48 protein-coding genes, 1 tRNA gene and 1 pseudogene (2 of these 50 only partly in view) are annotated in these 57,671 nt (G+C 68.9%); 23 read left to right on the top strand and 27 right to left on the bottom strand.

Annotated elements, in window-relative coordinates; translation table 11 throughout:
- Both ACIRG5_RS31310 and drmB read left to right on the top strand, forming a co-directional pair.
- On the top strand, positions 1–1,486 hold the 3' portion of the coding sequence (locus ACIRG5_RS31310) for a helicase-related protein (RefSeq protein WP_402911253.1). Its footprint begins 1,727 nt before the window's first position; 1,486 of the gene's 3,213 nt are visible here — the last part of the coding sequence; its start codon lies beyond the left edge, outside the window; its stop codon occupies positions 1,484–1,486.
- A gap of 10 nt (positions 1,487–1,496) precedes the next feature.
- Entirely contained in the window at positions 1,497–3,320 is a 1,824-nt protein-coding gene (gene drmB / locus ACIRG5_RS31305) for a DrmB family protein (protein ID WP_402911250.1), read from the top strand.
- Here drmB and ACIRG5_RS31300 read toward each other — a convergent pair.
- The 5 genes from ACIRG5_RS31300 to ACIRG5_RS31280 all read right to left on the bottom strand — a co-directional run bounded on the left by ACIRG5_RS31300 (position 3,307) and on the right by ACIRG5_RS31280 (position 9,335).
- Positions 3,307–3,753: a very short patch repair endonuclease gene (locus tag ACIRG5_RS31300; RefSeq protein ID WP_402911248.1), complete on the bottom strand. Its 447-nt coding sequence runs from the start codon at positions 3,751–3,753 to the stop codon at positions 3,307–3,309. The two genes, drmB and ACIRG5_RS31300, sit on opposite strands and share 14 nt — an antisense overlap.
- Before the next feature lie 17 nt (positions 3,754–3,770).
- Complete coding sequence (locus ACIRG5_RS31295) at positions 3,771–4,574, bottom strand: SAM-dependent methyltransferase (RefSeq protein ID WP_402911245.1); 804 nt, start codon at positions 4,572–4,574, stop codon at positions 3,771–3,773.
- 58 nt (positions 4,575–4,632) lie between these two features.
- Positions 4,633–5,667 carry a tol-pal system YbgF family protein gene (locus tag ACIRG5_RS31290; RefSeq protein WP_402911242.1) on the bottom strand — a complete coding sequence of 345 codons (1,035 nt, stop codon included), beginning with the start codon at positions 5,665–5,667 and terminating at the stop codon, positions 4,633–4,635.
- Complete coding sequence (locus tag ACIRG5_RS31285; RefSeq protein WP_402911240.1) at positions 5,660–6,139, bottom strand: RNA polymerase sigma factor; 480 nt, start codon at positions 6,137–6,139, stop codon at positions 5,660–5,662. Before ACIRG5_RS31285 ends, ACIRG5_RS31290 begins: the two co-directional genes overlap by 8 nt.
- A 118-nt stretch (positions 6,140–6,257) precedes the next feature.
- Positions 6,258–9,335 carry a TIR domain-containing protein gene (locus ACIRG5_RS31280; RefSeq protein WP_402911237.1) on the bottom strand — a complete coding sequence of 1,026 codons (3,078 nt, stop codon included), beginning with the start codon at positions 9,333–9,335 and terminating at the stop codon, positions 6,258–6,260.
- A gap of 260 nt (positions 9,336–9,595) precedes the next feature.
- Between ACIRG5_RS31280 and ACIRG5_RS31275 the strand changes: the two genes are divergently transcribed.
- Positions 9,596–10,075, top strand: a complete 480-nt coding sequence (locus ACIRG5_RS31275; protein ID WP_402911234.1) for a DUF4262 domain-containing protein — start codon at positions 9,596–9,598, stop codon at positions 10,073–10,075.
- On the opposite strand, the gene ACIRG5_RS31270 is transcribed toward ACIRG5_RS31275, so the two are convergent.
- The gene (locus ACIRG5_RS31270) at positions 10,033–11,031 is read right to left on the bottom strand and encodes a helix-turn-helix transcriptional regulator (protein ID WP_402911231.1); all 999 of its coding nucleotides are present in this window, start codon (positions 11,029–11,031) and stop codon (positions 10,033–10,035) included. The genes ACIRG5_RS31275 and ACIRG5_RS31270 overlap by 43 nt on opposite strands.
- Positions 11,032–11,279: 248 nt before the next feature.
- On the opposite strand from ACIRG5_RS31270, the gene ACIRG5_RS31265 reads away from it, so the two are divergent.
- Positions 11,280–11,753: a VOC family protein gene (locus ACIRG5_RS31265; protein ID WP_402911229.1), complete on the top strand. Its 474-nt coding sequence runs from the start codon at positions 11,280–11,282 to the stop codon at positions 11,751–11,753.
- On the opposite strand, the gene ACIRG5_RS31260 is transcribed toward ACIRG5_RS31265, so the two are convergent.
- From ACIRG5_RS31260 to ACIRG5_RS31240, 5 genes are all read right to left on the bottom strand, one after another.
- Positions 11,737–12,126, bottom strand: coding sequence for a hypothetical protein (locus ACIRG5_RS31260; RefSeq protein WP_402911227.1), 390 nt, complete (start codon positions 12,124–12,126; stop codon positions 11,737–11,739). The genes ACIRG5_RS31265 and ACIRG5_RS31260 overlap by 17 nt on opposite strands.
- A 1-nt stretch (position 12,127) precedes the next feature.
- Positions 12,128–13,495, bottom strand: a complete 1,368-nt coding sequence (locus ACIRG5_RS31255) for an NAD(P)/FAD-dependent oxidoreductase (RefSeq protein WP_402911224.1) — start codon at positions 13,493–13,495, stop codon at positions 12,128–12,130.
- Positions 13,496–14,713 (bottom strand): MAB_1171c family putative transporter, encoded by a 1,218-nt coding sequence (locus tag ACIRG5_RS31250; RefSeq protein WP_402911221.1) that lies wholly within the window; start codon positions 14,711–14,713, stop codon positions 13,496–13,498. It lies immediately after the preceding gene.
- Positions 14,700–15,257, bottom strand: a complete 558-nt coding sequence (locus tag ACIRG5_RS31245) for a hypothetical protein (RefSeq protein ID WP_330272803.1) — start codon at positions 15,255–15,257, stop codon at positions 14,700–14,702. Before ACIRG5_RS31245 ends, ACIRG5_RS31250 begins: the two co-directional genes overlap by 14 nt.
- 64 nt (positions 15,258–15,321) lie before the next feature.
- Positions 15,322–16,029: a hypothetical protein gene (locus tag ACIRG5_RS31240; RefSeq protein ID WP_402911218.1), complete on the bottom strand. Its 708-nt coding sequence runs from the start codon at positions 16,027–16,029 to the stop codon at positions 15,322–15,324.
- Between the two features lie 241 nt (positions 16,030–16,270).
- Between ACIRG5_RS31240 and ACIRG5_RS31235 the strand changes: the two genes are divergently transcribed.
- Together ACIRG5_RS31235 and ACIRG5_RS31230 are read left to right on the top strand one after the other, a co-directional pair.
- A complete protein-coding gene (locus ACIRG5_RS31235; RefSeq protein WP_402911217.1) occupies positions 16,271–17,173 on the top strand; it encodes a diguanylate cyclase in 903 nt (300 codons plus the stop codon).
- A gap of 95 nt (positions 17,174–17,268) precedes the next feature.
- Complete coding sequence (locus tag ACIRG5_RS31230; protein WP_402911214.1) at positions 17,269–19,389, top strand: tetratricopeptide repeat protein; 2,121 nt, start codon at positions 17,269–17,271, stop codon at positions 19,387–19,389.
- Positions 19,390–19,492: 103 nt separating this feature from the next.
- Here the strand turns inward: ACIRG5_RS31230 and ACIRG5_RS31225 are convergent, their stop codons facing one another.
- On the bottom strand, positions 19,493–20,614 hold the full coding sequence (locus ACIRG5_RS31225) for a hypothetical protein (RefSeq protein ID WP_402911212.1): 1,122 nt from the start codon (positions 20,612–20,614) through the stop codon (positions 19,493–19,495).
- A gap of 243 nt (positions 20,615–20,857) precedes the next feature.
- Here ACIRG5_RS31225 and ACIRG5_RS31220 point away from each other — a divergent pair, with 243 nt between their 5' ends.
- Complete coding sequence (locus tag ACIRG5_RS31220; RefSeq protein WP_402911209.1) at positions 20,858–23,800, top strand: AfsR/SARP family transcriptional regulator; 2,943 nt, start codon at positions 20,858–20,860, stop codon at positions 23,798–23,800.
- A gap of 153 nt (positions 23,801–23,953) precedes the next feature.
- Complete coding sequence (locus ACIRG5_RS31215) at positions 23,954–24,097, top strand: hypothetical protein (protein ID WP_319975421.1); 144 nt, start codon at positions 23,954–23,956, stop codon at positions 24,095–24,097.
- 92 nt (positions 24,098–24,189) lie between these two features.
- On the opposite strand, the gene ACIRG5_RS31210 is transcribed toward ACIRG5_RS31215, so the two are convergent.
- A complete protein-coding gene (locus ACIRG5_RS31210; protein ID WP_402911205.1) occupies positions 24,190–25,053 on the bottom strand; it encodes a Scr1 family TA system antitoxin-like transcriptional regulator in 864 nt (287 codons plus the stop codon).
- A gap of 46 nt (positions 25,054–25,099) precedes the next feature.
- On the bottom strand, positions 25,100–26,410 hold the full coding sequence (locus tag ACIRG5_RS31205; RefSeq protein WP_402911202.1) for a DUF2252 domain-containing protein: 1,311 nt from the start codon (positions 26,408–26,410) through the stop codon (positions 25,100–25,102).
- A 309-nt stretch (positions 26,411–26,719) separates the two neighbouring features.
- On the opposite strand from ACIRG5_RS31205, the gene ACIRG5_RS31200 reads away from it, so the two are divergent.
- Positions 26,720–27,499 (top strand): hypothetical protein, encoded by a 780-nt coding sequence (locus ACIRG5_RS31200; RefSeq protein WP_402911199.1) that lies wholly within the window; start codon positions 26,720–26,722, stop codon positions 27,497–27,499.
- 2 nt (positions 27,500–27,501) lie between these two features.
- On the opposite strand, the gene ACIRG5_RS31195 is transcribed toward ACIRG5_RS31200, so the two are convergent.
- Both ACIRG5_RS31195 and ACIRG5_RS31190 read right to left on the bottom strand, forming a co-directional pair.
- A complete protein-coding gene (locus ACIRG5_RS31195) occupies positions 27,502–29,589 on the bottom strand; it encodes an ArnT family glycosyltransferase (protein WP_402911197.1) in 2,088 nt (695 codons plus the stop codon).
- Positions 29,586–30,803 (bottom strand): glycosyltransferase, encoded by a 1,218-nt coding sequence (locus ACIRG5_RS31190; protein WP_402911194.1) that lies wholly within the window; start codon positions 30,801–30,803, stop codon positions 29,586–29,588. The genes ACIRG5_RS31195 and ACIRG5_RS31190 overlap by 4 nt, the downstream gene beginning before the upstream one ends.
- Positions 30,804–30,954: 151 nt before the next feature.
- Between ACIRG5_RS31190 and ACIRG5_RS31185 the strand changes: the two genes are divergently transcribed.
- The 3 genes from ACIRG5_RS31185 to ACIRG5_RS31175 are packed head-to-tail and all read left to right on the top strand — an operon-like array spanning position 30,955 to position 35,099.
- A complete protein-coding gene (locus tag ACIRG5_RS31185; protein ID WP_402911191.1) occupies positions 30,955–31,620 on the top strand; it encodes a response regulator transcription factor in 666 nt (221 codons plus the stop codon).
- Positions 31,617–32,960 carry an ATP-binding protein gene (locus tag ACIRG5_RS31180; RefSeq protein WP_402911189.1) on the top strand — a complete coding sequence of 448 codons (1,344 nt, stop codon included), beginning with the start codon at positions 31,617–31,619 and terminating at the stop codon, positions 32,958–32,960. The genes ACIRG5_RS31185 and ACIRG5_RS31180 overlap by 4 nt, the downstream gene beginning before the upstream one ends.
- A gap of 51 nt (positions 32,961–33,011) precedes the next feature.
- On the top strand, positions 33,012–35,099 hold the full coding sequence (locus tag ACIRG5_RS31175; protein WP_402911186.1) for a M6 family metalloprotease domain-containing protein: 2,088 nt from the start codon (positions 33,012–33,014) through the stop codon (positions 35,097–35,099).
- On the opposite strand, the gene ACIRG5_RS31170 is transcribed toward ACIRG5_RS31175, so the two are convergent.
- Positions 35,096–35,569, bottom strand: a complete 474-nt coding sequence (locus ACIRG5_RS31170; RefSeq protein ID WP_402911184.1) for a hypothetical protein — start codon at positions 35,567–35,569, stop codon at positions 35,096–35,098. The two genes, ACIRG5_RS31175 and ACIRG5_RS31170, sit on opposite strands and share 4 nt — an antisense overlap.
- 56 nt (positions 35,570–35,625) lie before the next feature.
- Positions 35,626–37,020 (bottom strand): LLM class flavin-dependent oxidoreductase, encoded by a 1,395-nt coding sequence (locus tag ACIRG5_RS31165; RefSeq protein WP_402911182.1) that lies wholly within the window; start codon positions 37,018–37,020, stop codon positions 35,626–35,628.
- Between the two features lie 64 nt (positions 37,021–37,084).
- Between ACIRG5_RS31165 and ACIRG5_RS31160 the strand changes: the two genes are divergently transcribed.
- The 3 genes from ACIRG5_RS31160 (at position 37,085) to ACIRG5_RS31150 (ending at position 39,008) form a co-directional block, all read left to right on the top strand.
- Positions 37,085–37,567 carry a MarR family winged helix-turn-helix transcriptional regulator gene (locus ACIRG5_RS31160; protein WP_402911180.1) on the top strand — a complete coding sequence of 161 codons (483 nt, stop codon included), beginning with the start codon at positions 37,085–37,087 and terminating at the stop codon, positions 37,565–37,567.
- An 82-nt stretch (positions 37,568–37,649) separates the two neighbouring features.
- A complete protein-coding gene (locus ACIRG5_RS31155) occupies positions 37,650–38,153 on the top strand; it encodes a YbaB/EbfC family nucleoid-associated protein (protein ID WP_402911177.1) in 504 nt (167 codons plus the stop codon).
- 21 nt (positions 38,154–38,174) lie between these two features.
- A complete protein-coding gene (locus ACIRG5_RS31150) occupies positions 38,175–39,008 on the top strand; it encodes a hypothetical protein (protein ID WP_402911175.1) in 834 nt (277 codons plus the stop codon).
- Positions 39,009–39,011: 3 nt separating this feature from the next.
- Here the strand turns inward: ACIRG5_RS31150 and ACIRG5_RS31145 are convergent, their stop codons facing one another.
- From ACIRG5_RS31145 to ACIRG5_RS31135, 3 genes are read right to left on the bottom strand one after another with little or no spacing between them, the layout of a single operon-like run.
- Positions 39,012–41,165, bottom strand: a complete 2,154-nt coding sequence (locus ACIRG5_RS31145; RefSeq protein ID WP_402911172.1) for a hypothetical protein — start codon at positions 41,163–41,165, stop codon at positions 39,012–39,014.
- Positions 41,162–42,127 carry a nucleoside hydrolase gene (locus ACIRG5_RS31140; protein ID WP_402911169.1) on the bottom strand — a complete coding sequence of 322 codons (966 nt, stop codon included), beginning with the start codon at positions 42,125–42,127 and terminating at the stop codon, positions 41,162–41,164. The genes ACIRG5_RS31145 and ACIRG5_RS31140 overlap by 4 nt, the downstream gene beginning before the upstream one ends.
- Complete coding sequence (locus ACIRG5_RS31135; protein ID WP_402911167.1) at positions 42,124–44,763, bottom strand: toxin glutamine deamidase domain-containing protein; 2,640 nt, start codon at positions 44,761–44,763, stop codon at positions 42,124–42,126. The genes ACIRG5_RS31140 and ACIRG5_RS31135 overlap by 4 nt, the downstream gene beginning before the upstream one ends.
- 1,258 nt (positions 44,764–46,021) lie before the next feature.
- Between ACIRG5_RS31135 and ACIRG5_RS31130 the strand changes: the two genes are divergently transcribed.
- The 4 genes and pseudogenes from ACIRG5_RS31130 to ACIRG5_RS31115 all read left to right on the top strand — a co-directional run.
- Complete coding sequence (locus ACIRG5_RS31130; RefSeq protein WP_402911164.1) at positions 46,022–46,633, top strand: hypothetical protein; 612 nt, start codon at positions 46,022–46,024, stop codon at positions 46,631–46,633.
- Positions 46,634–46,866: 233 nt separating this feature from the next.
- Positions 46,867–47,424 (top strand): hypothetical protein, encoded by a 558-nt coding sequence (locus tag ACIRG5_RS31125; RefSeq protein WP_402911161.1) that lies wholly within the window; start codon positions 46,867–46,869, stop codon positions 47,422–47,424.
- Positions 47,425–47,458: 34 nt separating this feature from the next.
- Complete coding sequence (locus ACIRG5_RS31120) at positions 47,459–49,675, top strand: SseB family protein (RefSeq protein ID WP_402911159.1); 2,217 nt, start codon at positions 47,459–47,461, stop codon at positions 49,673–49,675.
- A gap of 6 nt (positions 49,676–49,681) precedes the next feature.
- Positions 49,682–49,867, top strand: a pseudogene (locus ACIRG5_RS31115) (thiamine-binding protein); the annotation flags it as partial.
- 30 nt (positions 49,868–49,897) lie between these two features.
- Here ACIRG5_RS31115 and ACIRG5_RS31110 read toward each other — a convergent pair.
- Positions 49,898–50,659, bottom strand: coding sequence for an alpha/beta fold hydrolase (locus ACIRG5_RS31110; protein WP_402911157.1), 762 nt, complete (start codon positions 50,657–50,659; stop codon positions 49,898–49,900).
- A gap of 354 nt (positions 50,660–51,013) precedes the next feature.
- Between ACIRG5_RS31110 and ACIRG5_RS31105 the strand changes: the two genes are divergently transcribed.
- Complete coding sequence (locus tag ACIRG5_RS31105; RefSeq protein WP_402911154.1) at positions 51,014–51,730, top strand: MIP/aquaporin family protein; 717 nt, start codon at positions 51,014–51,016, stop codon at positions 51,728–51,730.
- 307 nt (positions 51,731–52,037) lie between these two features.
- Here the strand turns inward: ACIRG5_RS31105 and ACIRG5_RS31100 are convergent, their stop codons facing one another.
- Complete coding sequence (locus tag ACIRG5_RS31100) at positions 52,038–52,643, bottom strand: hypothetical protein (protein WP_402911151.1); 606 nt, start codon at positions 52,641–52,643, stop codon at positions 52,038–52,040.
- 343 nt (positions 52,644–52,986) lie between these two features.
- Positions 52,987–53,778, bottom strand: coding sequence for a hypothetical protein (locus tag ACIRG5_RS31095; protein WP_402911149.1), 792 nt, complete (start codon positions 53,776–53,778; stop codon positions 52,987–52,989).
- Between the two features lie 521 nt (positions 53,779–54,299).
- On the opposite strand from ACIRG5_RS31095, the gene ACIRG5_RS31090 reads away from it, so the two are divergent.
- Complete coding sequence (locus ACIRG5_RS31090; RefSeq protein WP_402911147.1) at positions 54,300–54,467, top strand: hypothetical protein; 168 nt, start codon at positions 54,300–54,302, stop codon at positions 54,465–54,467.
- On the opposite strand, the gene ACIRG5_RS31085 is transcribed toward ACIRG5_RS31090, so the two are convergent.
- Positions 54,452–54,715, bottom strand: coding sequence for a WhiB family transcriptional regulator (locus ACIRG5_RS31085; protein WP_402911145.1), 264 nt, complete (start codon positions 54,713–54,715; stop codon positions 54,452–54,454). The genes ACIRG5_RS31090 and ACIRG5_RS31085 overlap by 16 nt on opposite strands.
- A complete protein-coding gene (locus tag ACIRG5_RS31080) occupies positions 54,712–55,443 on the bottom strand; it encodes a hypothetical protein (RefSeq protein WP_402911143.1) in 732 nt (243 codons plus the stop codon). The genes ACIRG5_RS31085 and ACIRG5_RS31080 overlap by 4 nt, the downstream gene beginning before the upstream one ends.
- Before the next feature lie 212 nt (positions 55,444–55,655).
- On the opposite strand from ACIRG5_RS31080, the gene ACIRG5_RS31075 reads away from it, so the two are divergent.
- Entirely contained in the window at positions 55,656–56,255 is a 600-nt protein-coding gene (locus ACIRG5_RS31075; RefSeq protein WP_402911141.1) for a hypothetical protein, read from the top strand.
- A 477-nt stretch (positions 56,256–56,732) separates the two neighbouring features.
- On the opposite strand, the gene ACIRG5_RS31070 is transcribed toward ACIRG5_RS31075, so the two are convergent.
- Positions 56,733–56,804 (bottom strand) — tRNA-Arg (locus ACIRG5_RS31070).
- Positions 56,805–56,953: 149 nt separating this feature from the next.
- On the opposite strand from ACIRG5_RS31070, the gene ACIRG5_RS31065 reads away from it, so the two are divergent.
- Positions 56,954–57,671, top strand: the 5' portion of a protein-coding gene (locus ACIRG5_RS31065) for a cation diffusion facilitator family transporter (protein ID WP_402911139.1). It continues 191 nt past the right edge of the window; the window shows 718 of its 909 coding nt (coding positions 1–718); it begins with the start codon at positions 56,954–56,956; its stop codon lies off the right edge, out of view.

Here is a 57,671-nt window from a genome sequence, read left to right as displayed (position 1 = left end):
GCTGACCGCGAACGACTACGAGGTGCGCCAGGACCTGCGGCGGATGTTCATCCGTTGCCCGGACCGAACCTGTGACTTCAGCGGCCAGGAGGGCTTGCCCGTTCATCTCGTGGATGAGTCCGTGTACGACGCCCATCCAACCTTGATCATCAGCACGGTCGACAAGTTCGCCGCGATGCCGTGGCGTCCGGAAACCACCGCGTTGTTCAACGGGGATTTCGGCTCCGACGTCCGGCCGCCCGAGTTGATCGTCCAGGACGAACTTCACCTGATCTCCGGTCCACTCGGGACGCTCACCGGTTTGTACGAGACGGCGGTGGATCATCTCGCCGGCCGTCCCAAAGTCGTGGCTTCGACCGCGACGATCCGGCGTGCTTCCGATCAGATCGGTGCCCTTTTCGATCGGGACCTGGCGCAGTTCCCGCCGGCAGGCCTGGACGCGCGGGACTCCTGGTTCTCCGTCGAGACACCACGAGACTCCAAGGCGTCCAGGAGGTACGTCGGTTTGCTCACCCCGGCCACCAGCCAGGCGACGTTGTTGGTCAGGACATACGCAGCGCTGTTACACGCCGTTGCCCGCGCGCAGGTCGACCCGTCGGTTCAGGACCCGTACTGGACGTTGGTGGGATACTTCAACAGCCTGCGACTCCTGTCGGCGGCAGAACTCCAGGTGCTTGACGACGTGAAGGACCGTCTCGACCTGTTGGCAAAACGTGACGGCACCGGCACCCGGTCGATTCCGGAACTCATCGAGCTGAGCAGCCGGGCGGACTCCAGCGCCATCCCGACCCACCTGAAGCATCTCAAGATCGCACTGCCGGACCCGAAGACGCTCGACGTGTTGCTCGCGACGAACATGATCTCGGTAGGCGTCGACATCGACCGACTCGGTCTCATGGCCGTGATGGGGCAGCCGCAGACCACCGCTGAGTACATCCAGGCCACCAGCCGGGTAGGACGTCGCCACCCCGGCCTGGTGACAGTCATGCTGAACTCGGCACGGTCGAGGGACCGCTCGCACTACGAGAACTTCGCCGGCTTCCACTCGGCGCTGTACCGCGAGGTCGAGTCGACGAGCGTCACGCCGTTCTCCGCGCGAGCTCGCGACAGGGGACTGCACGCGATTATCGTCGCGTTGACCCGTCTCACCATTCCCCAGGCGGCTCCCAACGCAGCTGCGGCTGACGTCGAAGACTTCCTCCCCCAGATCAACTCGACGGTGCGCGAGGCGATTCTTGATCGCGTCAGGTCGGTGGACCCGGACGAGCTTGACGTCGTCGCCGAGCACTTCGACGACTTTGTCGAGTGGTGGCAGATGGAGGCTCAGGACAACCCCGGCCTGGTGTACGAGGCGAGCCGCGGCCGCAGGCAGGCCGCCTTGCTGAAGGGCTTCGACAGCACTGACGACTCGGTCCCGGGGCAGGACACCCTGTGGAGCCTGCGCGACGTCGATGCAGAATCATCGCTTTTCCTAGAGAACCGGTAGGGCTGCGCACATGCCATCTTCTCGCTCGTCTCAACGCCCGAGCACGGGTTTCCGCCCGCGTGCCAACGTACGCAAGATGGGTGCGGTTCGCCGTTCGCAGCTCGTCACGACCTACGGGGTCGGCGCGATGATCGCGATCGAGAACGAGTCGTTTATCGTCGCGGGCCTGGACTCCTGGAACGTCGACGAAGCACCGGAGATCTTCGAACGCAGGCTCGCGCGAGTGCTCGGCGTCACCTCGTTCCGGTTGCCACCGGCACCGGATCCGGATCGAGGCGTTGACGGTGTTCGCATCCGCCGGTTCCCGGAGTTCTACTCGTGTTCCCGGTGCGGCCTGCTGCAGCGTTTTCGTGACTTCGGCATCCGGCAGGGGCAGCGAGCGCTCTGTCCGGAATGTGTGGAGGACCTCGTGCCGTCCCGATTCGTGCTTGTCTGCGACGACGGACACATCGAGGACTTCCCCTACTGGAAGTGGGTGCACCGGGGGCAGTCGTCGGGCACTTGCAACGGCGAGCTGCGCCTGCGCATGGACGGTGGCTCGGCTTCGCTGAAGTCAGTGGTCGTCAGCTGCTCGTGCGGTGTCCCGGAGGTGTCGATGGAGGGTGCCTTCCGGGTGAAGGCTCTCATCGACCTCCGCATTCGATGCAACGGCAAGCGGCCGTGGTTGCGGGGTGCGGAGCCGCAGGACTGTCGACGCAATCCTCGTGCGATGCAACGAGGATCTTCGTCTGCGTGGAATCCGGTCATGCGCAGTGCGCTGTCGATCCCGCCCTGGGGGGAGGGGCTGAACGCGTTGATCGAACGGGAACGGTTGTTCGGCGCGCCGCCGGAAACCGTTCGATGGCACTTCCAGCAACGGCCCCACCTCCTGCGGCGGGAGGACGCGACGGTCGATGACGTGCTCGCGCAGCTGCGCATGATCCAGGAGGCGAACGACGCGCCGATTCCGGGCCCGCTCGAAGCGCACGCGGCACTTCGAAAGGAAGAGTACGACCGACTGTGCCGTGGAAACCCCGAACGCCATGCGGCCGACCGACAGCCGTTCGTGTGCGAAAGGCCAGAGGGCGACCTCGATCAGCTTCGCGAGTTCGGTCTGGATGGATCGATGCTCGTCAAGAGGTTGAGGGAGGTTCGTGCGCTGGAAGGATTCACGCGCGGTGTTCCTCCTCTTGAGGCAGAACCCGATCAACGACTTGCAGAGCTCCACCTGTCTCCGGAGATCGACTGGTTGCCAGCGGTCGAGGTCAACGGCGAGGGTGTCTTCCTCCGGCTGGACGAAGATCGCTTGCGGAAGTGGGAGGCGGAGAAGGGGGTTGTCGAACGGGTCGAACGGATGCGACGCAACCACCTCGCCGTGCTTCAGGAGAAGCCGGGGGCCGGAGATGGTCGTGCGGCAATTTCGCCGGTGTCGCCGTGCTTCGTGCTGCTGCACACGTTGGCGCACGTTCTGATCAACGAATGGAGCCTCGACGGTGGCTATCCGGCGTCAGCGCTGCGTGAGCGGCTCTACGCGGGCGATCGGATGGCGGGCATCCTGATCTACACGGCGACCAGCGATTCCGCAGGAAGTCTCGGTGGAATCGTTGCCCAAGGCGACCCTGAAAAATTGGCGGCGACGATGGAGTCGGCGCTCAGTCGGGCGTCGTGGTGCTCCAACGACCCGCTGTGCATGGAGTCAGAGGCGAGCGGTGTGGACAGTGTGAACATGGCTGCCTGTCATGCGTGCGTACTGTTGCCCGAGACCAGTTGCGAGTGGAACAACAGCTTCATGGACCGCGTGCTTCTCGTCGGCACGCCTTCGGAGCAGGTTCCCGGGTTCTTCATGTCCCTCTGACCGGTCGGCCTGCCCGTCTGCTCAGCACGACCTCCTGCACGCGGGTGGCCGCGGCCTCGGACGTCTCGTGTTCCCACACCCGCACGACCAGCCAGCCGACGTCGGCAAGCTTCTTGTCCGTGTCGACGTCGCGCCGGCGGTTGGTTTCGATCTTCGTTCGCCAGAACTCGGCGTTGTTCTTCGGCCAGGTGGCGTGTTCGGGACAGCCGTGCCAGAAGCAGCCATCGACGAACACAGCGACCTTTGCCGAGGTGAAGACGATGTCGGCTTCTCGTCGAACTCCCTTCACCGGCCTGTGGTGCACCCGGTAGCGCAGACCGGCAGCGAACAGCGCCTTGCGCAGGTCGACTTCGATCTGCGTGTCCCGGGACTTCTGCTTGCTCATCCGAGCTCGAACGCCCGGCGCGGTGTCGAGGGGCTTCACGTCGGACATTGTTCCGGACGAGGCGGCTAGGGTTTGCGGGCGATGCCCACGTAGACGTCCGCAGGGCCGCCTTCTCCGGCCGGGCCGAGTTCCGGGTGCCACTGAGGCGCCGAGACGACGCCCGGCTGGAGGATCTCCATGCCGGCGAACATCGGCTCGAACTGGTCGTGCGAACGGAAGTACATCGGGTCGCGGCTGTGCTTCATGGCCTCGACGACGGCGCCCATCTCCTGCGGCTTGAAGTCGGCCGTGAGGTGCGACAGGGCGACCAGGCTGCCGGGCGGCATCGCGTCGCGGTAGCGGGCGACGACCTCGGCCGGGCCCTTCTCGTCCGAGACGAAGTGCAGCACGGCGACCATGAGCAGGCCGACGGGCCGGGAGAAGTCGATCAGGCTCTTCACGACCGGGTCGGCGAGGACGTCGTCGGGGCGGCACATGTCGGCCTGCACGACGCCCGCCTTGTCGTTGCCCTCCAGGATGAGCTGGCTGTGCGAGACCGCCACCTCGTCGTAGTCCACGTACACGACCCGTGCGTCCGGGTTTGCCTGTTGCACGATCTCGTGGACGTTGCCGACCGTGGGGATGCCTGAGCCGAGGTCGAGGAACTGCGTGATGCCCTGCTCCATCATCAGCAGGACGGCACGGCGCATGAACGAGCGGTTCGACGCGGCGATGGCACGGCCGTCGCGCAGGATCTGCAGCACCTTGTCGCCGACCGCGCGGTCCGACGCGAAGTTGTGGCCACCTCCCAGCAGGAAGTCGTAGACCCGTGCCGCGCTGGGCACGTCCGTGTTGATTCCCGCGGGCACCCAGGAGAAAGGCTCGGCCATGCCGAAGAACTTACTCGAATGCGCGCACGCGTGTGGCGGCCCGGATCGGGTGAAAGCGTCAGCCAGAACGCGCGCACCGGGCCGAAACCTGCTCTGCCAGCACAGATGCGCCGGCTGAGCGTGCTTCCTGACCCAGCCGGCGCAGCTGGTCGTCGGCGCGTGCCGAACGCAGGTTCTGGGCGGACGCCACGGCTTCTCCGGCGAACTCGGTCGCCACCGCCACGTCGCCGAGCGCGAGATGGTTGCGGGCCAGCGCCGTCAACGCGAGCGTGCGAGCGCGACCTTCGCCATATGTGCCAACCTTTGTGGTGAGTGAGGCGATGGCCTGCTCGGGATCGTCCAACGCACACCGGTCGGCCCACGCGTTGTGCGCCGCCACGACACCGAGCTGGAACGCCTTCAGGGCGTCGTCGGGTGCGTTGTGGTGCAGGAACATCCGGCCTGCCCGCGTCAGCACGGAGGCGATCAGTGACTCGTTTTCCGCCTGGCGCGCCAACGTCAGCGCCTTGGCGAAGTGCGGCAGCGCGACTCCGGGTTGTCCGCTGTCGAACGCCGTCCAGCCCGCCAGTTCGTGGACCTCGGCGACGGCGGTCCACGTCGGAGCGTCGCCGACGACGATCATCGGTTCGACGGCGGCGAGGTGTTCCAGAACTGAGGTGTGGCAGGCGATCCCGCCGTAACGCCGGTCCAATGCCCGCAACGCCTGGGTGCGCGCCGCGATCACCTCGGGTGAGACAAGAACCGACGGCATCCCGGACGGCAGCCAGTCGAACGTGGGCGCGCCGACCATGATCCGAGCTGCGTGCTCCAGAAACCGTTGCCGCTCCCCGGAGTTCTCCCTGATCAGTTCCGCTGCCTCGGGAAATCCGTCCGCCACGGCGGCCAGACACCACTGCGAGGCCTCGGCAGTCTCGCCGAGTGCGAACAGGACGTGCGCCAGCCGCACGGCCGCGTCACCGAGGCGTTGGTCGGCGGCGACCCGGAAGTGCACGGCCGCCTCGCGCAGGCGCCCGGCCCGTTCCGCGTCCTCGCCGAGGCGGTACAACCGCTCGACGGCCTCGTCGAGCTCGAACTGGCTCAGCAGCTCACTCATCACTGCCTCCGAGAATCCGTCGCAGCTCGGCCCGGCCGCGGGTGAGGTGCGTGCGCACGGTGGACTCGCCGACCATCAGCACCGCGGCGATCTCGCTGACCGAGTACCCGAGCAGGTGATGCAGCGCCACGGTCTCGCGGTGCCTGGGGGACAGCTCGCGCAACGCGGAGTGCAGCGCCTCCACCTCGTGCACGGGCTGAACGACCTCGGGCACCTCGGCGAGCGGCGTTTCTTGTGCGTATCGCTGCTGCCACCGCCGCATGAGCCGTATCGCGACCTTGAGCACCCACGCCTCGGGCTTGTCGTACGCGTGGATGTCGCTCCATCGGTGCCGTGCGATCACCATCGCGTCCTGTGCGATGTCCTCGACGACGCGAGTGTCACCGCTCAAAGCCGTCAGCGTCCTCGTGACCACGGGCAGGCACCCGCGGAAGAACTCGGCGAAGCCCTGATCCGGCTCCGGTGTGCTCAACGGCCTTCCCTTCAGCGTCCGCTCACGTCGTTCACCGCCCTGAGGCGACCTTCAACGGTTACAGGCGCTGAAACCAGCCAAGGCTGACAGCGAGGAGCGAATTCACCCGATCGGAGTCCTAGGGGAGGAGATGCCGGAAGGCGTTGACCAGCAGCATGCGTTGCTGGTCGACGTCGAGACCCTCCTCCGGCAACGGCCGGAACTCCTTGTTGCCCTGCGAGCCACGCGGGCCGAACGACTCGACGCGGACCGCGATGTCCACGACGTCCGACGTCAGTTCCACAGTGGACTGATCGTCCGGGATCGGCTCGTTCTGCTGGTAGAGCTCGTAGGTGAACCGCATCTCGATCGCGCCGTCGAACGTGGCCTGCTCGGTCGGCAGCTGCATCGCGTCGAACACCGACCGGTACAGCGCGGCGCCGGTGAGGTGCAACGGCGTCATCACGACGTGCGTGGTGCCGAGGTCGTGGCTGCGCACGGAGATCGCGACGGTCGGGCCGTCCGGAGTCGGCGGGACGGGCTGAGGGAACACCGGGAGCTCCGACTTGCGGTCGGAACGCCAGATCGCCACGAGGCGGTCGGCGGCGTCCACGAGGTCGATGTGCTTGCGCGGCGCGAGAAGCGCGGGCAACGGTTCCTCGTCGAGCCGCACGATGAACAGGAACGCGCGGCGGCGCGTCATCTCCAGGTTGAACGCCCCGGTCCACTCCTTGGCCACCCACTCGCGGTGCGGGGTGTTCGCCGACCACAGCAGGACGTAGTAGTCGGAGGTGGCCAGTGCCTCGTCGATCGCGGCCATCACGTCGTCGCCGGGCGCGATCTCGTTCTCGTCCAGGTAGGCGTTGACGTTGCGCGCTTCCAGTTCGGCACGGAGTTGCTCGGCGTGCGGGCGGTCCTTGCCGGCGAACGACAGGAACACCTTGGGGCGGGTTTCGAGCGGCACGGGGTCTCCGTTCTTCCTGAGTCTTCTGCGCAGCGGGCCCGCTGAGGTCTGAACGCCCGCGTCGCCGTGCAGGGACCAGCACGCCCAGTCCGCCGGGTGCCGGTCGGCGACTTCTCTCAGTGCGTGCTGCAGAGCGCGATCTCTCGGGAGCTTCGCGAGGTGGCGGTCGAACGCGTCGAGCACCTTCCCCGCCACCTCGTCGCCGGCCTTCCACCGGGCCGCGACGACCGACGCGGCGCCCGCGGTGAGGGCCGCGCGAACGAACCCGGTTCCCTTGCCGTGGCCGCGTTGCTGGGTCATCCCGGACTCGCAGGCGCCGAGCACGACCGTGCCGCACGCGCTGAAGTCCAGCTTTCCCAACGCTTCCACGGACATCCGTTCGTCGTGGAACTCCAGCCACGACTGGCCGGGGTTCAGGCGATCGTTCGTGCCGTGGGCGTCGATGCGGACGCGGTGGAACCGGCCTTCTTCCAGAGTCCGTTGCAGTTCAGCGGCTTTCCGGAAGATCGCCGTCTCGTCGCCCCTCTGCCCGCGGGAGCGGCGCTGCAACGGGCGCAGCGCCGACAGGCAGGGCAGGCTGGACAGCGCGTGGGTCACGCCGAGGTGGTGGTCCGTGCCGGGGACGGGCAGGCCGGCGAGCGGCACGTCCGCGAGGACGTCACCTGCCACGACCACGATCCGGGTGGCCTTGGGCGGCAGGGCCCTGATGACGTCGTCCAGCGCGATCAGGCGGGTCAGCTCGGCGAGCAAGGTGTCGAGGATCGCGTTGTCGTACTTGGGTTTCCACGCCTTGAGCCGGCGGATCGTGTCGGTGAGCTCGCCGATGTGGACGTTGGTCGTGACGTGCGTGATCCTGCGGCCGATGATCACGTGGTGGAGCTGGTCCGGCGTCGCGTGCATCATCCACACGACCTGGTCCTTCGGCAGTCGCCTCGTAGCCCTGGCGAGCCAGCGCCTGGCCGCGGTCAGGTCGACGAAGCTCGGAAGGTCGCGTGGCTCGGTGAGGATCGCCGTGCTCCTGGCCGCCTCGACCGCGACCACCAGTCCCGCCAACGCTTTGCCGCCTTCACGACGGACGCGGCGGACCGCGGCGTGCACCCGGCCGTCGTGCTCGTCGGGGGCGGCGCGCAGCATCCGGAGCTTGCCGCTGGGGCCGTCCTGGTGGTCGGTGCTGTTCTCCTCGATGCGCCGGGACTCGGACCAGTGTTGTGCGGCGAGGTCTTCGTGGCCCGCGTCGGCGAACGTGTCGCCGAGTTTGCGCAGTGCCAGCGCGGTGAGCTCGGCGTGCCCCGATCGGCTCGCGACCTCGAAGTGCTGTGCGGCCTGTTCGAGCCGGCCCTGGGCGTACGCGAGCTCGGCGGAGGTCAGGTGCCAGAGAGGGGAGTTCCCCTCGCCCAGCATGCCTTCCGCCTTGAGCAGCTCGTCCTCGGCGATCAGGCGGCGGACGTGGCTGAGCCGGCGTTCCGGCCGCAGCGTCTGGGTGGCGTCCGGGAGCTGCGCGATCACCTCCGGCCCGGCCGCGGCGACCAGCAGCGGGAAGAGCCTGCGGGCCGCGCCCGCCTGCCTGGTCATCACCAGCAGCACGGTCAGCTCGTAGAGGGCGGCGAACCTCAGCGCGGCCTCGATCTGGTAGCTGGTGAGGCATCTCGTCATCAACGCCAGCGCTTCCTCGTACCGGACCTCGCGCCTGAGCGCGGCGGCCCGCCGCAGGAAGTCGGCCGGATTCCGGGGAGCCTGACCGCTGATCTTCGTGACGCGGGTGCCCCTGCGCACGTCCAGCAGGACCCGGTCCCGGCCGATGTGCTCCAGGTGCTCTGGACGTCCGGCGCGGCGGAAGTGGCGTTCGGCGGCGTCGAGTTCGCTTTCCGCGCTGGGGTAGTCGTAGCGGTCCGCGGCGGCCAGCGCGGCCACCCGCGCGAGCCTCGCCTGTTCCAGTTCGGTGAGTTTGAGCTTCCGCAGTTCGCGCACGTCCCGCTCGGCCGCGGTGTGATCCGTCGCGGCACTGCGGATCTGGGCCCGGAGGACTCTCAGCGTGATGTCGTTGGCCGCGCCCAGATACTCGTCGCAGCGTTGCGCCGCCTTGGCGATCGCGCCGAGGTTGAGCAGCGTGGCGCAGTGGTCGTGGGCGACGAGCGGGCTGATCTTCGCGGCCTTCGCGTAGGCGAGGTCGACGCCGAGCACGTTGCCGCGCAACGCGGCGGACCGCGCGGCCTTGACCGCGTCCGCGAGTGGGGTGCCGGGTTCTATCTGCATTCAATGCCCTCTGCGGAAGGCATAGCGGTGTTGTATGTCGCCCATTGCTCCGTCTGATCTGGAGAACGGACAGGCGACCACGATGCCCGCGGCCGCTTTGAAATGCGTTCGTTGGCGCATGCACGATCCTCCGTGCGTCGCAGATTAACGATCCAGACGGCCCACAGATCGTTTGTCCACTTTCTGTCAACGAACTGCTCAAACGATCTTGTCGGTGCTCCTCGGCACACTGGATCCACCACCGATCCGAGGAGACCGACATGTGCTGGGACTGCGACCACCCCGCCGACCGCATGGAAGAACACCTGGCCACGTTGCGCCGCTGCATCGACGCGCGAGGCTGGGCCGTGCAGGCGATAGAACGGGACCGGGCCCACCCGCCCTGGGCCTACACCGTGGGCCTGACCCCGCGCGGCCTGCCGGAGCTCGTCGTGACGGGCATGCCCGTCCTGGAAGCGGGCCGCCTGCTCGACGACATGGCCGAACACCTCGCGCACAGCTGCCTTCCCGCCCCCGGCCGCCGCTTCAGCGTGCCCGGCGGCCCGCTGCTGGAAGTCGTCCGCGTCGCGCGCCCCTGGGCCCACCTGCTGGTGTCCGCGCGGCTTTACGGCGAGGGCATCGAGGCCCTGCAACTCGTGCACGCCGACGAGTCCGGGCGCTGGCCGTGGGATCGCTCTTACGAAGGCGTGGTGGGAGGTCAGCCGGTTCTGGGCGTGAGAGCGGGACCACCGGGCGGGTGAGCCCCGCCCACCGAGCGGCTGATCCGCTCACCCAACCCCCGCAGGTGCTCCACCAGCTCGTCCGGCCCGTGCAGCACGAAGTCGCAGCCCAGCAAGGTCAGGCGGAACGCGAGGTAGTCGATCGTGTCCTCGACGCTGTGCCACGAGCACGAACCGTCGTCGAGGGCGGTCAGGTCGCCGGAGAAGTCCGCCAGCCGGGCCCGCGCCAGCTCCACCGGTAGCCGAAGGGTCGCTCGGGCCCGGAAGGTCGGCGCCGAGTCGTACATCTTCCGCGTCACGAACTCCGTCGCGTCCCCGCCGGGCGGCACGCGCGGTGCGAAGCGAGCCCCGGTGGCGAGCGCGGAGGAGACCCGGTCCAGCCGGAAGATCCGCCAGTCGTCCCGTTCCACGTCGAAGGCGAGGAGGTACCAGCGCCGGCCGAGCGCTACCAACTGAACAGGCTCCACGTGCCGCTTCGAGACCACGTTCTCGTTGGCGACGTAGGCGAACCGCATCCGTTCGCGGGCGGCGACCGCGCCGGCGATCACGGTCAGCTGGCCGGGGTCGACCAGCGAGGCGTCCGAGGGTGACGCGGGTGCGGTGGCCGAGGTCAGCGACGCGACCCGCCGGGCCAGCCGGGGCGGCAGCACCTGCTGCAGCTTCGCCAGGGCGCGCAGCGACGCCTCGGCGATGCCCACCACCGGTTGCCGCGCGGCGGTGCGCAGGCCGACCGCGATGGCGACGGCCTCCTCGTCGTCGAGCAGCAGCGGTGGCATCGCCGCGCCCGCGCCGAGCCGGTACCCGCCGAGCACGCCCATCGAGGCCTCGACGGGATAGCCGAGGTCACGCAACCGGTCGACGTCACGCCGCACCGTCCGCGGCGTGACCTCCAACCGGGCAGCCAGTTCGCTGCCGGGCCACTCGCGGGGCGTCTGCAGCAACGACAGCAGGCGCAACAACCGGGCCGCATCACTCATACCGCAAACCTAGGGCGGGTCCGGTAGGTCCGTTCGATGAGAGTCACGGTATGAGGGCGTCCCGGAGGCGGTGCCGCCGCGGCGCCCTCATACTGGGCGTATTCGGGCGTTGCGGCGGTGCCGTCTCCGGGGCCCTCGACCGCGACTATCGCGGACGAGGCTTACGGGACCCGCTCTAGGCCAGAACTAGGACCGATCTCGTCCTACATGCGCCATACGGTCGCCCCAACGAGCAAAGGGGAGACCGAATGAACGTCGTGCCCGAGGGCTACCACACCGTGACGCCGTGGCTGATCACCGCGGGCCGGACGGCCGAGCTGATCGACTTCATCACGGAGGTGTTCGACGCCACCGAACTCGGCCGCGTCGGCGAGGCACCGAGGATCGGCCACGCCGAGGTCCGCATCGGCGACTCGGTCGTGATGCTGTTCGACGTGCCGGACTGGCCGTCCACGCCCGCGTTCCTGCGCCTCTACATCGCCGACGACGCGGCCGTCCTCAAGCGCGCCGTGGCACTCGGCGGCAGGATCGTCACCGAGCCCACCGAACTGTTCTGGGGTGATCGGGTCAGCCGGTTCGCCGACCCGTTCGGCAACCTGTGGTGGCTGCACCAGCGCGTCGCGGAGCCCACCGAGGCCGAGCTGAACGCGAGGATGCAGGACCCGGTCTTCGTCGAGGCCATGAAGTACGTGCAGAGCGCGGACTTCACTCCGCGGAGGTGACCCAGTCCTCGGTGTCGCGGTGCCGGCCGAGCCCCACGGCGTCGAACTCGTCGTGGTGCTCGCCCTTCACGACCCCGAGTCGCCGGAGCGCGCGCGAGATCGGGGAGACATCAGGCGCGAGGTCGCCCTCTTCCCGCACCAACGGCCCGAGCACGCTGCGGCCCTGTTCCCAGACCTGAGCCCGCTGCGAGCCCGTGCCACCGAAGAACTCCGCGTCCACGAACGCGACCGGCCCGCGCAGCGACCACTCCACCAACTGCTCGGAGTCCGGCACAGCGGACAGCGGCAGCAGCACCAGGTCCTGCGCGAGCGGAACGACACGAACGCTCACCAGCACCTCGGCGCCGGCGATGACGGCCTGAAGGCGGTACACGTCAGCCGGTGACCCTGTCTCGTTCGTCCGCGGTCAGCGTCGGCTCCGGCGAGGCTGACCGCGGCCCGCGCAGGGTCGCCCACACCATCTTGGGACTGACCAGGTTCGCCATCGGCGCGGACAACGTGAACGCGTCCAGGAACGCCCGAGTCACCGCGGCCTCCGTGGTGGCCGTGCGCACCAAACGGTCCACATAGCGCTGCAGAACCCGCCCGGCCAGCGGCAACGGCTTCCCGACCGCGCCCGGATACAGGATGTCCTGGTTGGTCGCCATCGCCCAGGCCCCGTCGACGACCTTGCCGATGCCGCGCTGGATCTGCTGCGCACCGTGCCCGGCCTTGAGGCCCGCGTCCAACGCCTGCGCGCTCTGCGCCGCGATCGACATCCCGTGCCCGTAAACGGGGTTGTAGGTGGCCACCGAGTCGCCCAGCGCCACGATCCCGGAAGGCCAGGACTTCAAGCGCTCGAAGAACATCCGCCGGTTCGCGGTGCTGTGCGACCCGTACACCGGCGACAGCGGCTCGGCCGAGGCGATCAGCTCACCCACGACCGGATTGCGCACCGACCGGGCGAAGCCGACGAACTCCGACTCGTCCGTCGACGGCTCGCCGCCACGCGTCCCGGACAACGTGACCAGCCACTTGCCGTCCTCGATGGGCAGCAGGGTCGCGGTGCAACCGGGATGCGGATCGCGCGGGTTCGCCTGCACGTTGACGATCGGGAAACCGGAGGTCGCGGTCGGCGGTGCCTGGAAGATCCTCGTCGCGTAAGCAAGTCCCGAGTCGACGCTCTCGGAGTGCACGGCGGGCAGTCCCAGGTCGACCAGCCACGCGGGCAACCGGGAGGCACGGCCGGTCGTGTCCACGACCAGGTCCGCCTCCAGCGACACCTGCTCGTGCGAGATCCGGTCCTCGACCAGCACCCCGGTCACCGAGTGCCGATCACCGAGCAACGACACCGGTTCGGTCCCGGTCAGCACGGAGATCTTGTTGTCCCGCAACGCCTGGCCGCGCACGACCCAGTCCAGCAGCCCGCGGCTGCACGAGACGATGAACTGCATCTCGGGGAATCGCGGCACCCAACCCTGGGCGCTCAGCGACACCAGGTCGTTGGGCACCCCGATCCGGTGCGCGCCGGCGGCGAACAACGCGTCCAGCGTGCCCGGCAGCAACGACTCGATCGCCCGCGCGCCACCGGACATCAGCAGGTGCGCGTGCCGGGCCTGAGGCACGCCGGAACGCGGCGCGGGACCGTCCGGCAGCTTGTCGCGCTCCACCACGGTGACCTCGTCGACGTGCCGGACGAGGACGGACGCCGCGAGCATGCCCGCGAGTCCTCCGCCGAGCACAACGGCGTGTGTGGGTGCCATCTAATCCATTCCCCCTGCTGCTTCCACGCGCGCTGCGTCGGCGACGGCGGCGTCGACTATCGGCGAGTGCTGGTACGCACGCGAGATCCGGACCCACCTGTCGTGCTCGGCGGCGAGGTCGGTGCCGTCGACGATCTCCGCGGCGGGACGGCGTTGGGGCGCCCGGGAACGGCCACCCGACGAGCCCGCGGCCCGCAACTGGGCGGCCTCCACGACGGCGGCGACCTCGTCCTGGGCCAGTGCGGCTTCGCGCGCGCGAGAGGACGCGGCCTCGCCGACGGTCAGGTCGAAGTACGGCGTCAGAGCCCAGCGCCAGTCGTTGAGTTCGATGATCTGCCGGCGCACGCGGTGGTGCGGGTTGAGGAACTTGCCCGGCGCCACCAGCACGATGCCGGGATTCACGTGCAGCAGCGCGCGGTGCAGCGGCCGCAACGCGAAGTACGTGCGCCAGCGCCGCACCCACAGCGAGGGCGACGGGCGGCGCGGGCCGAAGACCGGCAGGGCCATCGCGATCACCAGCGGGAAGATCGCCAGCGACGCCATCAGCGGCGCGCCCGTGCTCAGCACGTCGAAGCTGCGCTCACCGAACCAGTTCATCAGCAGCACGAACAGCTTGATGACCGCGAACGCCACCGGGAACAGCCCGGTCGCGCTGTACCAGCGCAGGCCACGGGCGAGCCAGGGCCGGGCGGAGATCGCCTCGTCCCGGGCGCCCTGCCAGCAGTGGTAGGCCTGACCGCCGCAGCCGACCGCGGTCGCCACCAGGTAGATGAACAGGAACACCGCCACCGTGGGCTGCGTCGCGTAGAACGTGTCGAAGTCGACCTGGCGTTCCTCGTCGACCTCGGACTTGAAGAACAGCACGATCATCGCCGCGATGATCGAGCCGTAGCTGACGACGATCAGCCGGACCCGTTGCCACGCCTGGACCACCGGATAACGCCAGAACAGCACGAGAGCGAACGACGACCCGGCGAAGCCCACCACGAGGCTGTAGACGAGCAGCGCGGCGAAGTTCGGCACGCCGCTGACCCAGTTGATCCAGGTGATGTTCGCGGGTGCGGCGAAGAGGATGGCGAACGCGGAGAAGGAGACCGTGGAGATGAGCGCGACGACACGAGGGCTGCCCCAGCTCGACCGCAGTGCGCGGATCTTGTACGCGAGGAGGAGCAGACCGACCATGCCGCACGAGAGGTAGATCAGGTTAAAGATCGCCACGACGCACCCAGCGAGATCTTCCTTCGAGAGACTCGGCCACCCGGCGCACGTGCGCGGGCTCCTCGGTGGTGGCCGTGTCGGCCCACACCCGGTGTTCCGTCAGTCGTTCCAGCAGGTGGTCGGCGAGGTTCTCGGCCTCGCGTTCCTCGTCCTCGGTCAGCGTCGTGCGCCCGGCGATGATCTTCGCCATCCGCGGCAGCAGGTGCGGCGCGAGCTTGCGCATGCCCTCGTCACGGGTCAGTGCGACGGGCTGGTGCTGGAGCAGCACGTGCGCGAACTCGTGCAGCAGCACGTGCAGGCGGTGGTACCAGGACGGCGAGTCGGCGCAGATGACGAGATAGGTGCCGTTCTCCAGCAACGCGGTCGCGCCGCTCAGGCAGACCGCGTTCGTGATCGCGGCGAAGCGGACGTCGACGGGACGGTCGAGCCGCTCACCCATGAGCTCGCAGACACGGCGGCTCGCCTCCTGGTGCGTGGCGTCGGGCGGCAGGTCGAGATCGCGCGCGACCTCGTCGACCAGCTTGCGCAGTTTCCTGCGGTTCACCCGTCGCCTCCTCTCGATGTCGTCTGCAGCGGTCCAGGCCGAGATCTTCACGCCGGCGACGTCATCAAGTGTGGTCCGCGGAACTGCGGCGGCTGTTCAACGGGAACGACCACCCTTCGCCGACTTCGAGCGCCTGCCGGAACCCTTCTACCGCAGCGGCCCTGGCCTGAGGGGACAGATCGCCCGTGCGTTCGGCCAGACGGGTGACGAACTCGACGACGCCGAGTTCGCGCAGTGCCAGGAAGTCTGTCAGCTCCGAGTCGACCCGTGCGGCCAGGTCGTCGTCGAAGAAGTACGCCGGGTCGGCGCCGAAGTGGTCGGCCAGGCCGAGGATGTGCTTGAGGCGCGGGTTGTCGCTGGTGTTGCTCAGCAGTTCGCGGATGTAGCTGGCGGAGATGCTGCCGAACTGGCCGGACGAGCTGATCGACGCCGCGACCTCTTCCGGTGACCACGGTCCACGGTCCGGCGGGTGCACGGCCTCGAAGAGCGTGCTCACGGCCGTCGGCCGCCATCCTGGCTGTTCAGCCGGGTGCAGTTCGCGGCGGCCGCCGAGGAACACCGCGGGGTGCACGCCGAGCGCGCCGGCGAGGTCGACGATGGCCTGGCAGGTCGGGTTGTCCTTCACACCGAGCCGCAGCTGCGAGATGTAGCCGTGCCCGATGTCCCCGCCCCGGGACTTCACCGCGGCGGCGAGCGCTACGTTGGTAACCTTGCCCCGTCCGTCGGGCGGGTTGTTGCAGAGCTCGTTGAGGACCTCGGTGAACGGCCTCACGCCACACCTCCGCTGGAGCGACTCAGGGCCAGCGATCATTCCACTGTTGTGGAACCAAGAGAGCATATGACATCACAGGGGTTGAATCCACCTGTCCGTAGTCCTATGATCACACTCCGCCTGTTGCACTGATGTGTCGCGTTTGATCCGAACGACGTCACTTCAGTTGAAAGAGGCAGATCGAGCCAGTCAGAGCTGCAGTCTGGGGGGACTCATGGCGACTGTGCGAATGGGGTCACCGGTGGACCACGGTTCTCTGCGCCTGCACGACGAAAGCGCTCCCACGCGCTGCGGTTCGTGCGCACAACCAGTCGGCGCCTGGGCGACGGACCGCCTCACGGGCCTCCTCGGTCGCTGGGGCTGGGACGACCAGGCACCCGCGACGTACCGCCGCGCCCAGCGCCGGTGGGAGCAGGTCGCGCTGCTCGTGATCGACCTCGACCGCTTCAAGAAGATCAACGACGAATACGGCCACCCCGCGGGCGATGTGGTGCTCACCGACGTCGCCGCGGTGCTGACGGCCCACACGCGCCCGACGGACCTCGTGTGCCGCTACGGCGGTGATGAGTTCCTCGTGCTGCTGCCCCGCACCAAGGGCGGAGAAGCGGCCATGGTGGCCGAACGAATCCTGCGCGGCATCCGCGCACTGCAGATCGAGATCACCACGAACGACGGCTACCACCTCACCCTGCACGGCCAGACGGCGTCCATCGGCGTCGCGGCGCACGTCCCCAGCGCCGAGGGCACGCTGATCGACCTGGTCCGCGACACCGACGCGGCCCTGCAACGCGCCAAGCGAGCAGGCCGGGCCCGCGTCCAGCTGCACGACCCGAGCACGTTCGCCGCCGAACGCACCGCCGACTCCTCGGCCCTGCACCACCTGCTCGCGTTGCAGGACCTGATGAGCAGCGACCAGCTACCGCAGGTCCTGGTGGCGCTGTCCGACGGCGCCAAGGCGGCGGAGGACCTGGTCCCCGCCCTCGGCCCGAAGGTGATCAGGACGCTGGAACGCCTGCAGGACAACGGCTTCGTACTCCGCCGCGCGGCTCGCTACGAACTCACGGCCGCCGCCCGCGAGTGGATCACGGACGTGCTGCCGGCTGTCGCCGCGTGGACGAACCGCCACCACGGGCTCGTCCGCTAGCACCGGCGAACACGGAGAGTGTCACCCGTTTAACCCCGGCGAGCGGCTGCTTTGGAAGCGGAAGAAGTCGTAGCGTGGTCGCGGGGTGATGTCGGGTGGCCAGAGTCGAGAACACCGTGTCCGGGACCTCGCACGGGAACGTGGTGCAGGCCGGGTCGATCGGAACGGTGCACGTGCATTCCGCCTCGCCTGGAAACCCTGTGCCGCAACAGCTACCGCCCGCGCCCAAGGTGTTCGTCAGCCGCGCGGGCGAGCTGACCGAGCTCGACCGGTGGCACGAGCGCGAGGATCACCAGCTGCTCGTCGTGGTCAGCGGGCCCGGAGGTGTCGGCAAGACCTCGCTCGCGCTGAGATGGCTGCACGACACGCGTGACCAGTTCCCCGACGGCCAGCTTTACGTGGATCTCGGCGCCCACACGGAGGCTGCGCAGCCGGACGACGTGCTCGAGTGGTTCCTCGGCGCGCTCGGCGTCGAGGTGGTGCCGCCACTCCTGCCCCAGCGGCAGGCGTTGTTCCGCTCGCTCACGGCCAACAGGTCGTTCGCGATACTGCTCGACAACGCGGCGAGTGCTGCCCAGGTCAGACCGCTGCTCCCGGCTTCGTCGTCGTGCGCGGTGGTGGTGACCAGCAGGTGGCGGCTCAGTCCGCTCGGCATGGACGGCGCCCGGTTCATCGAGGTCGACCCGATGGACCTGCGGGACTCGGTCACGCTGCTGGAACGGGTGCTGGGGGAGCCCCGGCTCGCGGTGGAGGCCGACGCCGCCCGCGAGCTGGCGCGGCTGTGCGGCGGACTGCCGATCGCGCTCGGGGTGATCGGCGCACGGCTGTCCCGGCGGCCGCGGCGGTCGCTGGCCAAGGAGGTCGACGAGCTCAGCGCGGAGAACCGCAGGCTCGCCGGACTCGACCTCGGCGACTCCACGTCGGTCCGCGCGGTCCTGGACTTGTCCTATGTGGACCTGCCGCCACGTCAGGCACGGCTCTACCGCTTGAGTTCGTGGCATCCCGGCACCAGCTTCGGCGTCGACGCCGCCGCGGCGATGCTCGCGGACGACATCGGCGAGATCGAGGACGACCTCGACGACCTGGTGGAGAAGAACCTCCTCGTGGAAGCAGGTGACGACCGGTTCCGGTTCCACGACCTGCTGCGCCTGCACGCGCGCGGGCAGGACGACGACGAACGCGAGGACGCGGTCCTGCGGGCGGTGGAGTTCTACCTGGACAAGGCGGCGGGCGCGGCCATGGCCGCGATCCCCGGCCGTCCGCAGGTAGGTCTGCGCTTCAAGTCCGCAGATCCTGACGTGTACGGCTCGCGGGCCGAGGCGCTGGACTGGCTCGACCACGAAAGCGACAACCTCGTGCAGGCGTTGCGCGCCGCGGACGGCCACGGCTGGCCGGATCTCGTCTGGCAGCTCGCCGAGGCGATGTACGCGTTGTTCCAGCGGCGTCACCACTACTCGGACTGGCTGCTCACCCACGAACTCGCGGTGCAGGCCGCACGGTCGTGCGGCGAGCGGACCGCGGAGTCCCGGCTGCGCAACCAGCTCGCCGTCGCGTTGCGCAACCTCGGCCGTCTCGACGAGGCCGTTGCACAGGTCCGCGCCGTTCTCGATCTCGCGGGCGACCACGACCTCGGCAGCCGGGCGACCGCGCTCGTGGTGCTCGGCGGCATCTACCGGCTCAGAGGTGAGTACGACTTGGCACTGCGGTACCTCCGCGAGGGCGTCGACGTGGAGACCCGCCACGGACGCCACCGCGGCATCGGCCTCGCGCGCCGCCGCGTCGGCGAGGTGCTCGCCGAGATGGGCCGTCTCGACGAGGCGATCACCGAACTGACGGAGTCCGAGACGTTGCTGGACAACGTCATCGACAAGGCGCGCGCACGGATGTTCCGATCCCGCGCGATCCTCCACGCGGGCTGCCCCGACGAGGCCGCGCGCCTGGCAGAGGGAGTGCTCGCCGAAGTTCGCGACGCCGGCTCACCGCTGCACGTCGCCGACACCTTCGAGCTGCTGGGCGAGATCGCCGAACGTCGAGGGGATCTCGTGCGCGCTCGCGACCACTACGGCTCCGCCCTGGCCTGCTACGGCGAGTCCTTCGACCCCAGCGCCGACCGCGTCCGGGACAGGCTCGCCGCGCTCGATCGGCACGACGACGAGCGAACACCCGACGTACCGCCGCAGCAACGCCCCGGCGACGGCGAGCGCGACCTCCGCTGACCGCTCGGGCGCGGCCAGCAGCACGTCCGCCAACGTCCACCACCTCGGCGCCGCCCGGTCGCCCCGGACGAACAGCACCCCGTCCCTCCTGACCACGCCCTCGTCAACGACCATGGCGGACCGGCGAGATCGGCGCGGCGTGCGCGGGCTCCGGTATCCCGAGCACCTGGTACATGGCGGCTCGCAGGATCGCGCCAGACCGGTCGAGACGGGAGCTGATCAGGCCGGCGAACTCCGGGACGGTGACGGCGTCCGCGATGTCACCGGTGTACCGCGGCACCGCCTCGCTGAGCGCGTGCGCGAGGCTGCCGCGGCGGACGTCGGGACAGGTGGCGAGCAGCACGCGAGCACCAACGGCGGCGGCGTACTGCGTCGTCGAGCCGTGATCGCCGACGACGACGTCGCTCGCGATCATCGCCGCCCGCCAGCCCTCCTCCGGCGGAACGACGGTCACATCGCAGTCGGCGAGCCACGACCGAACCTGCCAGGCGCCGTGCGCGGCCCAGATGTTCGGATGCAGCACCGCGGCCACCCGTGCGTGCCTGGTCAGCTCCCGATACAGCTCAGGGCGTTGGTAGAACGTGGATTCCGCGGTCCACGTCGAGCTGACGGTGACGAGTGCCTGATCAGGCCGCACGCCCAGCGCCCGCCGATACTGCTCGCGGAACGGCAGACTCGCCCGCATCCGGTCGAGACAGATGTCGCCCGCGACGACAGCGGCGGGCAACGCCTCGGGGCAGGACTCGGCGAGCGCGTCGAGTTCGTGGTCGTGCGACAAAGCGATCACCGACGCCGGCACCCTCCCGTCACGCATGAGCAACTGCCGGTCGAGCCCGTGCACGGCCCGCGCCGCCTGCCCCGCCGCCCGAACCCGCGGCCGCGACTTCAACGCACCTGCCCCGTGCGGCAGCACGAGCACGGGCCCCGGCGCCCGATCGATGAACCGGTAGCTGGCCGCGAGCACGAGGTCGAACTCGTGCTGTGCCGCCATCTCCCACGGAATCACCAGCCCGCCAACCTCGCGAGCGAAGCGCGCGGTGGCCTCGTCCTGCTCGGGCAACGTGAAGTAGGTCTGGACCCGGAAATCGCTGTCCAGCAAGGGCAACAGGTCGAGCAGCCGCGCGCCCGCCACCACACTGGGCACGATCACGAGCACCTTGCGACATCCGGGCACCGTCACCCGGTGCGCGCCTCCCACGCCGAGCGGGGTGGTGAACCAGTTCATCCAGGCCTCCATCGGTCGAAGCGATGAGAAGACCGTCCCGTCCCGAGTGTTCATCGAGCTGTCAAAAGCTCTCCGCGCACTTCAGTGCGCTTTCGATCAAGACTCCTGTCCTGTTCCGCTCGCAATTCACGTCCAAATGTCAATGGACTGTCACTGAACTGTCATCTCCGGTTGGGTGAGTGCATTGCATTGCCGCTGAACTGGGAGGAGACTCTTTGGTCGGGGACGCGAGGGGTGGCGCCGGTGACTGCGCGATTCACGATTCTGGGACAAACGGGAATACGTGTCGGTGAGGCGATCGACACGCAGTGGGGCTCGCTCAAGCTGCGGGCCATGCTCGGCGCGCTGCTGGCGCAGCCGCGAGTGCCGGTACCTGCTGCGGAGCTGGCCGACTGGGTCTGGTCGGACGGCGGCGACCTTCCGCTGAACCCCGTGCAGACGCTGTACTCGTATTCCTATCGGATCCGCCGCGCCCTCGATTCCATGCAGGACCGAGTGGAATTGGTTGTCGCGAACGGTGCTTATCGGCTCGACGTCGACCGCAAATCCGTGGACTACTTCCAGTTCCGCGACCACCTCGACCGAGCTCGTACGCTGGTGCGCCGCGGAGATCATCAACAGGCCCTGGACGTCATTCGCGGCGCATTCGGCATCTGGCGTCATCAACGTCCGCTCGAAGACCTCAGGTCCAGTCGGGCCGACGCCTGGCGGCACCGGTTCCGGCTCAACGTCCTGCTCCCCGCGTACGACCTGCTGTGCGGCGAGTACCTGGTCCTGGGCGACTACGCCGAGGTCCTCGAAGTGCTGGAGGACCTGGACCACCACGAGCACCCGGTGTTGTTGAAGCGACGTCTCGAGGCGCTGTACCGGCTCGCCCGCGTCGAGGAGGCCACCGAACTGTTCTTCAGCGCTTACAAGGCCTACAAGGCCGACGTCAACGACGCCGCGGCCGACGACCTGCGCGAGTTCCACGACCAGCTGAAGGAGAACGGCGTCGCCGGAAGCCGGCCGCGGGAAGGAACCGCGGGTGTGCTGGTGCCAGAACAACTCCCGCTCGACGTGCCGATGTTCTTGGGGCACAAGGAGAAGTTCGCCGAACTGGATGCCGTGGCCGCGAATCCCGGCGTTGTGATCATCGACGGTGTCGGTGGTGTCGGCAAGACCGCGTTCGCCGTGCGCTGGTGCCACACTCGGCGGCAGAACTTCCCCGGTGGCGTGCTTTTCGCCGACCTGCAAGGGTTCTCCGACGGGGCGATCGTGGACGCGTCGTCCGTTGTCGATCGATTCCTGCAGGGGCTCGGCGTTCCACCCGATCGCATCGCGAACCCGGATCACCGCACGGCGAAGCTCCAGTCCGTGCTCTCCGGGCGCAAGGTGGCGGTGGTGCTGGACAACGCCCGCAACGCCGCGCAGATCCATTCCCTGCTGCCGCTGTTCTCGTCGTGCGTGGTGATCGTGACGAGCCGCTCCCGCATGTCCGGACTGGCTGCCCGCTTCGCGCCACAACGGATCTCGATCGGCCCACTCGGTCTGGGGGACGCGAGTGAGCTGCTGGCGGACCGTATCGGCGAGCGCGTGCGCGGCTTTGGGGCACTCGGTGAGCTGACGAGAGTGTGCCAGGGCCTGCCGATCGTCCTGAAGGTGCTCGCGAACCACATTGCTCAACGGCCCGCGGTGCCGCTGAACGAGTTCGTCAAGCACTTCCACGAACGCGGAGTGCTCGACCTCGATGCCACGCACGGTCCGCGTGCGGTGTTCATGCAGTCGTTGCGTGCCTTGGAACCCGAGGCAAGAGTGCTGTTCCGGACGATCGGCGCGCATCCGGGGCCGAGCATCACGGTCGGAGTGGCCGCCGCGATGACGGGGTTGCCCAAGAGAAGGGTTCACGAGGCGCTGGACGCCCTGACCGAGGCCCACCTGCTCGAGCAGGCAGGAGAACTGGACCGTTTCAAGCTCCACGACCTGCTACGCGAGTTCTCCGCGGGGCTGCTCGATGACGCGGAGGAACGGGGTGCGATCGAGCTCCGCATGCTGGACCACTACCTGCGCACCGCCGAGCGTGCGGACCAGCTGATGCTACCGACGATGGTCAGGGTGCCCACGTCGGACGACGAGCAGGACGCCGGCGCGCTCGAGTTCGAGAACGTGACATCCGCGCGTCGCTGGTGTGAGGCAGAAGCGCAAAACCTCCTTGCCTTGGTGCGCCTCGCCTTCCACACGGGGTACTACGAGCACGCGGCGACGATTCCGCAGCTGGTCGGTCAGATCTTGCTGCGGAAGGGGAACACGGCGGAGGTGCTGAACCTCCTGCACGCCGGGCTCGCCGCAGCGAAGTTCCTCGGTGCGTGCGCCGAGGAGGAGACCTCGGCGTTGTTGCTGCAGATCGGTTACACCTACCTGCTCCGCCAGGAATACCGGCGGGCGGAACACCACGTGCACCTGGCGCACTTGGGATTCGCCCGTGCTGAGGGCGATCAGACCGTGGCAATTGCCTCGTGTCTGCACACCGGTGCTCGGATATTGGTCGAGACCGGCAGCGTGATAATGGGAATAGACTCGCATGAACGTGCCTTGCTGATGTTGCGTCAATCTGGTTCTCCCGCTCCAAGCATGGAGATCGGGTTTCTCTATCGTGCTGGCGAGGCGTACAAGAACGCTTTTGAATACGCGCGCGCCGCGACCTATTACCATCAAGCCCTTGCGCTTGCCTGCGAGATCGGGGACGAGACGTCCGAAGCGACAGTTCTTCATCTGCTGGGCGCGTTGAGTTTCGCCCGTGAGCGCACGGCGGAGGCCCGTGAGTTCGCGGAGGCCGCGCTCTTCAAACACGCGAGGCTCCATGCCATCGGCAACGCCGGAGAAGCCTGCGCCCTGCTCAGTGAGATCGAACTGGAAGACGGAAGGTTGTTCGACGCGAAGCAATATGCCCGTCAGGCGATCCGGCTCTGCGGCAGGGCGGGTGCGTCGCTCCACGAGGCAACTGCCCTGCACGTGCTCAGCAGGATCCTCGAACGGGAGGCGCGGTTCGACGGTGCCGTCGAGGCACTGGAGCGGGCGCACGTCATCTTCGCGGATCTGGACCGCGGGCGCGCCGAACTCGTCGCCGCTGAACTGAGGGAACTCCAGGTGGAGCTCGCCTTGCCGACTGCCCGTTCTGAGTCGCCGGTGCTGGATCTCGACCGCTGATTTGACTGAAAGTGGTACTACTGGTGGGTAGTTGAATCGGTGGCTACCTCGACGGGTGTCACCTGTTAGCAGGACGTTTGACTTCTGCGGCTCTTCTCTGTGAGCATTCCATCTCGCTCAGGAATCTCCCCGAGGATGCAGGAGTAAAACCAGTTGAAGAACGTCCTGCGCCGCCTGCTGCCCGTGATCGGCATGCTCGCGGTCGCCTTCGTTTTGGTCTACACCAATTCGCCGGACGCGATCGAGGCCAGCCGTTTCTGGATCAGCGTGATCGAGCAGTCAGGCCCGTTGAACTGAGTTCGATCGACGCCGGGTGTTCCCCCGCCTCGGTAATCGAATTCACTTCAGGTTGAATGTTCCCGGGTGGGCGCCTGCACGCCCACCTGGGGTCAACTCGCGAACTTCTCCGTCAGCGCGTTCGACCTGTAGGCCAGACCGAATCGCCGCAGGCAGCGACGCGACGCGTCCTCGCTCAGAGCGCAGGCCCGCAGCGAGTCGACCATCCGCCGGAACGGCTGAACGTCGTCCTCCGACGTGATCACCACAACGCCCGGCATCAAGGTGAGCACCACCTGACGGTCGTCGTGGATCTCGAACCCGTGCAGAAGTGCGGGCGTGACACCGGCTTCGCGCGGGATCACACGCACGACGGCATCCGGATGGCGCTCGCCGACGGTGGCCAGGTCCAGCATCTGCTCGCTCATGATCCGAGCGGAACCGACGTGAGTGCGCATCGCCTGCTCGAACACGAAGAACTCGAACCGCAGGCTCGGCGTGGCCATGAGCCTCCGCCGCTTGCGCTGCAACGCGGTCGCTGCCCTGATGTTGCGTTCGGACAGCGGGCCGGCTGCCGCGAGCAGGTACTCGCGGGTGCGCAGCCAGTCCGGCACGACGGCGGGGTCGGCGGCCACGACCCATCCGGCTTCGCTGAACTTGGCCAGCAGCGCGGCGTGCTCGGTGAGTGCTCCGCGGCGCACCACGATGCGTCGCGCCGCCGAATCGTCCTGCAGGCGGTCGATCAGCTCAAGGGCATGTGCCGTCGCGCCGGGATCCATGCCGAGTGTCGTCGTCAGCAGGCGGACGTCCTGCGGTGACGGCAGCAGCACGCCGTTCTCGATCTTGGACAGCTTCGACTGCGTGAACCCGGCCCGCCGCGCCGCCTCGGTTCCCGTGAGCTGCGCCTTCTTGCGATGCACGCGGAGAAGCGCACCCAGGTCGTCCAGATCGTGCTGGGCGTCGTCGGAACGGGCCATCGAGGTTCCTGTCGTTCGATTGGCTGCAAACGTACCGCCGGACGGTCTACGCGGTCGCGCCGACCCCCTTGATCCGGCCGTCCCGGAAGGCGTCCACGAACAGCCGGTGGTCCTCCCGCGTCTGCCGCGCGTAGTCCAGGGCGAACGCCACGATCGAGTCGGTGAAGTCGGCCTCGCGATCCCCGATGACCGCCGCGATGGCCTCCTCGCACTGGAAGTCCACGAGCGTCTGCGACGAGTCCGAGTCGGCCACGCAGTGCATCTTCGCGGTGGCGCGGCCCAGGTAGCCGAGCACGGGGAGCATGTCGGCGGGCTCGGTGAGGTCCGACCAGTCCAGGTCGGCCTCGTAGGGCGAGAGTTCGGCGACGACGTAACCGACGCCGTCGATCTCGGTGTGGCCGAGCCACGGGTCGGCGTGGGCCTGCAGGGCTCGCTGCGACACGGCGGTCCGGTGGCCGTGGTCGGTGAAGTACTCGCGAATCCGCGCATCGGGAACGATGCGGCTGGGCGCGGCGATGTTGGCCTGCTTCATCGAGAGCACCACGTCGTTCTCCAACGCCTGGGAGCGGCCCTCGACCAGGATGTTGTACGCGTGCAGGCCGGCGGAGCCGATGCCGAAACCGCTGCGGCCCACCGCGTCCTTCACGGCGTAGGTGCGGCTCGACGCGCGTTTGCCGGTCGGGATGGTGTCCAGGTAGGACGCGAAGGCGCGGGCGACGGACTCGAGGACGTCGTCGGACAGTTCGTGGGTGCCTTCGCGGTCGCGGCGGAAGCGGCGTTCGTAGTCGACGATCACGGTCTTCTCGTCCAGCAGGCCGATCCGGGTGGCCAGGCGGGCTCGTTGCAGGACGCGGCGCAGGGCGCCCTCGGTGCTGTCGAGGCGCAGGCTGAAGAGCTCGTCGTCGGGGCGCTCGTTGAACGAACGGACCTGGGCGACGTACGCGGCGACGTAGGTGCGGATCAGTTCGGTGATCACGCTGTCCGGGAATGCCTTGCGCCAGCCGAGCAGGGCCAGTGAGGCGGCGAAGCGGCGGAGGTCCCAGGTGAACGCGCCGAGGTAGGCCTCGTCGAAGTCGTTGACGTCGAACACCAGGGTGCCTTCGGAGTCCATGTAGGTGCCGAAGTTCTGCGCGTGCAGGTCGCCCTGGATCCAGATGCGGCTGGTGCGCTCGTCGGTCCACTCGTCGGGCAGTTCGGCCATGTCGGCGTAGAACAGGCAGGCGCTGCCCCGGTAGAACGTGAACGGCTCGGCCGCCATCTTGCGGAACTTGTGCCGGAACGCGGCGGGGTCGGCGGCCATCAGGCCGGCGAAGGCCTCCTCCAGCACGCTCACGATGCGGTCGCCGCGATCAGTCATGGTGCATCCCAGCACGCGGATGTCCGTGAGAGAAGGCGGGCGCACGCAAATTCGCCGGCAGTTCGGTCCGGGTTGGCCGCGAAACCTGGCCAAACCGGAAGAGCGAGCAGGAATCGAGAAGCCCGCACGGGGACGGCGCGCCTAACGTCGCAGGCATGTGCTTCATGTTCGGTGCGAGCGAGGAACAGCGGCGTCGCGTGCTCGCGGACGAAGCGAGCCGCGAGGAGGAGGTGCCGGTCAGCGTTCCCGCGGCCGAAGACTGGTCGCGGGACTAGGGATCGCGTTCATGTCCGGGGCAAGACTCCGGACATGAACGGATCGATGTCGCGCCGGAGCATTCTCGCCGCGGGTGTGGCGGGCTCAGCGGCGGTTCTGCTCGGCACAGGGAGCGCCTCCGCGGCGACCCTCGTCACCCAGAGCGAGATCAACTCGCAGCCGACCTTCTACGAGGTGAACGGCGCCGCGTCGTCGTTCCGCTACGAGCCGGCGTTCTACGCCCGGCTGGAGACCTGGCACGTGCACTGGCGGAGCTGGACGCCGTACCACTGGACCGCGCCGCACAAGATCTACTCGTACGGCGCCTACGTGAACAAGGAGGGCATGCACGGCGAGGGCAGGGCGTTCGACCTCGCGCGCCTGCTCATCACGAACCGCGACACGGGCGCGACGTTCACGGCGTTCAACGGCCGCTACGACCAGTGGAAGAACTCCACCGGCGACGCCCTGCGCACCGCCCGGATCCGGTACTGGGGAACGATGGCGTCCCTGCACTACCACTTCCGGCACGTCATCTCCTACCTGGACAACGCCGAGCACCACAACCACGCCCACATCGACAACGCGATCTCGGGCAGCGGCGACTCCAGCTTCAACACCGGCTCGGCGACCCAGACGTACTTCGTCCAGGCCGCCTGCCAGTACATCTGGGGCATCTCCACCGGTATCGACGGTGACTGGGGTCCGCAGACGCAGAAGAACTCCTCAGCCGCCCTCGCCCGTGCCGGTTCCGACGGCGCGATCACCACCCAGAGCCGCTGGCTCGCCTTCTGCAAGGCCAGCGCGCAGCAGGCCTGGGCACTCGTGCCCTGACCTCACGCACGACACTCCAGCAGCTCCAGCCCTGATCCGCCGCCGTAGGCGCTCGGGTCCACTGTGGAGCAATGTGCGGTGATCCACTCCTGGCGGCCGTTGTCGCCGCGGCCGCCAGGACCGCGACCACCACCCATCTGGTCACCGCCGCCGAGCACGAACTTGAGCCTGCCCTCGGCGACCCACGACTGCAGCTGGTCGACCGACGGCGCGTTGTCCGAGCCGGAGAACCCGCCCATGCCGATCACGACCTCGTCGGAGCCCATGATGTACGGCGACGCCATCTGCGCCGAACCGGCGACCGCGAGGGTGATCTCCGCGCCGTTGCCGTTCTTCTTGGCGTAGTCGAGGATTCGCTTCTGCTCGTCGGTGAGCGTGGTCTGGCCGCCAGGGCCGCCCATCATCGGTCCCCGGTCTCCCCGGCCGTTGGGCGGCTGCACCCCGTTGGGCAGCTGCCTGCCGTTCGGTGGTTGCACCCCGTTGGGCGGTTGCTGCCCGTTGCGGAAGATCTGGAAGCCGCCGTTGCCGCGCTCGTTCGGCCCGGCAGCGGGCATCACGCCGTTGGAACTGGCCGTCGCGGCGACTGCGGTCGACCACACGGCAGGCACGAGCAGCATCGCGACCACCGCCGCCACCAGCCCCGCCCGGCGCAGGCCGACGAGCAGCACCACGACGGCGACCGCAGCGACCCCGAGCACCGCCCACCGCGTCCAGCCGTGGTACGACGTGTCCCGCGAGACCAGGACGAACGCCCATCCGGCCGTGATCGCGACTGACAAAGGCAGTAGGAAGCGCACGAAGCTCTTGGCACGCCAGAACATCACGATCCCGGCGGCGCTGATCGCCGCGACGGCGGGCGCGAGCATCGTCGTGTAGTACGGGTGGAAGATGCCCTGCGCGAGGCTGAACACCAGTGCTGTCACCAGCAACCAGCTGCCCCACATGAACCAGCCCGCGCGTTCGGCCGGCACACCCGGAACCCCGCGCCGCCGGCGCAGCACGCCCGCGACGGACACCGCGACCAGGACCAGCAGGCACAACGGCAGCAGCCAGGAGATCTGCCCGCCGACCGAGGCGTCGAACATGCGCGTGATGCCGGCTTGGCCGCCGAACATCCCACCGCCACCGGGACCGCCGAGCTCGATCGCTCCCTGACCGGTGGGCATCTGGCCGGACGGCAGCTGACCCGGTGGCATCTGGCCAGAGGGCAGGTCACCGGGAATCATGCCGCTGCCGCCGGGGTTTCCCTCGCCGCCGAACACCCGCCCCAGGCCGTTGTACCCGATGATCAGGTCCCACGCGCCACCGTCCGTGCTCCCACCGATGTACGGCTTGGACCCCGGCCACCACGCGTGCAGCGCCACCCACCAGAACGACGACGCCACCAGCACCCCACCGGCCGCCAGCAGGTCGAGGATCCGGCGCTTCACCGGTGCGGAGGTCCCCACCAGGTAGGCCAGTGCGAACCCGGGCACCACGATCCACGCCTGCAGCATCTTGGTCAGGAAACCGCAGCCGATGAAGAAGGCGCACCACAGCAACCATTTCGTGCGCGACCGGCTCTCCGCGGACTGAACCGACCGGGTGAAGGCATAGGCGGAAGCGACGAGCAGCAACACCAGCAACGTGTCCGGGTTGTTGTCGCGGTTGATCGCCACGGTGATCGGCGTCAGCGCGAGGATCAGCGCGGCGAGCAGCGCCACCTTCTCGTCCGCCCACAGCCGGACGGTGCGGTGCAACAGGAACACCGCCGCCACGCCCTCGATCACCTGTGGCAGCAGCACCGCCCAGCCGTGGAACCCGAAGATCCACACCGCGATCGCCTGGGGCCACAACGACATCGGCGGCTTGTCGACCGTCACCACACCGGCGGGGTCGAACGAGCCGAACAGGAAGTTGCTGAACGAGGTCGACATCGACTTCGCCGCGGCCGCGTAGTAGGAGTTGCCGACCTGTCCGGCGCCGATCGCCCACACGTACAGCGCACCGGCCAGCACGCAGATCGCCACGAGAGCCCATGCGGGCCAACGGGGAGAACGCGGTTCGGTCGGCACGTCGGCGGGGGCGGCCACTTCGGCCGTGGCGGTCATGCCTGGTCCTTTCGGTTGTCCCGGCGGAACACCCAGCTCCGCAGCAGGAAGAAGCGCCCCGCGGTGCCCAGCGCGGAAGAACCGAGCAGCACCACCAGTTCGAGAGCGCGAGGAGGGTCGGGGTAGACCGCTGGCAGCACGAGCAACGCGGCCGAGGTGAACGCGTAGTAGAGCCCGAACACCACGAAACCCTGCAGATGCGTCTTGCCGCGGGCGGTGTTGCGAGCTGTGAAGGTGAAGCGGCGGTTGGCCTCCGTGTTGAACAACGTCGTGATGACCAGGGCGACCAGGTTGGCCACCAGCACCGGCCACCAGAGGCGGAAGACGCCGTACAGGGCCAGGTTCGCGAGCGTGGAGATCACGCCGATCACCGCGAACGACAGCACCTGCCAGGAAAGTCCGCCCTCGCTGCGGCTCAGCACGGCGTCCGGGTGGATGGCACGGGGCTGAGGTCGTTGCGGCAGCCCGTTCACACGAGCTGTGCCGTTGGCCTTCGCACGCGCCACGCGGATCAACCCCTTGATGTCGTCGATGGCGGTGCCGACGACGTCGACCCGGCTGTCCACGTCCTCGACCCAGTCGACCGGTACCTCGTGCACGCGCAAACCGTTGTGCTCGGCCAGGAGCAGCAGCTCGGTGTCGAAGAACCACGCCTCGTCGCGGGCCTGGCCGAGCAACGGCCGGATGACCTCCGTACGGGCGGCCTTGAAGCCGCACTGGGCATCGCTGAACTTCGCGCCGTGCGTCAGTCTGATCAGCGCGTTGTAGGCGCGCGACACCAGTTCCCGCCGCGGCCCGCGGACCGTGCGCGAACCCGGTGCCAGCCGGGAGCCGATCGCCAGGTCCGAATGGCCGTTGAGCAACGGCGCGACCAGCGGCAGCAACCCGTCCAGACCGGTCGACAGGTCGACGTCCATGTAGACGACGACCGCGGCCTCGCTGGAGCCCCACGACTCCCTGAGCGCCAGCCCTCGACCCTTGCGGTCGAGGTGGTGCACGCGCACCCGCTCGTACTTCTGAGCCAGCTCCCAGGCGACCTCCATGGTCGAGTCCGTGCTCGCGTTGTCCACGACCACGATCGACCAGTCGAACGGGAACTGCTCGGTCAGGAACGCGTGCAGCACCTCGACGCAGCCGGGCAGTGCTCGTTCCTCGTTGTAGACGGGGATCATGATGTCCACCGTCCCCGTGGCCTGTGCGGTGCTCACCGCCATGTCATCTCCGTTCCACTGTGGACACAGCTGTGACCGTTGTGCAACCGAGCCTGCTGACGTTGTCGTGAGAACGTCCTTGGCTTCTGCTGAGAGAATCGTTAGAGCGCATACACACAGCTCGCTCACAGCGAAGAGCCCTACCGTCTTGCGCATGCGACTGCTCGTGGTGGACGACGACCCGGACGTGCGGGACAGTCTGCGGCGCAGCCTGGAGTTCGAGGGCTACGAGGTCACCACCGCCGCGGACGGGGCGGAGGCACTGGTCCGGCTCGCGGGCGCCGACCTGGCGATTCTCGACCTGATGATGCCGAATCTCGACGGTTCGGAGGCCTGCCGCCGGTTGCGCGCGGCAGGGGAACGCCTGCCCGTGCTGATGCTCACGGCCCGCGACGCGCTGGGCGACCGGGTCACCGGCCTGGACGCCGGCGCCGACGACTACCTGGTCAAACCGTTCGCGCTGGAAGAACTGCTGGCCAGGGTGCGCGCACTGCTCAAGCAGAACCGGCGGCGCGCGGTCCCGCGCACGCTCCGGTTCGCCGACCTCGTGCTGGACCCGGACGCCCGCGAGGTCGTGCGCGGCGGCGACTGGCTCGACCTGACCCCGACCGAGTTCGACCTGCTCGCGGTCTTCCTGGGCAACCCCGAGCGGTTGCTGACCAAGCAACACCTCAAGCACGCCGTGTGGGGTCACGACAACGGCACGAACAACCTCGACGTGTACATCGGCTACCTGCGGCGCAAGACCGAGACCGGCGGCCGCCCCCGCCTGCTGCACACCGTGCGCGGCATGGGTTTCATCCTGCGCGAGTCGCCATGAGCCGTCCTGTCCTGCTGCGCAGCAAACTCGCGTTGATCACCGCGTGCGTCGTGGCGGTCGCGATCGCCGGGATCAGCGTCGTCACCTGGCTCGCCACCGAGCACAACCTGCGTTCGCAGCTCGACAAGTCACTGCTCGCGAGCGTGCCGCCGCGGATCGGCCAGCCGCTGGAACCGGGGGAGCGGCGCGAGTTCAAGATCCGTTGCGACCAGGGCGTTCCGGCGGAGGGCCTGCAACAGGTCCTGCAGGGCATCCAGACGCTGAACGCCGACGGCGGCACCTGCGCGCCGCCCGGCGTCGACCCGGTCGTCAACGTCGCGGGCGACTTCGTGAAGACACCGACGTTCCGCGACGGCGTCACCCAGTCCGGCGCCGAGGCACGCGTTCTCCTGCAACCGATGGACACCGGCGAGGTGCTGATCCTGAGCCGCAGCACGGCAGAGATCGACACCACGCTGACCACGCTCGGAGGAGTCCTGGTGGCCGTCTCGATCCTCGGCGCACTGCTCGTGGCCGGCACCGGCCTCTGGCTGACCCGTCGCGCGCTGGCCCCGATGGAACGCCTCACCGAGACCGCCGAGCACATCGCGCGCACCCAGGACCTGGCCACCGCGATCACGGTCGACGGCCAGGACGAGGTGGGCCGCCTGGGCCGCGCCTTCACGTCCATGACCGCCGCCCTGGCGGAGTCCCGCCGCCGTCAGAAGAACCTCGTCAACGACGCCGCGCACGAGCTGCGCACCCCGTTGACCAGCCTGCGCACCAACATCGACCTGCTGGTGCGCAGCGAACGAACGGGCCGCGACCTGCCTCAGCGGCGCGAGGTCCTCGACCGCCTGCAGGCCCAGAGCCAGGAGTTCGGCGACCTCGTCACCGAACTGGTCGTCCTCGCCCGCGACGACCGCGAACTGGCCAGCGAGCCCGTCGACGTGGCCGCGGTGATCGACAGGGCCGTCGAACGAGCCCGCAGCCGAGCCCACGACCACCTCTTCGACGTCGATCGCGCCGGCTGGTCGGTCGTCGGCGACGCGAGCGCGCTGGAACGCAGCGTGCTCAACCTGCTCGACAACGCCGTGAAGTTCTCGCCCGCGAGCTCCACGATCACCGTCCGCTCGAAACCGGGCTGGCTCACCGTCAGCGACGAGGGACCGGGAGTGCCGTTCGAGCACCGGAACTCGGCGTTCGAACGGTTCTGGCGTGCTCCCGATGCCCGTGGCCTGCCCGGATCCGGCCTGGGGCTGGCGATCGTGGCGGACGTCGTGGCCGTGCACGGCGGCAGCGTGCGATTCGTGCCCAGACCGCGCGGTGCGTCCGTGCGAATCGAGCTGCCCGCCAACTGATCAGACGATCGGCGCTGGTTCGCACGGGTCGCTCTGCACCACGGTGGTGGTATGGACCGCAGACACCGGCGCCCTGCCCTGCTGATCACCGCGTTCCTCTCGGTCGCGATGTTCACCGCCGGCAACTCCGCCGCAGCTCCCCCGGACGAACCGTCGAACCACTGGCAGTACAAGCACTGGCCGCAACAGCAGCCGTGGCAGCAGTCCCGGGACACCGCGCGTGTGCTGGCGCAGAACGGGTTCCCCGGCCCGATCGACCCGCAGAACTGGGTCAACCCCGACCACATGACGTGGGAACGGGACTACAAGAAGATCCCCGGCACCAACTGGGCCGACCCGGCGGTCAAGGGTTCGGTGCGCACCTTCAAGGGCGCGCTGGTCCTGCTGGACTACCCGAACCAGCCGTTCGTCGTCACGCAGGCCAAGAACTCCACGGTGTTCGGCAATCCGAGCGCCGAGGCGAGCAACGTGCCGCGCGAGCAGGTCGGGCAGTTCTACCAGGACTTCCTCAACAAGCCGAACGGCCTCAACCGCGGCCACACCGTGCACGAGTACTGGATGGAGACCTCCGGCGGGCGCTACGGCGTCGACCTGAAGGCGTTCGGCCCGTACACGATGCCGGGCAAGGACCACGAGTACGCCATGGAGTTCCAGGGCGGAACCGGTTGTCCTGCGGGCGATTCCTGCAACCGCAACATCCGCACCGACGGCCGTGCCGCGTGGGTGGCCGACGTCGGCGCGGAGGTGCCCGCGGGCTACGACTTCACCTACTACCTGTCGGCGGGCCAGGACGAGTCCGGCACGTGGCAGGAGTTCGGGATGATGAAGTTCCGGACCAAGGAGGACGTGACCGACGCCTTCGGCCCGCCGGACCCCGCGCTGCCGAACTGGTCGAGCACTCGGTACGTCGACTGGACCTCGTGGGCGGCGGGCTCGTCGATCTGGCCGAACGCGGGCGGCGGCTCGTCCACCCAGGCCGAGAGTTCCGGCCAGGGCGTGTACGCGCACGAACTGAGCCACATCCTCGGCATCGGCGACAACTACAACAACCCTTACGGCAGCCCGCCACGCCGTGACTACAGCGGCCCGTGGGACATGCTGTCGCGCGGTTCGTTCAACGGCCCCGGCGGCCCGCACTCCCGCTGGACCATCCCGGCGACCGGCGGCGCGTCGCTCGGCGCCCAGCAGACCCTGCGCAACAAGATCAAGCTCGGCATCGTGGACGAGAAGAACGTCCTGCGGCTGTCGCGCGAAGCCCTGGCCGGTTCCGGCACGGTCATCGCGAAGATCACCGCGCGCGAGGTCAACCCCGGCACCGCCGGCCTGACGGGCATCAACCTCGCGCTGGGCACCGGCGACAAGACCCCGTCCTGCAACGTCTCCACCAACCCGTTCTGCGACGGTGGCGGCTACAACAACTACACGCTCGAAGTCGTGGACCGGATGGGCGCCGACTCGTTCACCCCGGACTCCGGCGTGATGCTGGCCAAGACCAAGAACGCCGACGCGGCACCGTTCACGTGGGTGATCGACGCGAACCCGCAGGACATCGGCATGACCGACTACGTCCTGCCCGACGGCACCAAGGTCCCGATCACGATCGGCGACTACCGCCAGCTGTCCGACGCGCTGCTGCACGCGGGCACGAACTCCGGCAGCGAGTTCGAGTTCGTCGACACGGCCAACCGCCTGCACTTCTACGTGCTGGACCTGCAACGCGACTCCCGTGGCGTGCTGTCCTACACGGTGGCGGTCCGGTCGCTGGACGGTGCGGGACCGCAGCAGCGCGGCGTGCGGGTCAACCCGGCCGCCGCCCGTGCTGACTCTTCAGGCATCGCCACGTGCCGTTTCCCGTTGACCAACACCGGCCGCACGGCTCCTCCCGGTGGACAGCACCCGGAGCCCGTCGACCAGTACCTCAACGGTGACGTCTACCGCGTGACGGCGAAGGCGGAGAACGGCTGGACCGTGTCGGTGCCCAACGCGCTGGCCACGGCCAAGTTCGGCGGGACGGTCGACGTTCCCGTGCACGCTCAGCGGGGCAGTGGGCCGATCATGTCCAAGGTGACGCTCACGGCCGTGTCGGAGAGCAATCCCGGCAGGTCCGCGACGGCCACCTGCACGGTGACCGGCCGCTAGCGGTGACGGCTCCGGACCGGCCTGCGCCGGTCCGGAGCCTGCCGCTGCGGAACCGGCCCTGACGTCAGCATCACGAAGCACGCCAACAGCAGGATGGCACCACACGCCAGCCACGTCAGCGTCTGGACCGTGGAGACCGGGGCGATCACGCCGATGCTGAACAGCAGCAACGGCATGCCGAGCGAGTAGCAGACACCGGCCGCGAACGTCCGGCCCGACCCGTTGACCAGCAACGGAACCGCGGCGATCCCGGTCAGCACCGCGAACAGCAGCCACGCGTACGTCAGGCCGGTGTGCAGCGCGATCGTGACTTCCAGGCCGTCCTTCGCCCGGAGCGCGGACTCCAGTTCGGCCGCGTAGCTGAACCCGACGGCGGCCCTTGTCCCCGCGGCGACGGCTGTGAGCAGCAACGACGCACCCAGGATGGTGCGACCGCGCCGGACGGGATCGACTCGCTTCCTGGTGTCCACGAACCCAGTCTGTTGGCAGTCCGTGGCCGCGTGGCGCCGCACACGCCCAAGTGCACTCAGTGGTGGTACGGGATGCGGGCCATCGGCTCGACCAGTTCGCCCTCCTCATAGGACAGATGCGACAGCAGGGTGTCCGTGAGCAGATCGACCGCTTTCTGCACCTCACCGATCCGATGCGGTTCCGCGACCGTGGCCACCAGCGCCGCGTCGAGGCGTTCGAGCACCTCGTGGATGACCTGGTGCTCCTCGGTCAGCCGGTCGAGGACCGGTCCGAGCCGTGCGTCGCCCTCTCTGAGCTGCGGATACAGGCTCGTGTCTTCCAGCGTGTGGTGGAGGGTGACGAGCCGGCAGTAGCTCTCGCAGTACGCGCCCATCGTCCAGTTGTTCTGGCGCATGGTCATCGTGTTGATCTCGGAGCGCGCCTCGCCGACGTCGAGGATGCCGTCCGCGACCTGGTCGACGATCGAACGGACCTTCGTCAGCTCGTCGCGCAGGTGGTTGTGGACCCCGATCAGCTGACGGCCCATCGCCCTGCCCGAAGCGGTGTAGACGGCGTCCGCTTCAGGCGCCGGGCCTTTTGGGCGCTTGGACTCGTCCCACAGGAGCGTCGAACCGCGTTCCTTCTGCACGATCTCGCGCACGGCCGGTGCGACCTCCTCTGCGAACGTGCGCAGCTCGTCGTCGGTGTTGACCATCAGGATGAAGCCGCTCATTCCGTCGTTGAGCGCCAGTTCGGCGAGTTGCTCCGCGGTGAACTCGGATCCGATGTTGTAGATCCGGCGGATGTCCTTGGGCTCACGCCCGGCTTCTTGCGCGGCCTCGTCGATGATGGCGTTCATCGCTTTGAGTTGTTGTGGTGGCGCGTAGGGACTCGACGGCAGCCATCCGTCGGCGAGGCGACCGGTGAGCTGGAGCATCCGCTTCTTGTACGCGCCAAGCCAGATGCCGATGTCGTGCGCGGGAAACGGTCCGGGGCGAGCGCCGCTGAGTGAGTAGTGCCTGCCCTGCAACCGAGTTCCACGACCGGGTGTCCACAGTGTCCTGATCACCGCGATGGCCTCTTCGAGTGCCTCGACCGACTCGGCCGGCGTGCGGTGCGGCCCGTCCATGGCGGCGATGGCGTCCCAGAACGCTCCGGCGCCGAGCCCCAGTTCCACGCGCCCACCGGTGATGACGTCAAGACTCGCCGCTGCGCGCGCAAGCATGGCCGGCGGTCTCAGGGGCAGGTTCGCGACGTTGGGGAACACACGGACGTTGGTGGTGGTCGCGGCGATGACCGACAACGACGTCCACGTGTCGAGGTTCGCCGCGTTGTACGGGTGGTCCTGGATGCTGACGAGCTCCAGTCCGAGCACGTCAGCGGCCTGCGCGAGCCGCAGCGTGTCCTCGAACCGCTCGGCGTCGGGCGGCAGGAACACCCCGAACTCGAGTGGGTGGCCGTAATCTGTCATGCCGAAAGTATGCCACGCAGATGTTCTGCTTTACAGACGTTCTGTCCGGGCTATCATTGGCCGGGTGACCGCGCTTGAGGACGACTTCGGCTGGACCCTCGGTGTGGTGTTCCGCGCCTACGTCAAGGCGACGAACCAGGCCGTCGGCGACCTCCCGGGCGGCCACCGCGGCTACCAGATCCTCACCGCCGCCACCCGTGACCAGCCGGAAAGCCAGTCCGCGCTCTGCCAGCAGCTGGGCATCGACCGCACCGTCATGACGTACCTGCTCGACGACATGGAACGGGCGTCGCTGGTCGAACGCCGCCCGGCGCCGACCGACCGCCGCACCCGCCTGGTCGTGGCGACCGACGTGGGCCGGGCCCGGCTGGCGGAGCTCGATCTCCGGCTGTCGCACGCCGAGGCGCACGTGCTGTCCGGCCTGTCCGCGGGCGACCGGGAGACGTTCAAGGGCCTGCTCTGCCGGCTGGCAGGGCACGTGAACGAGCTGGACCCGGTGCCGAGCGCTTGCGCGGCGGTCCAGGACATCGCGGCGAGCACGTCCTAGCCGATCTGGCCATTGCCGAGGCGCGGCCATTCCGGCTGTGGAATCCTTTGGGCCGTACGGTCGAGCGTGAGCTGGGGGACAGGTGAAGACGCCCGAAGAGTGGATGCGGGACTTCGAGGCGAAGATCGCCGACGCACAGGCAAAAGCCGCGGCGGTCCAGGAAGGACTGGCGCAGGCGGGCGGTTCGGCGTCGTCGAACGACGGGGCGATCACGGTGACCGTCGCGCCCAACGGTGCGCTGACCGGCCTTGAGCTGACCGCGGATGCAATGCGGAAGTCGCACGCGCAGTTGTCCGGCGAGATCCTCGAGATCGCGCGCAAGGCGCAGCGGGGTGCGGCGGTGAAGGTCGCCGAGACGTTCGCGGCCGTCGAGGGCGAGGGTTCCGAGACCTATCGCGTGATCACCGAATACCTTCCGCCGCCGGAGGAAGAAGAGCAGCCGAAGCCTGCGGGCTACGCGTTCAACGAGGAGTACGAGGAGCGCGCCGCGACAGCACCGGCACCGCCGCCCGTTCGCCGGCCCGCGCCACGTCCGCCCACCGACGATGACGACGACTTCGGCGGCGACTCGATCTTCAAGAAGTAGTAAGAGCGGTCTGGGGGAGCAGTGGCAGAGGAGAACAGCACCACCACGTGGTCGACCGGCGCGGGTGTGGTGGACAGCGTCGCCGGGTTCGTCGACTCGCTGACGTCCGAGTCCGAAGGCGAAGGACCTGACGTCATCGACGTCGCGCTCGGTGGCGCCGGCGTGGTGGTGGACGTGGTCGCCACGATGGCGAACCCGTTGGGAATGCTGGCATCCGCGGGTGTCGGCTGGTTGCTGGAGCACGTCGACTTCCTGCGCGAGCCGCTGGACGCGTTGCTGGGCAATCCGGACGAGATCAACGCGAACTCCGACCAGCTCAAGCAGGCCGCGCTGCAGATGAAGATGGTCGCCCAGGAGCACCGCGAGGACATGCGGTCCGTCGCCGACTGGGAGGGCGCGTCGGGCGACGCGTTCAAGCGCGAGATGGAGCAGATGGCGGGCGAGTACGACGCGCTCGGCAAGACCATGGACGGGACCGCGGCGATCTACGCGCTGTCCGGCGCGCTCGTCTGCGAGTTGCGGTCCCTGGTCTTCGGCTGGATCTCCGACCTGATCGGCGAACTGATCGCGAGCGCGCTGATCGCCGCCGCGTCGGCCGTGGTCACGCTGGGCAGTTCCATCGCCGCTTTCGCCGGCTACGCGGGCACGCGCGCCGCCATGATGGCGACCAAGATCGCGGGCAGGCTGTCGAAGCTCGCGTCCGCGATGGCGCGCTTCGGCGGCCGGATGGCCAAGCTGGCGGAGAAGATGCAGGGCCTCGTCAAGGGGCTGGAGCGGTTCGCGGAGTACGGCGGCTACGCCAAGTCCGCCTACGACGCCGTCAAGCCCTACGACATGCCGCCCGCCAACGCCTGACCCTCAGGCGGGCCGGTCGGCGAGCATCCGCACCAGGTCGTCGCCCCTGATGTCCACTCCCACCGCGCCGCCGGGGTTGACCAGCACCTTCAGCCCCGGCAACACCGTCCCGATCTTCCTGAGCACGATTCCTCCCGGCTCGTAGTCGCCGGGAGGGAGGTGGCGTGGGGACGAGTAGAGCGCGAGGATGCTGTTCCCGTTCACGTCCTGGGCGATGGCGAGGTTGCCGTCCGGGCCCGGCTGAGCCAGCAGCATCGACTCCAGTGCCGCTGACATGATCGCCTCGTAGGGCAGCCAGCCCGCCGTGACGAGGTTGAGCACCACCTCGAACTCGCACTGCGGCTCGGGCAGCCCCAGCCGTTGAGGGCTCGGCTTGTACTCGTCGTTCACCCAGGTCTTGCCGGTGAACCGACCGTCTGGTCCGACCTCGTAGGCACCGAGCAGGGTGAACAGCGGCGCGCCCTGGATGTAGCGCGGATCGATGTCCGGGTCCGCGCAGTAGATCCAGCCACCGGGGGTCCTCGCCGCCTCCGCGCGCATCGCGTCGCTGATCGGAGGCAGGCCCGGATGCGTCGTCTCTGCGGGCGCGTACTTCGGTTCGAACGCCAGGAACGCTTCGGTGGCAAGACATTCGGCGAGATCGTGCTGCGGTCCGACGGGCAGGCCAGCGACGCCGTGCCACGCCCCGAGCAGGGCACCGGTCAGCGCCGCCACCAGGGGGTCGAAGGCAGCCGCGGCGAGCGCCGTCGGTGGGTGGTTGCCGAGCGAGCTCACGATCCGCACCGCAAAGCCCCACGGCGTGCCCGTGTCGGGTTCCGGCATACCGAGTTCCTGCAGGATGTAGTGCGGAGCACGGGAAAACGCCTCGCGGGACACCGCACGAGCGATCACCGGGCTGATCTCGTCGTCCCAGCCGACACCCCGGACGACGGGATTCTCCGCGCCGAGACCGGCCACGATCGCCCGCACCACGCGGACGGGTTCCTGTGCGTTCGGCAGCCAGCCCTCGCGGCGCGGCAACCAGGGGTGATCGGCCTGGAAGGCCGGCGACCTCTGCGCCACGGTGCGGACGACGTCGTCGACGAGCCTGAAAAGCGCTGCCTCGTAAGGATTGTCGCCCAGTGCGAAGCCGGCGAGGAGACCGGCGATCCACGGCCACCCGTTCGACTGGGTCGCGGGCAGCCCGGCGGCCTTGCCGAACGTCGGCGCCTGCCAGACGCGCACGCCGTTCGCGTCCCAGGTCTGCTGGACCCCGTGCGGAGGTGGACCCTGCCAGCCGCTTTCCTGCCAGCGCAGGCATTCCGCGAGGATCTCGCGTTCTTCCGCGGTGAACGAGAGGCTGTGCGCCCTGGCCTCGTCCACGCGTTCGACCAGCGCGGGGCCACCGTCCTCGTGGCGTTCGACCGGAGCGGGCAGGGCGAAGGGCGCGGGCCAGCGGTCGAGCGGGATGGGCTTCTTGAGCGACGTCTGCCAGTCGTGGCCGGGGTTGACCCGCACCTCGTCCGCCGTTGTCGTGGTGAGGAGTTCGCGCACGCCGACCTCGCGCCACCGCCGGGTTCCAGGCGGAAGGAGCCTGTCGGAGGAGTAGGTGGCGAGCCACGTGTGGCCGTTGTCGTCCTGGCCGATCTGGTCCGTCGTGCACACCACCACGTCGACGACACCGGCCACGAACCTGGCGTCCTCTTCCAGCCAACCGCACTGGTAGTAGGAGAAGATCTTGTCGGCTGGCGTCTGCGGCAGCGGCCAGCCGCGGGCACCGGGACCTGGGGTGTGCGCCGCGTTGTGGCGGAACTCGTCCGAACCTTCCTCGCGCAACCATCCCAGGATCGCGACGTTCGGCACCCCCAGGTGTGCGAAGGTCTCCAGATCCCACTCGGGGTCGACGATCGAGAGGCCGGGACCCCGCCGGCCCCTGGGAACTCCCCGCTTCCACGGGGAAGGCGGGGTGGGCACGTACGCGCGCGGCTCGCCGCCGTCGTCCGGCACCTCCACCGCGGGAAGTGGGACGAGGACGTCGTCGGTCGCGTCGTACGGCACGTGCCACTGACCACGCACCAGCACCACGTCGTCGGTGAGGATCTTCAGGTTCGCGGACCTCGGACCGTGCGTGCGAACGATCCAGTCCCACGCGGCCCGGATCGCCTCGTCGCGGTTCATCGGGTTTCCTCCAGTGCGGTGTCCAGACGCCTGGTGAGCCAGGTCATGAACGCGTAGTAGTCGGCCTTGACGCTGATTCGCGCGAGGTTCCCGTCCGGGGCGGTGCTCATCCGGCCGATGTCGTCGAGCACCACGCGTTCCCGGCGCAGTGCCACGTAGGGAAGTTGCAGGCCGGCGGCGAGCGCGAGACCGTCGTGCTGGATCGTGCCGGGGTGGAAGCGGTCGAACCACTGGGCCATGTGCGCGGTGACCAGCTTCGCCCACGCGGGCTCCGCCTCGGCGAGCCGGCGGTGGAGCCCGGAGTCCTTGGCGATCTCCAGCTCCGGTGTGAACGTCGTGTCCGACAGCACCAGTTTCGGTAGCTTTCCCTTGGTGAGCAAGGTGTTCGCGGCCGCCGGGTCGAGTCGGAAGTTGTGTTCGGCCCGTTCGGGATCGCGGTAGTTCAGCGCGCCGCCCATCTGCGTCACGACCAGTCGTTCGGCGAGAGACGGGTTCGCGGTCAGCAACGCGGCGAGGTTCGTCGCCGGGCCCATGCCCACCCAGCGGACCAGACCGTCCGTGCTCGTCACGACTTCCGCGACCGCGTCGGCGAGGTCGGTGCGTTGCGGATCGACGGAATCCGGTACCAGGCCCGCGATGCAGTCCATCCTCCGGTCGCCGAGATCAGCGCCGGCGACCACCCGCACGTCCTCGCGGCCGAGCAGGTCGAGCAGGTGCCGGACGAACCGCGCCCTGCGTCCGCCCAGTTCATCCACTGTGGACACCAGGGTGAGCGTCGGTTCGGCCGCGGCGGCGACGAGGGCGATGGCGTCGTCGGGATCGCCGCCGGCGTCCGTGTCGATGATCAGGGGCGCACCCTCCTGCGACGGCGGGAACGGATCTCCCGCCACCGTCTGCGGCAGCCCGAACCGCTGCGCCAGGCGGGTCAGGTCCTGGCGTTCCCGGTTCAGCTCCTCGCTCATCGCTGTCCTTCCCGCAGTTCGCGCGCGTACTCGTCCCGTTCGGCGATGGTCGGCAACGCGGCGAACTCCGTCCACACGCGACGCTGCTCGTCCGGTGCCAGGTCGCGCACAGCGGCTTCCACCGCCAGCACCGCGCCCTTGTCGCTGCGCCGCACCAACGAGTCCATCACCTCGCGGAACCTCGGGTCGCCGCTGCCGTCCTCAGCCACCCACGACCGCACCTGGTCCCTGCCGTGTTCAGCCCGTGCGGACAGCTCGTCGCGCCAGGCACCGCCGTCGGCCCTGAGTTCGGCCATCTCCCGTGCGACGTCGACGACCGCGCGCAGGCTCATCGCCTTGGCACCCTCGCGCACCGCCGGATCCTGGAAGGGCTCGGCCACCTTCAGCGGATTGATGCCCGCCGTCAGATCGGGCTCGAAGCGTTGCGGCTGTTGCACAGGACCGTCCTCGTCGATCCGGCGCGGACTGGACATCGTACCGTGCAACGTTTCCTCGATGACGCCGATCGCGTCCTGGTGCGCGAACGTGCGACCAGGATCGTCGGAGAGTTCGCGCAACGGTTTGCCGCCGCCGTCCTCCGGTTCGAGGTCGACGAGGTAGCCCTTCTTCGCGTCAGGATGCGGATCGCCGGGCGACTGACCGTGGAAGGCGTAGTGGCCCTGGAACTTCGGGTCCGGGTACGCCGCCGTCAGCATCTCCTGGACGGTGCCCTTGTAGCTGGTGTCGACGAGGCTGATGCCGCCGTCACCGTGGATCGGCACACCCGCCGAGTCGAGGTAGTCGGACAGCCGGTCGTACGCGCCGGGCACGTCCTCGTCCGCGACCTTCTTGTGCAGCCGGAACTCGTCGACCGCACTGAGATCCCGGTCCGGATCGGAACGCTCGAGGTCCCTCAGCGCCGCCTCGACGACCGCACGCGACAGCACGACCTCGCTCGCGTGCCGGTCGAAGAACACCGGGTCGAGCTCCCTGCTCGCGAGGGCGAGGCTGTGCCCGTCGCGACCGAGGAAGACCACGCGGTGGTCCGGGTCCGCATCGGCGATCACCTTCAGGTCGTCGTGAATGCGCGCGGCGACGTCCACGATGATCGGCGCCGTGTACTCCCTCGCGGTGTCGTAGGTGTCGGCCAGCGCTTGCCGTTTCTCCGGATCGCTGATGCCGAGGTCGTCCGCGACCTGGTCAACGGCGTCGTCGCGCTGCTCCTCCGGCGTCGCGCCGAAGCCGCCGTCGTCCTCGACGTGCGAGTGCGCCGTGTCGTCCGTGTAGTCCTCCGAGAGAAGACGCACGTCCGTCGCGTTGTCCGGCAACTCGGCGAGCCGACCCGTCTGCGGATCGGCGTACGCGACTCCGTCCGGAGTGTTCACGACCCTCACGACGTGGCCCTGCGTGCGGCCGTCGTCGTCCGTGTACCTGTAGGCAAGCGCGCCCCGTGAGTTCTCCGGGGTGCTCGCCATCGCCTTCGTGACGCTGTCGATGTCCTTGTGGCTGGTCCACTCGCCGCCCAGCGCGTCCCGGACCCGGCTCAGCCTGCCCTGCTCGGCCACGTCCTCCGGTTTCGTAGGACGTGCCTCGACCTGTTCGCCGTGGTAGCGCCGCTCGTCGGCGATCATGGCCTCGACGCAGTTCGTCCGGTGGCCGTCCTCGTCGAGCCTGTGCGCGTTGACCTGCTCGATGCCGGGGAATCGTTCCTGCAGCACGCGTTGCTGGCTCGACTCGTCGCCGTGCCCCGCGTGCAGCGCCGTCGGCTCTGGCGGTCGTGCGGGCGCCCCGCCCAGCCGGGCCTCGATGTCGACGTTCGTCGGCAACGGCCGCATGGGCTTCTTCTCCTGGGGAGACTCGGCCGGCTCCTCCTTGGGAGGCGGAACTTCGCCCCGTTCGGCGGCCGCGCGCGCCTCGTCCTCTTCGATCTTCCACGAGGGCCGCATCTCGACGGGCGGCGGTCCGGGTGGCGGCACGAACTTGAGGTCGTCAGGGACGTGGGGCTGTGTTTGCCGTGCGCCACCGATGAAGTCGGGGTTGGGCACGAACGGGCCGAGGGCCGATTTCCCGTTGCCCACGTAGACGACCTCGTGCCAGCCCTCCACGTACCGCCAGTCGACGCCGCCCGCGTGCAGGACCTCGCTCTCGGGCAGCGGCTTGCCCCCGTATCCCAGCCGCTGCTGGGTGTCGGCCGACAGGATGCCGCCGGGTGCCTTGATCCGGTAGACGTGGCCACCCGACGAGTTCGTGAACGTCATGGCGGTGCGCATGTCCGTCGAGGTGCTGACGAACGTGTTCATGTTGCCGTGGATGTGCTGGAAGAGGGGATCCGCCCGGCCGTCTGACGCGTGTGGCCTGAATCCGCCGTCCTGGCGGATCTGGTCAGGTGTCCGCGTGTCGCCGCGCAGCATGACGTTGTCGTCGGACAGGAAGTCGTCGACCTTCCGGCGTGCGATCTTCCAGTCGTCGTATTGGGACAGATCCGTTCGTTCGAGCGCCACCGGTGGCTGCTCGCCGTCGCGCGGCCGGTCGTGGGACGTGGTCTCCTGCGTGTTCCTGTCGGGGGTGTGGTCGCCCGGCCCGTCCTGCCGGTGCGCGGGTGTGCCGCGGTCCGGCCTGTCGGGCGTGCGATGCGGCTGGCCGTCCTGCGGCGGCATGCCATGGACGGGCCTGCCGTCGTGAGTAACCGAAGGCGGCCCCTGCCCAGGCCGGCGTGGTCCACCACCGGGCAAGCCGTCCGCGTGCCGCTGGGGGTGCGGCCCTGGCCCGTGCTGCGGACTTCCGGGCGCCATCGGCCCACGAGGCGGCGCCTGCGGGTGCGCTGCCTGCGGGTGTGTCGCGCGCGGGTCGGCGGTGTGCGGGTGCGCTGACCGCGGACCGACAGGTCCGTGCCTGCCGGGAGGTGTCCCCGGAGGTCCGAAGTCCCGTGCCCGATGGGGCACGCCGCCGTCCGGAGACGGTCCTCGCCCCGGCATGCCAGGTCCCTGGCTGGGCTGGCGCACGCCGCCCTGGCCGTTGAACGGACCGGCGCCACGCGGTGGGGCGGTCCCACCGTGTTGTCCGGCGGGAGGATGCCCAGGCCCGAAAGCTGGCTGGTGACGGCCAGGCCCGTTCGGGGGTCCCGGAGGACCGGAGGGCGGCTGGCCCCCTTGGCGTGGCCCGTGTTCGGGGCCACCCGGTCGCGGCCCGCTCTGAGGGTGCCCGCCGGCGGCAGGCGGCCCCATCGGACCACGGCCCACCGGCGGCCCACTGGCGGGAGGCCCGCCCGGATTCCTAGTGCCGGGTCCGCCGGGATGGGCACCGGTCACCGGGCCACCTGGGCCGCGGTGGCCAGGCGCGTTGCCGGAGGGGTGCAACCCAGGTGTGGGCGCGCCGCTCATTCCGGCCGAGGGCCTGGTGGCAGGTGTGTTTCCTGCCGGACCGCCGCCGGGCGCGCCCGTCCCGGCCGAGGGCCTGGTGGCAGGTGCGTTTCCCGCTGGGCCACCGCCCGGCACGGGACCACCGCCCGCAGCCGAAGGCCTGGAGGCAGGTGCTCCTCCCACCGTGCCGCCGGGCGCGGTCCCGCCGGTCATCGGACCGCCAGGGCCTCGGCCAGGGGGAGGGGCGCTGCCTGGCACCGGACCGCCCGACGGCGGGCCACCTGCCGTTCGACCGGTCTGGGGACCGCCCGCGGGCCCGGCACCGGGCGCGGACCCTGCCGTCATCGGGCCGGTGGAGCCTCGACCGGTCGGTGAACTTCCCGCGAGGGGGCCACCGGCCATCGGACTGGCGGGCCCTCTGCCGGCTTGTGGGCCACCAGGGGAACCGCCGCTGCCGGCAGCCGGACCTCCTGCCCCTCGGCTCGGCCCGGAGTCGCCGGCGACGTTGGTCCGACGGTCGAGGCCACCTGCGGGTGGCCTCGCAGCCGGAGCACCGTTGCCGCCGGGCATCGCGGTGCCGCCCAGTTGCGGAGTGCGCGAGACCGGTCCGCCCGCGGCGCCCGGAGCGGGTGACCGGACGGGAGCGGAAGTCCCACCAGGCAGCGAGGACGGTGCTGTCGCCCGGCTGCCGGTCGACGACGAGGAGGCGGACGGCGAGGACGTGCCGGTCGAACTGCCGCGGTTGGAGGCGGGCGCGGAGGAGTCGATCTTCCGCATCGAGTCGCCCACGGACCGCTCGGTGTCACGAGTCGCCTGTGCGGTGGCCTTCGTCTTGGCGCCGGCGTTGTCTGCGGCCGTCGCGGCCATCTCCGCCGAAGCGCGGGCGGTGCCGATAGCGCGGTCCGCGTGTTGCATGGCGACCTGGCCGAACACGCCGGCACTACCGCCGCTGGCGTTGATGTTCAGCATGCTCGAGACGTTGCTGCGGACCTGGTCACCGCGGCTGGTGATCTTGCTGCCGAGGTTCTCGACCGCGTCGGGGTCCATCCGGGTACCACGACCGCCGACGCTGCCCGCCGACGAGGGCGATGACGATGGCGGCGGGCTGCTGCGGTGGCCACCGCTGCTGCTGCCGTGGTGCGACGAGGACGATGACGGGCCTCGCTGACGTCCGGTCATGCGATGCTCGTCGCCAGGTCGTCCGGCTGAGCTGACAACGTGTTCCCCCAGATGCGTCTTGCCTGCTCGGCAGAATGCCACATCCGGCCGGGCCGCACCCGAGAACCGCGAGTGTCGGCGATCGGGCCGCTCCCGCGACGCGTCCGGCACAGCTGTGGAATTCTTGGGACGTGGTGTCGAGCGCGAGGTTGAGGTGCGGGTGAAGGCGTCCGAAGAGTGGATGTGAACCAACCGACCGACAACCCGAGCGAGCGCATCGACGCGATCTTCGAGCGCGTGTGCGCGAACGGTCTGCGTCGCGGGTCCGTGGCAGGCGCGTCCGACGACCAGATCGACCAGATGGCCGCGGACCAGGGCGTGGAACACGTTCCCGAGGCGGTGCGCCAGGTGTTGCGCATCATGGGTGTCCAATCAGGACTGTGGCTGGCCGGCACCGCGTTCGGGGTCGACGCGATGACCGCCGAACGCAAACGGCACGCCGTCGCCACGCTCAACGGCCTCGACCACGAGTTCGCCGACCCGCGCGGTCTGCTCGCGCTCACGGCGCACCAGGGCTACGCCTACCACGTCGTCGACGGCGCCGACCTGGACCAGGACGACCCACCCGTCTGGGACGTCGTCGAGGGCGAGGGCGCGCGCAAGGCGTGGGACAGCGTCAGCGACTGGTTCGCGGGCACCGCGCCGAACGTCGCCGATCTCCGCGACATGCTGGAGATGATGGAGGAGATGGGCAAACAGCCCCCGAAGTGGGCCGAGTTCGTCGAACCGCGCCAGTCGTGACCGTTTTTCCGTTGTGCGGCAGGGAGTGAAGCACGTGCAGTTCGACATCGCGATCGACGGGAACGAGGCGTTCCGGATCGAGCCCGGCACGGACGCGACGACCGCGCGGTTCGAGACGGTGCTGGGCGCCGAGGTCTGGCGCGTCGCCGAGGAAGGCGCGGCACCGACCGAGCTGGATCCGTTGCAGGGCCACGTGAGCACCGAACGGCTGGTCCTGCTCCGCGAGCTGCCACCGCTGCCCGGCGCGTGGCCGCAGTACCCGTCGCTGCCCCCAGGCGACATGATGCCGCGCACCAACACCTCGATCCTCGGCCAGGTCGAGGAAGCTCTCGTCGCACACGCTCCGGACGGCTGGCAGCAGATCGAACTCCGGTGCCGCGCACTCGGCCGCCTCATGGAGGTGGACGCGTCGGTCACCGTCGACGGCACCACCCACGTGTGGGCGCCGCCGGTGATGGTCAGCCAGTGGCTGCACCGGCTGCGGATGCGCGACTTCCGCAGCAGCCTCGGCACGTGGTTCACCGCCGGCTTCACGTTCGTCTCCGGTGGCGAGACCACACGCCGGTTCCTGATCGAGGGCAAGCCGGAGTGGCAGCTCGCATCGCTCGTCGGCGATGCGCTCACGCACGCTGCCGACGAGCTGCGGTTGCTGCCCAGGCGGCCGGAAGCGGTGCCGGACTGGATGTGGCAGGCGGCCGGCAAGATCCAGCAGTGGGGACGCGTCAAAGCGTGGGACCCTCAGCCGGAGGAGGCTCGGCTCGAACTCGTGCGCGCGTTCGACGTGATCGAGAAAGGCAGAGGAACCTGGTACCGCCCGATGGTCGATGCCAGGGAACATGATCTCCTGCTGCGCTATCTGGAGAGTGCTCCGGTCGTCCTGTCGTCGCGCGGCTCGGCGACGGACCTCTTCACCGGTGGTGACGAGAAGGTCGTCCCGCTCGGCTACCACACCGACGGCCGCTGGGTGTGGCCCGCGAGCGTCGCGTACCACCTGCGCACGCACGAGATCCCGCCGCCGATGGCGCTGGTCGACCACATCCGCCAGCAGCGCTACGAGGTCCCCGTCGTCCCGGAGATCGCGAAGGCCCGTGCGGCGGCGCTCGCGATGGGCAGGCCGTTCAGCGAGAAGCAGGTCGAGGCGGCGTTCCAGAAGGCGCTGGAACCGCTTCGCCTGGTGATCACGCGCGTCCAGACCAGCCCGCGCTTCTACAGCCTGGAGGGCCACCGCGACCAGGCGTGGTGCCTCGTCCGCGACGGCGACTTCTACGAGGTCTACTGGGCCGAGGGCGACCAGAAGGAGAAGCACGAACGGTTCGCGGACGGCCGCAACGCCGTCACCTACCTGACCGGTCAGCTCATCGAGAACCAGGACGCGCTGCGGTTCGAGATCGACGAGGAACTGCCCGCGTGGCAGTCGCCGTACCAGGTGACCTCTGAACTGGACCCGCAACTGGACACGATGACCGGCGTGCGGCTGACCAAGGTCGAAGACCTGTTCGTGCACCGTTATGGCGCTCCTGACGGCAACCTCGCCTATGAGAGCGAGATCCAGTCGGACCGCGAGCACCACCTGTACCGGCTCAAGGGCCCGTGGACGCTGATCACCGCCGTGTCCGCGGAAGGCGTCCGCGCCTACGTCCTGCCGAAGCCGTTCGTCGAGTACCCGGACCACATCGACGACTTCACCCTGCACCCCGGTCTGCCCCCGGCCACGGAGTCCGTGCGCGAACAGGCCCGCCGCCAGGTCCCCGACACCTGGCTGTGGTGCGCCGATCCGGAGGTCAACCCGAACTACGTGGAAGGCATCCCGGACGCGACGCTGTTCGGCGCCTACGCGGTGGGCGCGGACGGCGAACTGACGGGCGAGACCTACCTGAACCCGAACTACCGCCCAGGCCCGGTCCGGCGCGGCTTCCCCGAGCCCCTGGCGGACCTCGACGTGGTGCTGGGCTACGTCGCGTGCGGCTGGGCAACGCAGCACAGGCTGCTGCAAGCGACGCTCGACGCCAACCTGATCGGGGAGACCGACGGCCAGGGCAACCTGCGCATGGGCGTCACCCAGGACGGACGCCGCTTCGTGGCGGTGTGGACGGCCCCGGGCCACGTGCCGCAGGACGCCGCGTCACCCATGCAGACGACAGGCCGCGAACTGGCCCCGGCGCTGGCCGGCGGCGTGCTGGTGATCAACCCCGGCGGTCAGCTCGGCGTGGAGTTGCCGGGTGACGACCTGATCGCCGCGCTGAACGCCTGAGCCGTGACGAACGCGATGTTCACCTTGTTCGAGGGGGAGTTGGACGAGGTGATGGACGTGGTCAAGCGTGCGACGGAAACCGTGCGTGCCACTCGTCGCGGCACACGGCTCAAGCAAGCCCTGATGGGTTGCGGGCAACAGAAGGTGCGGCGGCTCGAGATCGAACGGTTCGTCACCGCCGCCAAGTCCTGATCGTCCGGGCTGGCGGAGGTCGTCCCTGGATCAGTTGACGACAGGGTCGGTGACCTCGGCCACCAAGGACACCACCTCGTCGAGGTGAGTCGGGGTGGTCAGGTGGCCGACGCCGGGGAAGACCTGAATGCCGAGGTTCATGGTTCGGCGCACAGCCGGTGCCAGTCGACGGGGTGGCAGGAACCGGTCGTGTTCCCCGACCCCGACCACACACGGCCGCTCGGCGCGACGGGCCAGCAGTTCGGCGGGCAGGGGCGGCGGGGCCAGCGTCGTGCGGCAGCAGGTGGCCATGAGGGCCATCCACTCCACCTCGGTTTCGGGTGGTTCCGCGCCGGGTGCGACGAACAACCGGAGCATGCGGCGGGTGTGTTCGGCGGTGGGACGCAGCAGCCACACGGTTGAAGCCAGCGCCAGTTTCGGGTCCACTGCGAGACGGATGAAGCCGGCGGGTGAGACCAGCGCACGCGCCGCGATGCGTGGCGAGTCGGCGGCCAGGGCCACGGCGGCGCCCAGCGAATTGCCCGCCAGCACCACCCCGTCGGCGTCCATCGCCGCCAGAATCTCGTCCAGCGCCCGGCCGTACCAGGACAGCCGGGCCCGACGCGGCCGATGTGGATCGCTGAGGCCGGGCTGGCCTGGCAGATCCACCACTGTGGTTGCCCAGCGGACTGACAGCGCCCGCAGCCACGGCAGAGCCACCGCGGCGTTGAAGCCGGTCCCGGGCACCAGGACGACCCGCGGCCGGCCAGTTCCGGCTGAGGTGAGTTCCACCCGGCCGACACTGGTGTCCACGGTCGTGTTGGTGAGTGGGAAGTCCGCTCGCGCCAAGGCTTGCGTACACCACTGCCGCACCGCGCGTTGACCGCTTGAGTTCTTGTACACGGCCGGCATCGCGCCAGTGTGTCCGGCGGATCGTGGTTCGTCCAGCGCTGATGACCGGCGCCTTCAGCTGCACTCGTTGTCGCGCAACGATTATTCCAGGGCGACTGGGATGGTGCGGTCATTCGGACGCTCGGGCTGATGCGGGTGCGGAACGGCTTCTTACCGCCCGCTTACGGCTGCCTGCCGGCCGCGTTCGTGTGGTCCGCGCAGTCCTACGGTCGAGCCCGCCGCCACGCCGCATTGTCACAAGAGGGGGCTGTTGCTGTGGATGTTCCGCTGATCCGTCGGTTGCTCGCCGAGGTCGCCGGCACCGCGATCCTGTGTTTGTTCGGTATAGGGGCCGCGGTGGCGGCCGGTCCGTCCGGGTTGCTGATCGTGGCTCTGGCGCACGGGCTCGCGCTCGCTGTGGCGATCTACGCCTTCGGCGCGATATCCGGTGGTCACTTCAACCCGACCGTCACGTTCGCATTGGCCGTACGCGGCCGGTTCGCGTGGCGTGAGGTACCCGCGTACGTGCTGGCGCAGCTGATCGGAGGTGTGCTCGGCGCCGCCGTGGTCTACGCGGCCTACTCCTCCGCCGCGTTGACCGCCGGTTTGGGGGCGACGGCGTACGGCCCGGCTGTCACACCGGTTCAGGCGCTGGTCGCCGAGGCGGCCGGTGCGTTCATCCTCGTCACGGCCGTCTACGCGCTCGCTGTCGCACCTGATGCGCCCAAGGGCGTGCACGGCTTGGGCATCGGGCTTGCGCTGGCCGCGCAGATCATGGTGTTCGGCCCGCTCACCGGCGCTTCGGTGAACCTCGCCCGGACGATGGGACCGGACGTGGTGCTGTCGCTGGCCGGCGGGACCGTGTTCTGGTCGCAGCTGCTCGTCTACCTCGTCGGCCCGCTCGTCGGTGGCGTTGCCGCGGCGTTGCTGTACGAGGTGATCGGCAACGTCGCTCGACGGGCCGCGGGGACTCGCGCGGCCGAACAGGTCTGAGCACCGACATGTCTGACGAGTTGACCGGCGAAACCGGATCGGAGCGGCTGAGCGCTATCGCGGATGCCCACGCCGACTGCGTGCGGGCGAGGGTGGCGGAGGGCTGGCGGGTCGACGGTATCTCCGTGCGGTGTCGAGGGCGGTGTTACGACAGGTGTCACGGGCAACTGGAAATCCCGGTGGAGCAATGTTCTCTTCGGACCTGAAGGGGCGTTCACCTTGTCCGTGACGATGAGGCTGCCTGGTGGTCAAGGACCGATCGGGATGTAGTGGAGGGCCGGTGCGGCGGCGCGTGGTCACTGATCCATTACGGACGAACCTGGGAGAGTGCCGGCGATCGTTGCGGACCTTGGTCGCCGGCCATGGACAACCAGGACATGCCGAGGGCGACACCGATCATCGTGAACACGCCGCGTGGCCAGAAGATGTGACTGTCGAGAAAGGACACGCTGGCGACGAGAAGCACCACCGCACCCGGCACCGCCCGCCACCTCGCACGCGCGACGGCTGCGGCGGCGATCAGGGCATTGGCGGCGAGAAAGCAGGCCGAGCCGATGTAACCGAGCAGGTCGCCGATGGCGAACACGGCACCAACGACCGGTGTGACACCGTTCTGGGCGTGCACCACAGTTCCCGCGGCGATCCCCGCGACGGCGTCGAGCCCGCCGTAGAAGGCCGCGAAACCGAACGCCGCCAGTCGCCCCGGCCACCGAAGCCACGGCGGCGCCGAGGTCAGCAACAGCCACTGCGCCACGGCCAGCAGCGGAAAGACCGGGAGCAGAACGATGTGCAGCGCCGCCCACGAAGACGAGCTGGCCGCATCGAGCAGGGCGGGATGCGTCGCGCCGAACCCTGCGAGCAGAAGTCCCGGCACGGCGAAGAGAAGGGCGCGCAGCCAACGTGACCTGATCACCGGGCGACCACAGCCACCACCGCGGCTGCTGACAACGAGGCGATCAGGCGGAACCTCCGCCGTTCGTCCACTCGGTGTGTCATTCGTCCTCCTCGTAGGTGCCGCGTCTGACACGACATACGTAGGCGCGAGTGACATCGGCTGGGACACAGTCCGCGACGTCAGCAGTCTGTAAGAACCTCGTTCGTGCTGTGGACGGAGAACATCGCGCTGCCGCTGCTGGTCTGCTTCGCCATCATGTGGGCAGGTGCGGTTGCGGCGATCATGGTCGCGGTCGTAAGGCTGACCTTCTTGTTCGGGTTCGGCAACGTGCTGATCCCGGGCGCGTCCCGGTCGTGCGGGACTACGCCGGGTTCTCCGCGACGGCGAGGTAGTCCGTGTAGATCTGCGGCGAGCCCGAGAACGAGGCCAGCTGCTTCCACTCCTCGTACATCTGCTTGGTGTCGCGGTGGGCGGCCGCGAACTCCGCGGCCTCGCCGGTGGCGATGTCGGGCTCGGGGTAGAAGACGTCGAGCGCGTCCAGGCTCGCGATCTCCATCATCATCACGTACTGGTCGAGGCGGTTGCCCCGCTCGCCCTTGAGCACGTGGAACCGCCAGTCCGGGTAGTCGTCGATCCGGTGGTGGTTCTCGGCGATGAAGCGGTCGAACATCTCCTCGGTCACACCGGCGCGCAACGCCAGGTTGTGGATCCCGACGACCCTGGCGACGGGCTCCTCCCCAGGGCGGTCGCGGTAGCGGGGGCCGGGCGTGACCGTGCTCCGCGGATTGTCGGCCAGCAGCCGGTAGTCGGTGAACAACGTGGGCAGCTCACCGAACGTGCCCAGCCGCCGCCATCGCGCCAGCACAGCCTCCGCCTCGGGATGCCGCGCCCAGAACGCCTGGGCCAGCTCGGTCTGCTCACCCCGGGCTGTGACGTAGCGGTCGCGTTGCTCGGCGCTCTCGATCTCGTACAACATCAGGTACTGCCCGGTCCGCTCTCCGCGCAACCCGCGCAGCAGAGTCCACCGCCACCCCGGGTACAAGGGCAGGTGAACGCCTTCAGCACACACGAAGGTCTCGAACTCCTCGGGCGTGACACCAGCCTCCGTGTCGATGGCGATGTACTGGAAGGTGAACACCGACGAGCGTCCCATTGCGTCCAATCCTCAGGCGGAGAAAGGGAACGCGCGTCCGACAGGCACGACCCCCTGCGTCACATCCTGCCAGCTCCAGAGAACGGGGCCTGCGAACCTTTCCCGCGTACCGGCCCGACGGGCACCCGCCGATGTTCCGGGTGCGTGTCGCATCACCCTGACCGGAGACACGGCCGGAGCAGCAGAAGGGCCGCAACCGAGGTGGTCACGGCCCTTCCGAAGCAACGCTCTGCTCGTGGTGAGCAGGTCTGGGTGGTGCCCCCGGCAGGGCAACGCACAGACGGTTCCAGCCACCTGCGGGGGTCCGGGGGCTCGGCCCCCAGAAAGCGCCCGAAGGCGACCCGGTTCGCGCTTTCCGTGAACACAGACCGCCTTCGACTTCGGTGCCCCCGGCGGGAGCACCAATGGATGGGAATAGGGCTCACCAGCGGCTTCAGGTTGGAGGCTTGGTCGTGCAGGCCAGTTTGACGTTGTAGTGGTCGGGTAGCGCTCGCGTGCGGTGGCGCGCTGCTGTCTCGTTGGTGCCACAGCACTACGTCGCGGACGACCGCCGCCTGTTGCAGGCCAAGATGCTCAGCTTCGGTGCCGTCAACGAGGTTGATCTCGAAGACGACGTCTGCGGTTTCATGTTGCTGCTTGCGGCGGGGCCGCTGCCTGGAGCCGGAAGTTGCGTTCATGCCGCGATCTGAGCATCGGCATGTCTCAGCGCTTTGCGGTCGGCCTGATCCATGCCGCCCCACACGCCGTAGCTCTCGTCCCTGGTGAGTGCCGTGATGGCGCAGGTGAGGCGGACTGGACATAGGCGGCAGATCGTTTTGCAGTCCGCTGCGGCCGTGCTTCCCTGCTCGGAGTCGGTCCAGTCGACTTCTCGGTCTGTGTTTCGGCATGCTGCGTGCACCTGCCACTTCGGTGCACGCAGCGCCACGAGTGTGGTCATACGGCCGGACGAAGAGGGCTGCCGAGGAGGTAGTCGGCGAGGTGGCGGGAGGCGGTGTTCAGCTGCGCTGTCACCTGGTGGCGGTTCATACCGCGTCGCTTGGCCGCGGTTGACCGGTCTCCGTGGTCGAGGAGCACATCGGAGACGAGGTCGGCTTCGTGCGGTGTGATGACGCCGGACAGCATGGCTCCTGCGAGGACGAGGTCCGGATGTCCGTCGGCTGTGCGGGCCTCGATCGCGGTGTCGGTGAGGTCGGACCGGGACATCGCTCGCCGCCTTTCGCTGTTGCAGGCTTCGTGGCCGCGTCGGAAGGCTGCCCAGTAGAGCTGTCCGAAGATCTTCGGTGATCGTGTGTCGGCGATGTCGAGTGCTTGGAGGAAGCCTTCGAGGATTTCGGAGTCCAGGTCGTTGCGGTCACCGCAGAAGCGGGAGCCCAGCTTTCCAGCGATGTGCTTGAGGCCAGGCATCATCATGGCGGCTGCCACGGTGGTCCACGGTTCGGTTGCCGCGTGTGCCTTTCGGACGAGTTCCTTCCATACGGCGTCCTTGCTCACCCAGCTCGTCTGTCGTTTGAGGAGCAGTACGCGCACGCGGTCCAGGGGCAGCTCCTCGTCGGGCAGGCCGCATCCGAGTGCCGCGCAGTCGAGGGTCAGCGGCTGCGGGCCGGCGGTCATCGCGAGGAATCGCTGTTCGATCACGTCCAGGTGCGAGGGGGAGAGCGAGGTCATCGGGGAGGTGCCTTTCGGGGCGGGGGACCATCTCACCGCCAAATCCGCCTCCCGCGGCGTCCGGTGGCAGGGATTCGCCAAAACGGGTGGCGTGTCGCTGATGTGGCTTGGTGGAGGTGCGCCTGGCGCAGGAAATGCTCCTAGCGCGTACCTGGCAGGATGACCGGCCGTGGTGGTGAGCAGGAGCACGGTGCGGAAGCTGGCTGACGTGATTGGAACGCGGCCTGGTCGACTTCGAACCCGACTTCCGCCTGCGCGATCTGGCCGCCGAGATCCACCTGCACGCCGGCCGGCGTGACCTGGCGGGCGAGATGTTGTGGGCCAACTTCACCGACCACCCGAGTCTGGAGTCCTTCCGCGCGCTGCGTCAGGCCACCGCCGAAGGCTTTCCGCCTTGGCGGGAACGCGCGCTCGCCTTCCTCGCCGAGGCACCGCCCGCTACGGGATCCTGGTCGCCGGGCCGTTCGACGCTGGTGGAGATCCTGCTGGCCGACGACGAGACAGAGGCCGCCTGGCAGGCAGCTGTTGACGGCGGTTGCTCGCAGAGTCTGTGGCTCCGCCTCGCGCGGGCCCGTGCCGCGAGCCACCCTGCCGACGCCATCCCGATCCTGCTCCGTGCCGTTGACCGGGCGATCGAGCTCCGCAATCGTGACTCCTACCGGGAGGCGGCCCGCCTGCTGGTCGAGGCCAGGAGCCTCTTCGCCCGCTGCGACCGTGATGGCGACTTCAGCGACCACATGACCGCGGTGCGCGACACGCACCGCACGAAGTGGGCTCTACGTCAGGAACTCGACTGGGCGGAGCTTCCCTGATCAGGCGAGCGTGAGGTATGCGCCTCGGTGCATGCATGGATTCCGTGTGTTCGCCTCATCCGCGGTCTGAGTGTGGCGTGCATGCAATGGACCGTCACAGATATGACCAGCGACTACTTCGCATCTTTCGCAGCGCGGAACACGTCCGGTTCGAGATAGATGACCCGTGCGATCGGAACCGCGGTCCGCACCCGTTGTTCGGCGGATACCGGCCGACATGGTCCCCGAGATCGCCAGAGCAGCGGAGATGATCAGCGAACAAGTCGCCAAAAAGCACCAAGCGCCTGGACAGAGTCTGACCGGCGCTTGTGTGGATGGTGCTGGTGTCCCCGGCAGGGCAACGCGCAGACGGTCCCGGCTACCTGCGGGGGTCCGGGGGCTTGCCCCCGGCTGGGGTCTGGGGGCTCGGCCCCCAGAAAACGCCCGAAGGCGACCCGGTTCGCGCTTTCCGCGAACACGAATCGCCTTCGACTTCGGTGCCCCCGGCAGGATTCGAACCTGCGCTCCCGCCTCCGGAGGGCGGTGCTCTATCCCCTGAGCTACGGGGGCCGTAGCTACGTGGAAGATCCTAGCGCACTCGCGCGACTGTGTTTCACACCCACCCCCAGCGGTGGTGGAGCGTGGCCTTCGTCACCAGCTCGTGGGACTGGGAACACCCCGGATTGCACTCATGCGCATGTCGCTATATGTTCCGAAGTATGGGTCATGGCCACGGACACGGATCGGCGTCGGCGAGCGGGCAGCACGCCGGCAAGCTGTGGGTCGCGTTCGGCATCGGCGCGGTCTTCATGGTGGTGGAGTTCGTCGTGGGGTTCGCGACGTCCTCGCTCGCCCTGATCTCCGATGCCGCGCACATGCTCACCGACGTGCTCGGGGTCGGCATGGCGCTGGCCGCGATCATGGTGGCCAAGCGGGCCAGGGCCGGGAAGAACCGCACGTTCGGGTTCTACCGGGCCGAGGTGCTGGCGGCGCTGGCCAACGCCGTTCTGCTGTTCGGGGTGGCGGGTTACGTGATCTACGAGGCCGTCGGTCGGTTTCAGGATCCGCCGGACGTGCCCGGCTGGCCGGTGTTGATCGCCGCCACGCTCGGGCTGGCGGCGAACCTCGTCAGCTTCAGCGTCCTCAAGGAGGGCGCGAAGGAGAGCATCAACGTCAAGGGTGCGTATCTGGAGGTGCTCGCCGACCTGATCGGGTCGGTGGGTGTGCTGATCTCGGCGCTGGTGATGATCACGACGGGCTGGAAGTACGCGGACCCGATCATGGGTGTGCTGATCGGCGTGTGGGTGTTGCCGCGGACGTACAGCCTCGCCAAGAACGCGCTGCACATCCTGTTCCAGCACGCGCCGGAGCGGTTGGACGTCACCGAGATGCAGAAGGCGCTCAACCAGCTGCCTGGGGTCACCGAGGCGCACGACC

Origin of the sequence: Lentzea sp. NPDC102401, assembly GCF_044765805.1 — a bacterium.
In the GTDB taxonomy this organism is placed as follows: domain Bacteria; phylum Actinomycetota; class Actinomycetes; order Mycobacteriales; family Pseudonocardiaceae; genus Lentzea; species Lentzea sokolovensis.
The sequence above is the reverse complement of the archived record's forward strand: the minus strand, read 5'-3'. Positions and strand labels throughout refer to the sequence as shown.

What these genes read in the sequence shown, in the direction of transcription:
- ACIRG5_RS31190 (WP_402911194.1), bottom strand. Translation starts at nt 30,803, where the DNA reads ATGGCGGTGAGCACCGCACAGGCCACGGGGACGGTGGACATCATGATC.
- ACIRG5_RS31280 (WP_402911237.1), bottom strand. Translation starts at nt 9,335, where the DNA reads ATGCAGATAGAACCCGGCACCCCACTCGCGGACGCGGTCAAGGCCGCG.
- ACIRG5_RS31275 (WP_402911234.1), top strand. Translation starts at nt 9,596, where the DNA reads ATGTGCTGGGACTGCGACCACCCCGCCGACCGCATGGAAGAACACCTG.
- ACIRG5_RS31295 (WP_402911245.1), bottom strand. Translation starts at nt 4,574, where the DNA reads ATGGCCGAGCCTTTCTCCTGGGTGCCCGCGGGAATCAACACGGACGTG.
- ACIRG5_RS31180 (WP_402911189.1), top strand. Translation starts at nt 31,617, where the DNA reads ATGAGCCGTCCTGTCCTGCTGCGCAGCAAACTCGCGTTGATCACCGCG.
- ACIRG5_RS31145 (WP_402911172.1), bottom strand. Translation starts at nt 41,165, where the DNA reads ATGAACCGCGACGAGGCGATCCGGGCCGCGTGGGACTGGATCGTTCGC.
- drmB (WP_402911250.1), top strand. Translation starts at nt 1,497, where the DNA reads ATGCCATCTTCTCGCTCGTCTCAACGCCCGAGCACGGGTTTCCGCCCG.
- ACIRG5_RS31210 (WP_402911205.1), bottom strand. Translation starts at nt 25,053, where the DNA reads ATGGCCCGTTCCGACGACGCCCAGCACGATCTGGACGACCTGGGTGCG.
- ACIRG5_RS31270 (WP_402911231.1), bottom strand. Translation starts at nt 11,031, where the DNA reads ATGAGTGATGCGGCCCGGTTGTTGCGCCTGCTGTCGTTGCTGCAGACG.
- ACIRG5_RS31205 (WP_402911202.1), bottom strand. Translation starts at nt 26,410, where the DNA reads ATGACTGATCGCGGCGACCGCATCGTGAGCGTGCTGGAGGAGGCCTTC.
- ACIRG5_RS31300 (WP_402911248.1), bottom strand. Translation starts at nt 3,753, where the DNA reads ATGTCCGACGTGAAGCCCCTCGACACCGCGCCGGGCGTTCGAGCTCGG.
- ACIRG5_RS31225 (WP_402911212.1), bottom strand. Translation starts at nt 20,614, where the DNA reads ATGAACTGGTTCACCACCCCGCTCGGCGTGGGAGGCGCGCACCGGGTG.
- ACIRG5_RS31265 (WP_402911229.1), top strand. Translation starts at nt 11,280, where the DNA reads ATGAACGTCGTGCCCGAGGGCTACCACACCGTGACGCCGTGGCTGATC.
- ACIRG5_RS31135 (WP_402911167.1), bottom strand. Translation starts at nt 44,763, where the DNA reads ATGCCGCCGCAGGACGGCCAGCCGCATCGCACGCCCGACAGGCCGGAC.
- ACIRG5_RS31185 (WP_402911191.1), top strand. Translation starts at nt 30,955, where the DNA reads ATGCGACTGCTCGTGGTGGACGACGACCCGGACGTGCGGGACAGTCTG.
- ACIRG5_RS31200 (WP_402911199.1), top strand. Translation starts at nt 26,720, where the DNA reads ATGAACGGATCGATGTCGCGCCGGAGCATTCTCGCCGCGGGTGTGGCG.
- ACIRG5_RS31255 (WP_402911224.1), bottom strand. Translation starts at nt 13,495, where the DNA reads ATGGCACCCACACACGCCGTTGTGCTCGGCGGAGGACTCGCGGGCATG.
- ACIRG5_RS31290 (WP_402911242.1), bottom strand. Translation starts at nt 5,667, where the DNA reads ATGAGTGAGCTGCTGAGCCAGTTCGAGCTCGACGAGGCCGTCGAGCGG.
- ACIRG5_RS31085 (WP_402911145.1), bottom strand. Translation starts at nt 54,715, where the DNA reads ATGACCACACTCGTGGCGCTGCGTGCACCGAAGTGGCAGGTGCACGCA.
- ACIRG5_RS31140 (WP_402911169.1), bottom strand. Translation starts at nt 42,127, where the DNA reads ATGAGCGAGGAGCTGAACCGGGAACGCCAGGACCTGACCCGCCTGGCG.
- ACIRG5_RS31080 (WP_402911143.1), bottom strand. Translation starts at nt 55,443, where the DNA reads ATGACCTCGCTCTCCCCCTCGCACCTGGACGTGATCGAACAGCGATTC.
- ACIRG5_RS31165 (WP_402911182.1), bottom strand. Translation starts at nt 37,020, where the DNA reads ATGACAGATTACGGCCACCCACTCGAGTTCGGGGTGTTCCTGCCGCCC.
- ACIRG5_RS31095 (WP_402911149.1), bottom strand. Translation starts at nt 53,778, where the DNA reads ATGGGACGCTCGTCGGTGTTCACCTTCCAGTACATCGCCATCGACACG.
- ACIRG5_RS31175 (WP_402911186.1), top strand. Translation starts at nt 33,012, where the DNA reads ATGGACCGCAGACACCGGCGCCCTGCCCTGCTGATCACCGCGTTCCTC.
- ACIRG5_RS31195 (WP_402911197.1), bottom strand. Translation starts at nt 29,589, where the DNA reads ATGACCGCCACGGCCGAAGTGGCCGCCCCCGCCGACGTGCCGACCGAA.